The following is a 57671-nucleotide window of genomic DNA, read 5'->3' as shown; positions in this document are numbered from 1 at the left end:
AATCATGCTATCGGTCAGCTTATCACCGTATAAAATAGCTTGTCCTTTAACATGACGTGCAGCTCTACCAATAGTTTGAATCAAAGAGCGTTCGGCACGTAAGAATCCTTCTTTGTCAGCATCCAAAATCGCCACTAAAGAAACTTCGGGTAAATCCAAACCTTCCCGCAACAAGTTCACACCAACCAATACATCAAATACTCCATCGCGCAAATCTTGAATAATTTCAATTCTTTGAATCGAATTAATCTCAGAATGCAGATATCTGACACGAATGCCGCTATCTTCTAAATACTCCGTTAAATCCTCAGCCATCCGCTTGGTTAAGGTAGTAATTAAAACTCGCTCGTTAAGGTCCACTCGATCTTTGATTTCGCCTAATAAATCATCAATTTGTCCTTCAGTCGGACGCACAATTACTTCTGGGTCAATTACTCCAGTCGGTCTAATGATTTGCTCGGCAATATTATCTTCAGAAATTTCTAATTCCCAATTACCAGGAGTTGCAGAAACAAAGACACATTGATTGACTTTTTCCCAAAATTCTTCTGCTTTTAAAGGACGATTATCCGCAGCACTAGGAAGACGAAAACCATGTTCAATTAAAACCTTTTTTCTAGCTTGATCGCCATTATACATCCCGCGAATTTGGGGAATAGTAACATGAGATTCATCAATTACCAACATCCAATCCTTGGGGAAATAATCAATCAAACATTCGGGTGGTTCTCCAGGTTCTCTCCCCGCTAAATGACGCGAATAGTTTTCTACACCGTTACAATAACCAACTTCGCGCAACATTTCCAAATCGTAGCGACAGCGCTGATCTATACGTTGCGCTTCTAATAATTTATTTGCTTCTTCTAATTCTGCTTTACGTGCTTTTAATTCTGCTTCAATATCCGCACAAGCAACCTCCAATCTGTCTTGCGGTGTGACAAAGTGACGTGCGGGGTAAATATTTACCGCTGACAAACTTTGCAGAATTTCACCTGTAACCGGGTCAATGTAGCGAATAGCGTCGATTTCATCACCAAAAAATTCAATGCGAATAATTCTATCTTCGTATGCAGGACCGACTTCCAAAACATCACCGCGAACCCGAAACCGTCCCCGACCCATTTCTATATCATTACGTTTATATTGAACTGCTACTAAGTCTCTCAGTATTTCCCGCTGATCAACTGACATTCCGACTTGAAACGGAATGGCTGCATTGAGATACTCTGAAGGCATTCCCAAACCATAAATGCAACTAATGGAAGCCACAACTATGACATCTTGACGTTCAAATAAAGACCTCGTTGCTGAATGTCGCAACATATCGATTTCATCGTTAATTTGAGCCGTTTTTTCTATATAAGTATCGGTAACGGGAATATAAGCTTCTGGCTGATAATAATCGTAATAACTAACAAAGTATTCCACCGCATTCTGGGGGAAAAACTCGCGCAACTCATTACAAAGCTGTGCAGCAAGGGTTTTATTATGCGCCAAAACCAGAGTCGGTTTACCTATTTTCTCAATTGTTTTTGCAATTGTGTAAGTTTTTCCCGTACCAGTTGCACCTAAAAGCGTCTGATAGCGGTTTCCGGCTTCAATAGTTTCCACAAGCTGCTTAATAGCTTTTGGCTGATCGCCTGTGGGTTCAAAAGGGGCTTTTACCAGAAAATTTTTCATACAAACTTGCAAAAATTTTAACCTATTTAATGGTAGCGAATAGTGCCGTCTTCTAAACTGTGAATCTGAATCTAAGAAAGACAATTTATATACATTTATCTTTACAACACTTAATACTTTTTGACTTATGTCTCATTCTTAAAGATACTTATACCTATGGAAGGTTTTTTAAAGTTACACTTAATGAATAACAGTAAATTTTAAAGTAAATTTTTAATTTACCTAACTATAGTCAAATTTATTTATTAGAGGCATAAAATTATGACACTTAGCAGTAATGGTAGACAAGCCAGCGCTCGGCAGAAACGAGCTAGAACTGGAGTTGAAACCAGTACAAAATTAGAAAATATCAAAGGTAAAAGTGTGAGTACAGATAATAAAGATACCACTGCAAAGGATGATTCTGTAAATGAAATAACCGGACCTCTTGCGATTCCTGGGACACGTCCGATTACCAGCAGCGATTTGGATATCTCACACACAATGATGGTTTCGGGGGAACGTCCGATTAGCAGTAGCGATTTGGACATTGTTAGTACCGTAAATATCATGGGAATTCGTCCGATTGGGGCGAATAAAGTGGAATTTAGCGAGACAATGAACTTATCTGGAATTCGTCCTATTGCTAAAAGTCATTTGGTGGTTTCGGAAATGTATTCCGTTATGGGCAATCGTCCGGTAGCATCCAACGAAGTTGATGATAGTTTCTCTTTGATGGGTTTTTTAGACTAGATTTAAGATTTCATTAATAGGAAATTAATTAGTTGTAATACAGATGTTGGTGGAGACGTAGCACTGCTACGTCTCTACATTTATATTCGTTCTAATTAGTTTACGTAATGGGGGCAAATATTTTGATATAAAAAATGCCCTCCGCTAAATTAAGGGGAGGGAATCGGGTGATGGGAATATTTAGTGAGGATTAATTAAGAAGCTTTAGGTAAATCTTGTGCAGGACGTTGACTGTTGCGAATACCTTCGATCGCTTCTTTATAGCTTTTAGCTTTAAAAACAGCTGAACCTGCAACGATCGCATTTGCACCGGCTTCTAAAACTTGCCAGGTATTGTTCACCTTAAGTCCACCATCAACTTCAATCCAAGGATCAAGTCCGCGATCGTCGCACATTTGACGCAACTTACGGATTTTAGGTAGAACTCCAGGGATAAAGCTTTGACCGCCAAAACCGGGGTTAACGCTCATGATCAGCACCAAATCGCACAAATCCAAAGAATACTCAATCATATCCAAAGAAGTGCCGGGATTTAGTACAACTCCTGCCTTTTTTCCCAGTTCCTTAATTTGTCCTAAAGTACGATGCAAGTGAGGAGAAGCATTATGCTCGCAATGAACATAAATGTGGTCTGCTCCAGCTTTCGCAAAATCCTCGACATACTTTTCAGGTTCCACAATCATCAAGTGGACATCCAAAGGCTTTTGAGTTACCGGACGAATTGCCTCCACTATCAAAGGACCAATCGTTATATTAGGTACAAAACGACCATCCATTACATCAATGTGAATCCAATCGGCTCCGGCTTCGTCTACAGCGCGAATTTCGTCACCGAGACGGCTAAAATCCGCTGATAGGATAGATGGAGCGATAACAACGGGTTTCTTAGATTGTTTATTGGTCATGGCTAGTGGGTCTTTAAGCGTCCTTTTCTGTAATCATTGTAACAAAATATTGAGATTTATCTCATGAAAAATTGGAAGTTGGGTATGGGGAATGGGGCATGGGAAGGGGAGTATATTATTCTTATTATCTAATAACCCCGAACACGGATTAAATGGATGACACTGATGACACTGATTAATAACTCTTGGTGTTCCTAACTCCTAACTCCTAATTACTAACTCTTTTAATCTAAAATCTAAAATTGTTTGAGATGAAAAAATTAACCTGGGTGATTTGGGGTTGTGGTGCTTCTTGCTTGAGCTTGCCGGTATTGGCTTTAACTAGTTCTATTGGTAGTGACGGTATTGATGCTTTGATGTTACATCAACCACCATATAACTTATCTGGTAAAAAAATTGCTATTGGTCAAGTGGAAATTGGTCGTCCCGGTCAATTTGGAGTAGATAAGTCTGTTTCTAAAAATCGAACTGTGCCATTGGCTGGTGTTTTCCAAGGGAATCAACCTGCCTTATCTAATAAGGGAGTTGACCCTCATGCTTATAATGTTGCTGGTGTAATGGTTAGCAATGACAAAGGGTTTCGCGGGGTTGCTCCGGGAGCGCGTTTGTATTCTTCTGCTGTTGGTTCTATCAAGGGTATGGGTCAACCGGAGGAATGTTTATCTACACAGCATATTGCTTTGCAAAATGGTAATGATGTACGTGCGATTAACTTCAGTTTTGGAGAACCTCTAAGCCGCGACCCTAGACCAGAACCAGTTTTGGATGGGAAAGCTTTACTTACATTGTGTATTGATTGGTCAAGTCGGGTTCATAATGTTGTGTACGCGATCGCAGGGAATCAGGGCAAGGGTGGTATTCCTATTCCTACAGATAATTTTAATGGAATTAACGTTGCTTTTTCCTCTCGCCGAGAAGATATCTTTAGAAAACTTGATGTTTCTAACTTGGTAGCTATTAATGAGTCGATGACTGCACGTTTATCGGGGAAGGAACTTAATTTAGGTCCGCGTCGTACCATCAGTATTGTTGCACCTGGAAATAATATTCGCTTGCTCAACCCCGATGGGACAGTTAAGAAGGTCACGGGTACTAGTTTCGCTACACCTCACGTTACGGGTACTATCGCTTTACTACAAGAATTTGGTGATACGACATTAAAAAAATCGCAAAAATCATCTGCTCAACAAAAACCGAATTGGAGTATTGATTCTCGTCGTCATGAAGTGATGAAAGCTGTTTTGCTGAATTCAGCAGAGAAGATTAAAGATGATGGAGATGGTTTGAAATTGGGAATGACTCGTACTTTAATTGATAAGCAGAATCAAGACTGGCTGACTTCTGATGCTTATAAAGATACAGCAATTCCCTTACATACTCAGATGGGAACCGGACATTTAAATGCTTTTCGGGCTTACCAACAGTTTAGTGCTGGACAGTGGAGTCCAGATCGAGCAGTACCGGCTATTGGTTGGGATTATCGTGCAATTTTCGCTGGAACATCTGCGGATTACGCTTTAGCGAAACCTTTACAAAAAGGCAGTTTTGTGTCTATTACTTTAGCTTGGGATAGGTTAGTAGAACTCGACGACGATAACAAAAATGGTAAATATGATAAAGGAGAAAATTTTCGCGATCGCGGTTTGAATAATCTCGATTTGCATTTAATTAGAGCAGATGGTACTTCAGATAATCGTAGTAGTTGCGCTTCTGTGAGCCGAGTTGATAGTGTGGAACATATTTTCTGCCCAGTACCGGAAAATGGTAACTATAAAATTAGCGTTAAATTTAAAAATAGCATCAACGAACCAACTCAACCTTATGCTTTGACTTGGTGGACTGCATCTAAATAGGTAATTGGTAATTGGTAATAGGGTCGGGGAGCATCCCAATTTTGGAATAATACAGCAGTTTGCAAATAAATGAGGTACATTCCCCTACTCTCTACTCCCTTATAACGATATGTCCTGTACCTCAGTCAAATGAAATCGGCTGTATATGGTGGTGTCTAGGTCTCGCTCCTTAGAAACTAATAGCGAGCTTTCCGGTTTCTACCGACCGACTTAATCGAAAAAGGGTGTTAGAAATCAAGTCGAAAATCTGCTGAATAACTATTATTATTTACTTCACCATCTTTTCGGATTATGAAGTTTTCTATTCCCTATTCTCTACTTTCTTCTAAATAAATTTTAATAATTGCTCCCTACTTCTTCACAGAAACTTGACACTAAAGTAAAAAAAGTATAAAGCAACACTTTGTATTCTAAAAAACCCGGATCGGGAATTAATTCCGATGGAATCAGATGTGTGGAATTTAATTCGCTCCTCTTTCACTCAATCCTCTTATCCGGAGTGGACGAAATGTTATTCGCTAAATCTACTTTACCTGCTGATGTTCAGACGTTCATCGGAAAATTAACACGGCTCGATTTGGGACCAATTGCTTATAGATTAATAAATTCAAACGAAGAGAGATGGAATACTCAGCAAATAAAACAAGCAATATCACACTATTTGATGTTTTTGCTGTTGGTTTATCTTTACCCAAACGGTCATCTTGTTCCGAATCAAGAAATTGACCGAGTATGGCACTATCACATTATCGATACTATTAAATACGCTGAAGACTGCGAAATGCTATTTGGTCAGTTTGTTCATCACTTTCCTTACTTTGGTAAGCGGGGAAAAATAGATAGAGATGATTTACAAACTGCTTTCGAGCAAACTCAAGTACTTTTCCAAGAACACTTTGGAACCAGTATGGAAATCTTGAATAAAACGAGCATTGCTGCTGATTGTCAACCTATCGGTAGGATAACACAACTTATTCGACCGCGTGTAGATATTGGTGAAGTTTTTAGCGTCAAATATGTATAAAGCTAGATTTGATTTTTGAATCATCAAAAGTATATTTTTTGTTCCCTATCTCGACTATAGCAATCCTAAATGATTCGTAAGAAATTTATAAAGAAGCTAGCAGTTAAAACCGCTATTCTAATAACCCGCGCAGGCGGGTTTTGCCTGTGTAGCCAAGCCACTGCGTTTGGGCGGGTTCCCCGACTTGTAGCAACGTGCGACTTACAGTCGCCAGGGCTGAATCAAATTTAACTTGTAATCCTAACATATAATCCACGTATATCCTCAGATATCAATTAGGATTGCTATAGCTTAATTTCTAGCGATTTTAACTAGTAATAAAAATTAGCTAATAGGGAGAATAAGCAATTAATCTTGATGGAAAGATCGACTTTTTTATAGAGCGGTTTTCAATCTGGAAATTTAATATTTGTTTGCCAAGTTGAAGGTAATATTGTCAAATTGGAATTGATTTTTCCTAGGAAATAGTTTAACTGAAGGCAAACTCCTTTGGCAGTATCATCTATCGATATAGACGCACCAATATTAGCACCTGTTAATAAATGCAAACGTTTAATAAACTCTTTTCCGGTATTTCCAGTAGCGAGATTGCATCCGTAAAGCAACAAATTGGGTACCGACCAGGTATTCAATAGAGAAGCATAATGTTTGATATTAAAGAAGCTTAAATTACTCTCTCCCAAATATAAACAACCAGGAGAACCGTTAGAAATAATATGAAGAGTTTTGAGACGAATATATTTGTTTAAAGTTTGAGTAATTTCTTCGATTTCATTATGGTTAGGTCGAATTAAAATTATCTGTGAAGAAGGTAATAAAGCTTTAACTAAACTCTGAAAGTCTTCCACGGCATCGTCAATAAAAACTAAAGTACGAACGGTGTCAAAGCTGACTTTCTGGTCATTATACATAAAATATTGCTTGGAGTTGATAAGTAAAGAAGGAAACTCTGTAATATTTCCGATAAAAATAGATTGCCTATGTTGTTAATGCTGCTAACTCTGGTTTGATCGATGTATATTGGTTAGTAGTCCAAATCCCGACTCCTACTTTTGTATGTACTCCTTGTGTACTTACCAAAGTAGAAATTTTTGCGCCGGTTATTTTATATAAACGCAAAATAAATTTTTTACCAATTACCTCGGTGCCGATGTTACAACCGTACAAGAAAATGCTGCGAACCGACCATTTTTTTAATTGAGATGCATAGTAATTAAAATTATGAACGGATAAACTACTATTACCTAAATACAAACAACCAGGCGAACCTTGTGAAATAATATGAATATTTGAAAGAGGAAAGTTGTTTTGTACGGCATAACTAATCTGCTCAATTTCTTTCTTGTCAGGTCGCAATATAACTACTTGTGCTTGAGGCATTACACCCTTTAATATCCGATCTTCTAATAAATGGAAATCTTTGATAGATGGGTCTATAACAATTAAACTAGAAATGTTGTTACTCATTTTTTTGTATTTGGGCTTTCAGATTTTTAATGAATTATATTCATACGATGTTATTACTTACCGCATTTATATAGCAGAGATTTACTGAAATTTACTTCTGCCAATACGAGCAAGTGAAAAATCTCTCAATTTTGAACAATGAAACCAACAACTTTCAATTGTTGGAAAATAGACGGATAACCATGTTTTTTGGTATGAGCCTAATAAGCTTGTTACAAGAGTGAGAAAAGATGCATGACCCTGATGCCAAAACCTCTGTCAGTGTGTTTCAACTGTGTATACCTTGAATAAGGCAGAAAACAGAATACACGCTCATATTGTTGAGCAATATACTGTATTTGTCAGCAGGGAAAAGTTAAGGAAAAGGTAGTTATTATGTTAGTCGAATTAATGCAGCGATCGAATCAATCGGCTGAAAACTGTTACAAGTAAGGAACTTCCAAAAAATAATTTATCCCATAATTGTGTCCGTTCACCGCAAGGTGTTCCCGCATGGAAGGATAAGCTTCTATTTGGTTATATTTTACAAGCAAGCTAGAAGCTGACACTACTAGCTGAAGATTAGATGCTTGTTAATTTAAAAGTACTTATCAGTATATAATGAGTTAATTTTCGTTACTTAGTTGCAACTTTTCCTGCCGATTTAGTTATTTTTTGGATAAAACCATCTTCCATATTGATGGTGCGGTCTGCGACATCTAAAATACGGTTATCATGAGTTACCATCAAGACTGCCGAACCTTGTTCTCTAGATAGTCGCTGCATAAGTTCGATGATGTCTCTTCCTGTTTTACTATCTAAAGCTGCGGTCGGTTCATCAGCAAGAATTAATTTGGGATGACCAACTAAAGCACGAGCGATCGCAACTCTTTGCTTTTGTCCACCTGAAAGTTGGCTGGGGTAATAATCTACCCGATTCCCCAACATAACAGACTTTAACATTGCTTCCGCTCTAGATATTGATTCTTTTTCGGGAATTGATTGCAGTTCTAATGACATTTGCACGTTTTGTCGTGCGGTTAAAAATTCTAATAAGTTATGACCTTGAAAAATATAGCCTATTTGACGACGTACTTCCACCAATTGCTCGGAACTAGCTCCCAATAGTTCTTTTCCAAGAAACTGAAGACTTCCTTCTTGAACTGAACGTAAACCACCAATTAAAGTCAATAATGTGGTTTTACCCGAACCAGAAGGACCTGTGAGGAGCGTAACTTCTTTAGCATTAACTTCTAAATTGATATCAAATAAAATTTGTTTTTTTAATGCTTTATCGCCGTAATAATAATTTAAATTTCTGATTTTTATAATAGATTGATTCATGATTATTAGTTAGAAAGAGGGAGGAGGGAGGAGGGAGGAGTTAGGAGTTATGAGTTATGAGTTAAAAATTATTTACCCTATGCCCTATACCCATAGTTAGAAAATATCCGCAGGGTCGGCAGATTTTAATTTTTGTACTGCTAAAAAACCAGACACTAAACACATTGAAGTTACCGAAAGTAACACTAATGTTCCTTTATCCCAAGTCATAATTATTGGTAATTTAGTGGCATCTTTAGCTATGTCATACAAACCGAAAGTTACGATTAATCCTGGTATAAAAGAAAGTACAGCTAAAAGTAAAGCTTGTTGAAATACAACTTTTAATAAATATTTATGTTTGAATCCCATTGCTTTTAAGGTTGCAAAAGCGACTAAACTTGTAGAAATATTGCTATAAAGAATTTGGTAGACAAATACAGTTCCTACTACTAATCCCATGACTGTCATTAAACCGAACACGAAACCGATTGGTGTGCGTAAAGACCAATAGTCTTTTTCGAGTTTAATATAATCTTCACGGGTTAGAACTCGGATATCTTTAGGTAAATTGGCTTTTAAATTTGCCAAAACTTTTTCTCGATCAACGTTTTCTTCGAGGTTAATTAAACCTATATCTATATAACTGGCATTACGGTCAAGAAAGGTTCGCAATAAAGTTGAATGGCTCATAATTAAATGACCATCTACACCAAAGGAAGGACCGAGGGGAAATAAGCCGCCAATTTTTACTTTATATCCAATCGGAGCGTTGTAACTAAATACTTCTACTTTAATATCTTTACCTGCCGAAAAGTCTTGAGCAATTGGACCATATTCCGGTCGGGAAGCTCCGTCAAAAAGAACTGTATCGGGAAGTTGAATTAAAGGTAATAATTTGTTTACGGATGGTAAGTTAAAAGCTGGCGCGGCTGGGTCAAAACCAATTACATAAATAGGATTTTTTTCCCCTGTATAAGGATTTTTTAATTTAGCAAATTGAACGTAAACGGGGTTGACTGACTCTACACCATTAAATGCTAAAGCTTGATATAAGCGACTACGAGGAAAGCTCTGTTGAGAAGTTAAAGCATTATATTGAGAACTGATTAAAAATAAATCTCCTTTAAACTTTTGATGTAATTGTGTAGCGCTAGAGTAGAGTGCATCCTGAAAACCGAATTGCATAAAAATCAGAATAACGACAAAAGCAATACCTGCTAAAGTCGCTACAAAGCGTACTCTTTGTTGAGTTAATTGTAGCCAAGCAACGGGGATGGTCATGATCGAAAGTTAGGAGTTAGGAGTTAAAAACTGGTCGCCGTTCACTGTTTTAATTAATACTTGTACTTGCAGGTTTGTTAAATCGGCGACTTTTTTGCTGTCTTCTGGTTTGAGGCGGATTTTTACGTCAACGACTTTGCTGTCTGTGTCTGCTTGTGGGTTAACGTCGAAAACGTCTTGCTTGTCTACCTGCAATCCGATTTGACTGACTGTTCCTTGTAGTTTTCCGGTGAAAGCAGCGCTGGTAATGACTGCGGGCTGACCGATACGCACTTTTTGAATGTCGGTTTCGTAGACTTCAGCAACGACGTACATTTGGTTTGTTTTACCGATGTTGGCAATTCCTTGATTACCAACTGCTTCTCCCGGACGGATGTTGACTTCGAGGACTTGACCGGCTATGGGAGAGCGAATAGAGGTTAATTCGTAATCAGCTAATCGTTGTTTGACAACAGCGATCGCACTTTCTAATTGAGCTTGGGCTACTTGTACATCGACGGGACGCACTTCTGTAACGCTGTTTAAGGTTGCTTTGGCTTCGTCTAACTGAATTTTAGTGGTTTGGATAGTTCGATTTAATGTTTCTTTGGCTTCTTGAAGTTGTTGTTGGGCGGTTTCGAGTCGTAAGCGGCGGGTATCGGCTTGGGAAGCAGCCACTGCTCCGGCTTTGTAAAGTTCTTGATAGCGCTGATTTTCAATTTCGGCATTTCCAACTTCGGCTGTGATTCGAGCGATGGTTGCTTTTTGAGTGGCTATTTGTCCTTCTAGTTCGGCTCTCAAGCGAGCGATCGCTTCTTTTTGAGCCTGAATATCTCCGGTTTTCGCACCAGCTTTGACTCGCGCTAACTCGGATGAAGCAACTTCAACGTCTACTTTGGCTTTATTTAAAGCGGCTTGGCTAATGTCGTGACTTTCCATAATCGCCACTGTTTGGTCTTTACGCACGCGATCGCCTTCTTTGATTAAAAGCTGCGTGACTCTGTTACTTCCAGTGGAAGTTGGTGCAGATAAACGAATCACTTCTCCTTGTGGCTCCAATCGTCCTAAAGCTGCAACCCCAATAATAGCTGGTTCGATTGGTTGTGTAGTAGATGCGGCTTGTTGTTGAGAATGAGAGCGAAGCTGTACCAAGGTGTAGAAGACAGCCCCACCGCTCAAAGCGAAAGCCACTAGTACATACATAAGTCGCCGGGAGAGGGGTTTAGTTAAAGGCTGACTTTCCTTTTGAACCATGACTATTTCGTCCCATGATGATAATTAAAATAAAATCTGTAAGCTTCTTGAAAGACAATCCAAAATCTAAAATTAAATTAACCTTACTCAAAGAGATGCTATATCTACAGGTTTTTCGACATAAGTATATGGTTGATATTTTACTAATTTAATATCCCACGGACCTTTGATTTGATAGGTAATACCGCGCCATTGAACTTGTTGCATAAACATTGCTGAAGTTAGCGCTAAAGCATAAACTATTTGAGTCAGAGGAAGTGCCAATAAGACTTTGAAAATTGTACTTATATTAATTGATGGTAGCGTTTCGCCACGGGCTTTAACTATACTTCGTACTTGATATTCTAAGATTACCAAACACAGAATTTGGGTAACTATATAGATAGCTAATCCACCAGCAAAATAAGCCAAATTAGACCATTGTTTATTCAACCACATGATTGGCAAAAACATCAGCACTATTGTAGGAAGCACCGTAGTTAGAATTCCATGAATGGCGATCGCATTCCAAGCGGTGTGATAAAGTCGAGAGCTAAGCAATTGACGTTTAACCCAACTTAGAAAGCTTTTTAAATCGCTTTCTTCACGATTTACCATAATTATGGAAGGTACAAACTCGACTCTTAGCCCTTGTTGTTGCAAAATTTGCTTTAGCATTGTGTCTTCGCCAAAAGCTTGTTCCCACTTCTTTAAAAGTTGTGTTTGACGAAAAACTTCTGTTTTGATTGCTAAACTTCCACCCCAAGGAATCTGGTAAAAGTACATCTGAACTACGGCAGCTACATTCCAAATATATCTAACTACATCTCCCCAATATCTACCTTGCGGCAGATACCAACGGTTGCCTGTTGTGGCTCCAACTTGAGGATCGCTTAAAGGACTAATTAATTCACGCAACCAATTGGAATGTACAACCGTATCAGCATCTACTAGCGCTACCACTTCGCAATTATTATCTAACTTAGAGATAGCCTGCACTAATGCACTACATTTAAGGCTACAAGTGGCACGCGGAACCACCAAAGAGCTAACTTTAACGTGTTTTGCTGCTGCCTGATTTACCGTTTGAGTAACTATATTCCAAGCTGGATCTTCATCACTATCTATTACTATTTGTAACTGATAATTAGGATAGTTTTGATTAAGCAGTGCCTCCAAACATTTAGGTAAAAATGGGTCTGCACCACGTAAACAAAGAATTACCGCAGCCGATGGCAATTTATTCGTAATTAAATCTTTTTTCTGCGGTATCCTTTGAGATTGATTCAATTTGGATACAAAAGCAATTGTTAGGCATACATAAAATATTGCCAAGCTTACAAGTAAACAGAAAATTATAATCGCTATTTTATGCATTAATTTTTGCTTTTTTAGTTCTTAAACTGTTAAATTGTTTGTCACAATTGTTTGTCACAATTCAAAGTGTAACAGTAATTTTTAGTAGCTAGAGTAGATAGCGAGCGAGACGCTCGCACTACACGAAACGAAGATAGTAACTGTCCTACACTGCGCTCAGGAAACCGCTTTGCAACAGGTAGGATAAGTATTTACCAAATAGCTGCGGGTCGAGAGGAGGACAAATGATGTCGGAACCTGCGAGTGCATTAAGGGTTTGTTTGCAACTGATTTCTTTTGGTCTTCTTTCTTGCGTATATATTTCAGTTGCAGTTAACTGTTCTTCCGTCCAACGCTGAAGTAAAAATGGTTTTAAAGTGTAAAGCGGATTATCAGGAGTACAAGCGCTACTTTGTAATTTATTCAACCAGTCTTCGTAGGGAATTTGTTCGATTTCGTAGCCTAATGTGGAAATCCAGTTAACTAGTTGACTCAAGTGAATTGGTTGGGGATGCTGTAAATGGAAGGCTTTAGAAACTGAGGAAGGCTGTTGAGATAAATAAACAATTGCCTTGCTTACATAATCAACAGGAGACATATCCAACCAGTAGTTAATATTAGGAAAAGCTTTCATCTGTACGCAGCCTTTCAACATTAAACAAACGAAATCTTCGGTATTGCTAATTCCGGTTTCACTGTGTCCACTAATTAAAGGTGGTCTATGAATAGTTATAGGAAGTCCTCGCGAACCAGCTATTTTAACTAACTTTTCGCTGACCCATTTTGTCTGAGAATAACCCAAGAAAATTCCTTCATGGTCATCAAAATTATCTTGTTCTTCAACAACTTTACCTGTATAAGCAGTTGATTCAAATATGGCGACGCTAGATACATAATGTACGGGTTTACGTTTGACCTGGCAAGCTAATCTGAGAATCTCTTGAGTTCCCAAAACATTTGCAGCCTTCATTACTGAATATGGATAAACATAGTTAAGTAAAGCAGCGCCATGATAAATAGTATCAATTTTGGTCGCTAATAAATTATATTTTTCCTCAGAAAGATTTAAAAATGGCTGAGATAAATCGCCGATAACCGGAATAATTCTCGAACCATATTTTTCCTGCCAAATTTCATAACGCTGCAAGTTTTGTAGTAAGCGATTTTTTCCAGATTCGGCATCATTTGCTCTTACCAAACAATAGATATCGGCTTTACTTTGATGTAAAATTTCTTGAATTAAAAAAGCTCCTAAAAAGCCCGTTCCCCCGGTTAATAAAATACTTTCCGGCTCATCTTTAGGCTCAAAAGGTACTTTCAAAGGCTCTATACTTGGGTCAAGAATTACCTCAGCACCTAAATCTAATTTGAATTCTGTTACTTTTAATTTTTGATGTCCGGTTTCTTGTTGCGATTCGATTATCTCTTCTGCTAAACGTTGCGAAAGTCCTTCGACATTAGGATAAAGCCATAACAAATTAAGAGGTAATTCAAATCCTAATAACTTTTCAGCTTTACTAGCCAAAATCATCGCGTTTGCTGAATCTAAACCGTAAGTATCTAAAGGTTCCTGAATATCAATTTCATCCGCTTCAATATTTAACTGTTCTGCTAACTGAGAAACCATCCAACTTTGAATATCTTGAGCGTTTAAAGGCATAATTAGTAATTGGTAATTGGTAATTGGTAATTGGTAATTGGGGATTGGTAATTTAAATTTATTCTGTTCCCTTGTCTCCCCATCTCCTTGTCTCCCCATCTCCCTATCTCCCCCTCTCCCCATCCCCCCTTCTCCCCATCACTGCAAATCTGGGTGATACTGAGACAAACGTGCGGGTAATTCTAGCCCTTGCATTTTCAAGTTTTGTAGTCGGTATAAATATGCGGCTCCGGTGAGGATGCGATCAGCAATATCAACTACGTGCCTGTTTTCCGGTTGGGCGAGATGAGTGTTTTTTACCCAATTGTTGAAAGCACCCATCGCGGGGCCGCACCAAATTTGATAGTCGGTTTCTCGCCCTTGTTCCCCTGAGTTTGACCAGCGAGAGGATAAGCCGAGGTACCAGCGGAATATTAATGCCATTTTGAATTTGGCATTTTTAACAGCCCTTTCCAATTTCTGGGGATTGCGTTGTGCTAAATATGTCTGAGTACTTGCCCAAATTGCATCTAAGCTTTGGCGAAAAATTTGCTTTTCTAACTTTTCTCTTTCTGCAACGGGGATATCTTCAATCGATTCGTAACGTTGGTAAATGTCAGATAATAATTGAGCTCGCATTCCGAAAAGCGTGCCGCGTTTTAGTACCTGCAATTTCACTCCCATTTCAAACATATCGGCTGCTGGTGCCATGATTACGTCTGCCATTTCGGCTTGTGCTAGCAGTTTTTTTGTATGTTCGCAGGTTCCGGCTTCTACACAGGATTGATTGATCGAACCTGTGACTATGTAAGCAGCACCCATCATAAAAGCTGCTAATGCCGATTGTGGGGTGGCTATACCTCCTGCTACACCAATTCGCACGGGGTTAATGTAACCGTATTGTTGCTGAATTTCATCGCGTAGTTCGAGTATGGAAGGCAACAAACAAACTAAAGGGCGATTGTCTGTATGTCCGCCAGAATCAGCTTCAACGGTAATATCGTCGGCGATAGGAACTTTTTGAGCTAAGGTAGCCTGTAGCTCGGTAATTAAGCCTTGCTTGACCAGTTCCTGAAGCATTTTCAGCGGTGCAGGAGCGAGGAATTTACTGGCTACTTCTCGCCGAGAAACTTTAGCGATAACTTTGTTGTTTATTTCAATTTGATTATTGCTATTAAGACTTAATCCGGCAGCACGGTAGTAGACGATATTCGGCGTAATATCGAGAAAAGCGGAGGCTTCGACAGTTTTTACTTGATATTGCAAGTACAAGTCAACCGCACCCCGTTCCATCGCTGGTTCGCTGGGACTATGGAGCAGATTGAAAGCGTAGGGTCCTTGGGGTAAAGCTTGCTGAATAGTCTTGATTGCAGCTTCGATACGTTCCCGACTCAAACCTCCAGATCCAAAGGAACTAAGAATTCCGGCTTTTCCGCAAGCAATGACAAACTCTTCTGAAGCAATACCACCAGCCATTGCACCTGCGGTATAAGCATATTTGACATTATGGAATTCGAGAAAATTTCGGTCTCCTAATTGTTGCAGCGTTAGGGGTGGTAATGCCATCAGTAATACCTGCTCCGAAGCAACAAAATGATGAGTAAATCCGATTTTCTCATTGACTCTAACAACGTAACAAGGTTGATTTAAAGTTAATAATTTGGATTTAATTCCTGTTTCATCAAAAGCAATATCTTGATTATTTGTAATTAAGTTGATTAATTTGCGATCGCGACCGTTTTTTTCTGGGGCTGTGTTGATGGTAGTCATTTGATTTTAGATTTTAGATACTTCGGCAAGCTCAGCACAAGTTTTAAATTTTGGATTAGATTTTGGATTGGGAATTAATAGTTACTCCCATCACGCTCCAAGATTACCGATATAATTTCTTTTTTCCCTACTTCCTACTCCCTACTCCCTCACAAAAATAATCTTTGTCTTCTCATTTCTCCTCAGTTTTCCCTGTTCTGTGTTCCTTTTCAAAAACAGATAGCTGAAGCTCAACCAATTTCACCATCTGTCCGAATGATTTTTTTCTAGTTTGTAAAAACGTCGAATGGGCTTCACTGGATTGCTGATTAGTTTCAGCGATTTTTTTGGCATGATTCTGTAAAAATCCAGTTAATTTATTGTTGGTTAAATTAGAATTTACTTGTTTCTTGATTAATGATGAGATGGGATATTTACTATCTGTATTCATTAAGTCTGTTTCTGGATAATTTGCCAGTTTGATGAATTCGATATTTTCGTAGTTTAATTTTGCCGATGTTTGTAACTCTTGTGTAGTAAAATTACCCCAATAATATGGAGACAAAGTTATTATTTCTCGCTCTCGATCGCACTTAGTTACAGGTTGTGGAATTTTTTGTACTTCTATTTGGGGAGAATTCAAACTAGAAGAATTTAAGTTATACAGCGGTGATAAATCTATCTGAACTCGATGAGAGAAAAGTTGAGCTAAACCTCTAAGTAAGGTGGTATGTTCATCTACTCCCCGACGATTTAAAAATACTGTGGTGTGTTCGCGTCCCTGAAGATTTTCTCCAATCCAGCGCGAACAAGCGTTTCCAGCCCCTACTTCGACAAAAATTTTCGCTCCATCTGCATAAAGACGGTTGACGATGCGGGGAAAATCAAATTGCTGACACAAAACTTTGGCAATACTATGACCCATAGCCTTACTATCAAGGTTAAGCAGTCCGTACTCTGAAGCTGAATAAAAATCGATCTGAGGTTTGTTTTTAATCGGTAGGGTATGCAGTTTCACAAATTCATCGTATTCAGAAGCCATTGCTTCACAGTGGATCGCATGGTTGAAGGGTGCGGGAATTGCATTACAACCGATCGCTTTAATTACTCTTTGACAAGCTGCTGTATCTCCAGCTATGACAACTTCTTTGGGTGTATTAATCTGAGTTAAATAAACTTTCTCTTCGTTTTTAATTGCTGCTCTAACTTGGGAAATTTCCGCCATTAAGACGTAATTACGCCAAAATTCGCCTTTGATTTCGTCTTTCAATCCCCAGTATTCTCGCACCGCATTTTTATCACCCGACAATCTTGTGGTGAAGAGTTGCGAGGAATTTAAACCGCTGCTAATTGGGTTAAAATCAGTCCAAATTCCTTGCGCGATCGCCATTGTAGTTTCCCCGACGCTGTAACCAAAGCAACAGTCAGGTCGCAGTTTAAAATAATCTCTGAGTACAACACCGATCAATCCTGCAATCCCTACTTCCGATTCCAGCATTGAAAGCGGATTATCGATTAACTGCTGTTCTAATGCTTCTAATTGTCTTTTCGTGAAAGCTTTCAAGCTGCGGGGATAGAGAAATTTGTCAATACTAGCGACGCGACTATAAACGCTTTGAATAATCGGAGAATCCCAAATTTTAGGAAACAAGCGAAATAGATTCCGAGCGATTCCGACATAAGAACTGTAAGCACCTGGATATACAAAGGCAACTTTACCTTTTTTACCTAAAGGATTAGCTGTAAAATAACTACCTACAGGAGTTTTCCATTCTCCCCCAGTTAATACAGCATTTTTAACACCTTCAAAAGCGCGTTGTATTTCGCGTTGCAATTCCTTGGGGTTGCGTCCGAGAATGGCTACAGCATAAGTCGCATTTTGTCGTTTTTGATAGGTTTCAAAGGTTTGTGCTGCGGTAGTTGCTAAGGAATCATCTGATATTATTTTTTCTAAAGCTTCAATTTGTTCTAATAATTCACCAGGTTCATCAGCAGCTAAGGGAAATAAATAATAGGGAATTTTGGTTAAATATCTGCTGTCACGTTCTTGCTCTGGTGCTGAGGATAAAATTAAATGAGCCGATGTTTCATTGTGATTAATATCGATCGCGGCAATTCTTTGATGAGCTTCTGCTGCTAAAAACCAGGGTTTTGACTGAGTATCTACATAAAAAGGGCTACCTTGCCATAGTTCGGGATTTTTCGGGCTTGACCATTGCGGAACGGCGGGGATATAGCAATAGTAAAGGCATAAAGCTGTTTTGATGATGCTGGCAATTTCTAAAGCGGCAGCATTACCGATGTTCGTAACGCTACCTATTGCACAACTTAATTCTGTCGCGGTTTGATAAGCTGCTACTAAACCTTTAATTTCTAACTGATTCGGTTCTAAAATACTGCTGCTTTCTAAATAACTAATGTCTTCGGGTTTAATTCCAGCAATATTAAAAGCCTGCTGACAAGTTTGAGTTATTGTTTGTATTGAAGCAGGACTTTGAGCAAGAGTTAACGCATCAATTGTTGCGTAGATACGTTGCTGGTTTTTCTGAGCATCAGCATCAATTAAGACTAATGCACCGGCAATTTGTAAAGTATTAACAACAATAATTACAGCTTCTACTTGTTTTACGAGCAATTTTTGCGCTGTTTTTATCGCCTTAATTACAGTTTTTTCTGTTGTAGTAATGAAGTAATTTTTATTAAGTTCTGTTTGCGAAATTCTCGCTGTTTCATCTTCATCAGTGGCAATAATTACAGCAATTTTTGATGGTTCTAAGTTGGTATCTTGGAGAGCGTTATCAACTACCTGAGTTATTTTTAAGTTGACTGGAGAGGAAATATTTTCTTTTACTTCATAAATAATGCGTTCAAATGCATCTAGTCCGACCGATGAACCCCAATTTATATCCATACCAATTATGGCTAGTTTGAGGTTTGGATTGTTTATAGTTTTTTCCATAGTTTTTTAATTAACCGCAGACGAAAGAAGAAAGGTCAAAGGTAATGAGGATAAATAATTTTAAACTGTTCACTGCTCACTGTTCATTGTTCACTGTTTAGCTAGTTTTATGGGTAATATTGTTCCTTTAGCTTGTTGGATTCTGGTGTATATTTTTCCTTGGCGATCGTGAGCGATAATTTGAGCTACTGCTGCTGTTTCTGTTTTGCTGTTGATTTCGCAAGAAATATAAAATGTTTCTGAGAAGGGAATACAAGCAAATTGCTCGTAAGTCATAATTCCTGATGGTAAACAGCCACATTGATGAAAGTGCTGTACCCAAAGCCATAGTGAATGAATCTGTACGTCAACTATATAAGGATTGAAGGCTTGAACGGGGAATTGTCCTTGTTTCTCAAGCTCTACGGTTGCTAAATTGCACTGGATAGTAATTTTTTCTGGACTGATATTTAAAACTTTTTCTATTCCTTGAAAAGCCGTACCATGAAATAAGCTGGCTCCTCCTTTTTGATATATCTCTTCGCGGGAGGTAAAGCTGTTATTATCTACTGTTAAATCAAATAAATTGTAGAGAGGAGCATGATTAATTTGCTGTTTAAGTATGATTTCCTCGCTGAAGTGATAGCGGGTTTTACCTTGTTTATTTTTACTTGATATTTTGGCATCTAAAACAACTTCATTACCATTGTTTTTAGAAATTTCTTCTAAATCTAAAATATATTCTGTTGCTAAGCTATCATCAAATATAATTCCTTTTAAAACTTTATAGTTTTGAACACTAAAAAATTTGTATCCTGGATAAAGTTGTTCGCAAGTATTGGCAATCCAATTAATTGCACAAGTAGCGGGAAGTACCGGATAACCTGCGATTACGTGGTCTTGTAAAAATGGATTGTCAGTTAATTTTAAGCAGCGACGAATCCGGTAGTTTTTTAATTCTGAGTCTAAAGCAACCGGGGAAGGTGTTAAAGGAGAACCAATGATTATCTGTGTATCTTCAGCAGCTAATTCTTCTATTAACATTTGCGTTCCAACTTCCACCGGAATCGTCTCAATGTTGCGTTGAGCAAATGCTCGCTTTAATTCTGGACTTACCATTCCACTATCCCAAGGACCCCAATTGATAGCCACTACATGACAATCGGGATATTGTTGTTTAATTAAATAAGCTGTTTTATTCAGCGTTTCGTTAGCAATTGAGTAATCCGTTTGTCCCGCATTTCCATAAAATCCCACCACCGAAGAAAACAAAACCAAAGAATCTAGCTGACTCGGTGGTACACATTTTAGTAAATTAGTCAACCCCTTAACTTTCGGATTGTAAACCCGATCGAAATCAGATTCCGTTTTCTTTTCAATCGGTTTATCGGCTAAATTACCAGCACCATGAACGATCGCAGTTATTTTACCCAAACGTTGTTGAACTTCGGCTAATTTCTGTTGCAATACATCTTCCACAGTGACATCAACGCTGAGGTATTCTGCTTTCCCCCCCGCTTGTGCGATCGCTGCAAGGGTTTGCTCAATCTCGCGTCTTGTCGCAATAGTTTGATACTCTCGCTGTACCACGATCGGTGTAGGTTTTTCACCATCAGCCACAAGCCGTTCCAAAATCCGCCGCTTCAACTCCACCTCCGAGCTACAATCATTCACCCAAGCAGGTTCTGGAGTATTTGACAAAGGCGATCGCCCCAATAAAACAAACTTACATTTATACTCTTGAGCGATCTTGATAGCCGACTTAGCAGTGATTCCTTTACCACCACCAGTTATAAGACATACAGAATTTTGATTAATCATCACATTAATAGGGAATGAGGGATGGGGGGATGGGGGGACAAGGGGATAAGGTAACACTCTTAACTGCTCACTGCTCACTGTTCACTGACAACTGTCATCCTTCCTCTGGAACTATATCCAACTTCGGAAATTAAACGATTTGGGTCGTGTAGTTCGGCAAGAATATGTTGTGTTGCAGTGGTAATATCTAAATCGGGACTTAAATCAATGGCTCTACAAAAAACTGATTGCCATTCCCACCGTAAGGATTTGGTTAATCCGTATAATCCACCTGCAATTGCACTAAATTCATTTTTACCGGAACAACCTAATTCACCATCAAGTTGAGTCACCGTTACGAAGCAACTACGTCCTAATTTCGCTGCTTGTGTTAGGGATGTTTTAAGATGTTTGGCAAGGAAAAATACCTGCTTGATAATTGTTTCTGCTCGATCTTGGGGATGTAAATGCACAAATGCGGCAATATCTCCGTATTTGGCTTTAATCGCTGTCAATTGTGACTGTATTTGTTCATCGCTACCATCTTCGAGTATTACTTGCTCAATACCCGCTGGTAATGATGATTTCGTGGATTGATTCAAGCTAATAACTACAACTGACCAACCTTTATTTTTCAGATTTTGAGCGACTTCACAAGTAAGTTGAGAACCATCATCAGTCAATAAACAGATATTCCCTGGAGGTAAGTCGAAATCCAATCGATCGGGGGGAGGTAGAAACTGTTGCTTTACTTTTACTCTGTGAATGTTGTGCTTTGGTTGGGGTTGCTTGTCATCAACTACTAAAAACGACTTTTTTTTTTCGGTTTCTGTTGTCAGAGACTGCATATAATCCACAATTTGTGCGAGGGTTCGCAGTTCAATTTCTGCCATTTCCTCTAAATTCGGTTGCGGTAAAGCGGGTAATTGTTCTTGTAATGCACCAATTATTTCCACCCGTTTAATTGAGTCAATCCCTAAATCTGCTTCGATATCCATTTCTAGTTCGAGCATTTCTGCTGGATAACCAGTTTTATCGCTCACCACCATCAGCAAATTTTGACTCAAGGTTTCGTTATCAATTACCGATTCCGCATCCTCAATCTCAGTTTTATTTACCAGAAGTGTTTCAATCTTTTCTTCCCTCTGTATTCCCCCTTGCTTCACCTGCATATAATCGACGATTTGACCGATGGTACGCAGTTCTACTTCTGCCATTTCCTCTAAATTCGGCTGCGGTAAAGCGGGTAATTGTTCTTGTAATGCACCGATTATTTCCACTCGTTTGATCGAATCAATCCCCAAATCTGCTTCGATATCCATGTCTAGTTCAAGCATTTCCACCGGATAACCAGTTTTATCGCTGACTACCGCAAGTAAGGTTTTGCTTAAAGTTTCGATGTCTATCTCTAAAACTTTTTGCGGCTGATTTTCAATCCTGGTTTTATTTGCAACTCCGCTGTCTTTAATTATCGACTCATGACCATTGACTTCTACAGCAACGGTGACAGGTTTAGCTGAAAACTTTTCTACTGTATTCATCCCAGTGCTTTTACTGCTAAACTTCACCTCTGGCTGTATTTTTGTTAACTCTTCTCCTTGTAACAGATGCGAATAACCTTGCTGAGTTAACTTAAAAAAGTTTTGTGTGGATTCCACCTGCGATCGCAAATACTGTTTGTGGAGGTGCAGGGTATCTGCTTGATGGTCGTGAACCCGCATCATGCTGCGTTCGGCACTTTCAATGATTTGTTCTACAGGTTGCTTTTCTTCCGACTGAGCAAGATGAGAAAATAAAGCATTTTGCTGCTGCATCAGTTGGAAAAAGGATTGTGCGTATTCCCGCTGATTATCTAAATACTGTCCGTGAACTTCCAAAGTTTGACTTTGAGTCTGGCTAAACTGTTCGAGAGTAGATTCTATGGAAGCAATCAGTTCAGATTCAACAACATAACCATTGCGATATGGCTCAGATTTATTTATTGTCGCGACAGATCCGTTCATCGGAGACGCTTGTTCTACTGATGATTCTTGTATCAGCTTATGTCCGTTACCGTTACCGTTGCCATTACCATTTAATAGCACCGTATTCGCTGTAACTAAATGTCCATTCCCATTTTGCGAGCTTTTACCGTTTTGAGAATGTCCATTGCCATTCGCTGTAACTAAATGTTCCCCATGCCCATTTGCTAAAGCTTGCGTAAATACCGCTTTGGTTTTTTCGGACACGTAATTAAAGCTACCCAAAGATACATTTAACTGGCTGCTTTTAGCTTGTGGAGACTTCAATTCCAACTGATGGGGGTCAAGATTAGCCAACGGTAAACCAGCAACGCGCAACTGGATTACAGCTTCTCGGAGTTGGGTATCGCTATCTTTTTGACGACTACCATTAAGTGCGATCGCCATGTGCGGACGCGAGCCTAAAATTTCATCTACTAAGTTGGTTAAAATACTTCGAGGTCCAAATTCCACAAAGCAATAACCACCTTTGTTATAGATGTTTTCAATTTCTTGCTCAAACAGTACTGACTGACTGATATGCGCTTGCAGATTTTTTCTAATAGACTCAGGTTTTTGAGGATAAAGTTCGGCGGTGGTATTAGTATAAATCGGGATTTTGGGAGTATTGAAAGTCACCTCATTAACCGCTTGAGCAAAGGGTTTTTGAGCATAACTAATCAACGGTGTATGAAAAGCGCCAGAAACGGGTAAATTAATCGTCGAAAAGCCTTGATCTGTCAAAACCTGCTTTATCCGAGCAATTTTATCGATCGCACCCGCTAAAACTATTTGGTTAGGAGAGTTACAGTTAGCAATTTTAACTTCAGGAAACTCCGCAACTACTGTTTTAACTTCTGCTACATCACCTTTAACTGCAAGCATCCCTCCCGTATCTTGGTGAGAATCGGCAGGTTTTGCCATCGCTTGTCCCCGCGCTTTTACCAAGTAGAAATAATCGCGATCGCTCAACACTTCCGCAGCCCATAATGCTGTCAGTTCTCCAAAACTATGTCCGGCTACAATATCCGGTTTAAATCCAGCCTGTTGCAATAATTTATATACCCCGACACTAAATGCACCAATCGCACTTTGAGATATTTCAGTTTGCTGTAAAGCTTGTGCTTGTTGCTGTTTTTGTGCGGGTTCAAATACGGGTGCGGGAAATACTTTCTCGGAAATCGGGGATAAACCGGCTTCGCAAAATAAATTATCAACTTGATTATAAGTTTGCTGGATTAGAGGGAAATTCATCGCTAATTCCCGTCCCATTTCCAAGTATTGCGAACCTTGACCGGAAAATAAAGCTACTACTTTACCCTGCAATTGCATTCCAGTCTTGCGGTAATATACCCCTTGCGGAAGCTGCCAATTTTCTGCTTGTGGTTGCTTTTTGAACCAATTTATGCATACCCGCAGTTTTTTGACTGTTTCAGCTACGGAGTCAGCGACAAATCCCAATCTTGCGTTTGTTAGGGGAATTTCTAAGGATTTACTTTGATTAACTAATTCGCGGTAAGATTCTGAAGCTGCATCCGATTCTAACTCAACTAGTACCGATTCACATTTCGCTAACAACTGTTCGGGAGAAGATGCACAGAGTATTAGCTCCTGAGCAGTGCGGTGGATGCGAAATTGCTGTTTTTGATTGCAGTATTCTTCCAACACAACATGATAATTTGTTCCTCCAAAACCAAAGGAACTGACACCAGCACGTCGGGGTGTTTCTCCCACCTGCAACCAAGGACGAGTTTGTGTATTTAAATAAAACGGTGATGACTCAATTTCTAATTTGGGATTTGGTTTGGTAACGTTGATTGTTGGTGGTAAAACCTTGTGGTGTAAAGCCAAAGCTGTTTTAATCAAACTTGCGGCTCCAGCTGCGGCTTTGGTATGTCCAATCTGAGATTTAACGCTGCCAAGAGCGATAGATTGCGTCTGATTATCCTGACTAAATACAGCTTTCAACGCGGCAAATTCTGCCGGGTCTCCTGCCATTGTTCCCGTACCGTGTGCTTCAATTAAACCAACGGTTTGCGGTGTAAATCCAGCCTGTTTATAAGCACGTTCCAAGGCTTTCATCTGACCCTCAGCACGAGGTGCGTAAATGCTTTTGTGTCTTCCATCGCTGGAAGTTCCCACACCTTTAATTACCGCGTAGATTCGATCGCGATCGCGTTCGGCATCTTCTAAACGTTTGAGTACCAGCATCCCGATACCTTCACCCAGCATCATTCCATCTGAGTCAGCATCAAACGGTTTAACATTCTCCGAAGGTGAGACAGCTGGAGTCTTGCTAAAACACATATAGGCAAGAATCGAGTTATCGGTGTCAACTCCACCCGTAATCATCATATCGGCGCGATGGTTAACCAATTCGCTAATTGCCATCGACAATGCGCTCAACGAACTTGCACAAGCTGCATCAACAACGCAATTCGTTGCTCCTAAATCAAAGCGGTTAGCAATTCTTCCCGCAACAACATTCGCTAACATCCCTGGGAAAGCATTGGTATCCCAATCGATATAAGCGCTTTTAATATTTTCAATAATATTTTGTATATCTTCGTCAGATAAACCTTTGCTTTTAAGAACTTTCTCCCAAATAGGATACTGTAACCTCGCAGCTAAAGGCATTGTCAACTGTCTTGCTAATGCTACCCCTAAAATTACCCCGGTAGATTCATGATTAAATCCACTATCGGAGTCGTAACCCGCATCAATCAGCGCTTGTTTGGCAACAACCAAAGCCAGCAACTGCGAAATATCTGTAACTTCCAACTGATTTGGAGGTAAACCAAATTCCATCGGGTTAAAGTCAATGTCGGGAATAAAACCACCTCGTTTACAGTAAGTTTTATCAGGTGCTTTCGGGTCCGGGTCGTAATAATCCTCAACACTCCACCGCGACGGGGGAACATCAGTAATACAGTCTGTACCAGTAATGATTTTTTCCCAATATTCCTGTAAATTCTTTGCTTGGGGAAACAGCGAACCCATCCCAATAATCGCGATCGGAGTTTGTTGCAATTGTGTATTAGTTTGACTAATTTTTACAGAGTTATCGGAGGTCATTTTCTTTACCTTTATTAGCTCTAGTAGCACTTGTTCGCAATTGTTAATTTCCTGATGAAACTGAGTTAAAGCAGCACTAAATTTATTAATTAGCATCTGGCATGAAGAAAATTCAATACCGTACAATATGAATATGAAACTGTGAAAAACTTGTTATCGGCGCATTTGGGATAGAGCAGACAATAACTTTATATAGTTATTTCTGCTGACTTTCTATGTGAGATATATTAGTTTGCTTGCTGACTCTAGTAATAAAACGATAATACAATGAATTCAAGTCGCTTTTTCACAGTAGTTGAGTTGAGGTAGCATATTTGTGCTATCTCTTAGGTAATAAATTTAAGTGAAATATCAGACCTACGACAGATTTACTTAATCTAGTTTTCTATCAATCAAAAAATAAAATAAAATAAAAACAGTTTTTCAAATAATTTATTGACCAATACCACTGTCTAAATGTCTAAACCAAATTTTGAAAAGGAAACTTGATAAATATTAATATTAATTATTTATGTATAAAATGTTAGACATCGATCGGAGATTATTTAAAAGTTTGATGCTTTGTTATAACCTCAAACCCGATTCAACTCTGACATAGCGAGCTTTTTGAAACTATATATTTTAGAATTATTGTCAATTAATTAGATATGAAATATTTTTTTAAGCAATATATTTAACTCTATTTACTTAAGTAGAAGATTAATATAAGTCTAATCAAGCAAATAGCTTGTTTGTAATAATTTCATGTGTATACTAAAAGTAATTAATTTTTTTCTGGGATTTCAAATGCATGAAAGTTGTGCGAGAAGATATGGTTTCGCCATCTAAATCAATATTTGCAATTGCAATTAAGTAGTTAAACATAATTAATTACACAATGTCATTGCGAGTGCAGCGAAGCGTAACGAAGCATATGTCCTATCGGACACGCTCCGCTAACGCAAGGGCTGGGATTACTTCGCTTCGCTCGTAATGACGGTAAATATTTTTGTTCACTTACTTACTAATTTTATTTGAGTAAATATTCCGAATCAAATATTGTTTTATTAAAGGAAAAAAATAATCTAATTTGTTAGATACGATACAGAAAGGTTGTAATTAATTATAGTTTTATAAGTTGAAAGATCGAGCAACAAGTATTTTATGTAAATCTACTCACCACTATATGTACTGCCTAAAAAGGAAGTCATATATTTAGATAGATAATGTAAAAAGTAAAATACATAAATTAAGTTAAATAGACAAATAAAGGATTGTCTTAGATAGTCCAATCGTTGCGTAATTATAACTTTTAAAATCGTAAGTTGATTGAAAAAAAACTTTAACACAGCAATAAGCATACAACAATACTGCTGACCAACTAACAATTAGTGAAATTATACGAGATTATCAGGTGATGCAGGCAGTAAGTTTATTCAAAAGTAATCAACAACGTCCTCGCTGCGTAATAGATCCAGCCCTTGCTTTATCTTACTCCGGACTACTTCTATATAAAAACCTATGGTCCGTAATGGAATTGTGGGTAGTGCGAGAACTATGGTACATTATCGACAATATTAACCTGTACTTGCAGCGACCAGAGTTAGTTGTTCCAAGGGTGAATACCTCAACAAAGCTACTTGAGAAACGTACCTTTTTGGAAGAAACGCTTTGGTCTTTAAAAGAATGGGAAAAACTACGAGGAGAAAGAGACCTAAATCGGCTAAATTTATTCTGGCTGGGAGAGAACCTGGGCAACTCATTAATTCCTAAAGAGAGAGAACCAGAAATTTTTTCACATTGGGAATCTTTAGCGCGATCGCTAGACAGCAAAATTAACCAGTTTCCTTCAACCAACGATGTTTTAACCTTGGCTTTTCGAGATGCTGTAGCACTTGCTGCGAGTTTGGGGTCTGCGTTTATTCTTACCTATCAATCGCGTGAAGATTATGAAAAAAATCTTCCTCCAGATATATGCAAAGCTTTAGAGAGTTGGGATATACCTTGTCAAACTCGAACAGAAAAAGACCCGATTGTTGCTATTGAACGCCAATATTTACGTCAACTAATTATTAATGCTGGATTAGCTAAACTTTTTTGGGCTGATATCCATATTGTTGTTCTACATTTAGTAGTTCCTTCTGCTTCAGTGCAAACTAAACCGATGACAAATCGGATAATTCAAGAATGTTGTTCTCAAGAAATCTTAAATTTAGAACCAGAGAATTATCTGTGGACAAACATTCAAGGATTTTGGTATCAACTTTAGCATTCGTCAGTAATTTTATAATTTACTGCTATTACTATGAATAATTTAATAAATCAAAATAAAGCTTCTCTTCAAGCATTAGCTCAATCAATTGGATTAGGCATTATAGGGGAATTTTGCGTACAAGATTCTAAATATATAATTGTTTGCTTTGGGAAAAACTCGGAAGATTATGCAGAACACGATTTAATTCCGTCAGAGGAAGCCGATTACTATTCGATTGTTGGGCGAATTGAAGTTGACGATCAATACTGTTTAATTGTCAAGCCTAAAATTACATTTAAAACTTTAGAGCCTAACATCACGGATTTATTAACCGCACGAGAGTTACAGATTGCTGCTTTCACTGCTCTAGGTTATTCAAACAAACAAATTGCTAATCGACTGCAAATTAGTGAGTGGACTGTTTCAACTCACTTACGGCGAAGTTTTATCAAACTTGGTGTTGATAGCCGTGCTGCGATGGTTTACCGTTGTGCGTCGCTGATTAATTTTATTTTGCAAACAGAAGGTGAAGTCTAGATTGCAGATATATAGAAGTCGAAGCTTAATCCGGATCTAAAGAAGGGAATGCGGAACCATCGTCCCAAGCGGGGTCATATTTTACGCCGCTCCAATCACGTTGAGATTCATTTTGACTGGAGTAACTATTAGATTGAAATAAAACATTTTTGGTTTGATTCCTTGCTACTTCCCTACTACGGTTTTGTTCGGATGGTGAAGCTGGTTTGGGTAAATGCTTCAAAAGGGGTGGATCTATTTTAATGTCGCTGTGGTGCTGGGATGGTGCTGGTTTATCCTTTGGCTGGAATTGGGAAAGCTTCCAATGTTGATACTCATCCCGTTCTTTTTGAGATAGCGATCGCCATACCAAAGTTTTAGAGTCAAATTCTAGTAACGAAATGTAATTTTGGATTGCTTGAAAATTATTTTTACCTAACGACTCGTGGATAAAAGATATATGATTGTTAATTAGCTCCCGATCTTGGTTGTGGTATTTTAAAGCTTCGGTATAAGCAATACCTAATAAAGCCAGAATACTTTGTTTAATCTTTCGCTGTTCGGGTTCGCCGTATTTCATTTCGTTGCTTGCTACAACTCTTGTGTAAGCATATTTCAAGTATTCTTTGTCCAAGGGTTGGTTTGAACCAAAAATCGCCCACCAAGGCTTATATTTAAGTATTTGACTGATATCATGATTAACTAATTTCGCTCTTTGCTCAGTATTAATATCCTTACCAGAATAGCGTTCACTAAGTACTTTACGAGTCTCTTTGATAGCGCTTTTAAATTCTCTTTCAATGCGATGTTTATTTAATTTACTTTGACGGGGTGTATCGTCCGTTGTTTTAAGTAGATATCTCCACAATATTTGTACGGTTTCTTCCCAACCCGTAAAATTACCATCAACGTGACCAAATAATAGTCCATCAAACCAATCTAGCGGGGGATAGTAATCGTATTTATCTTTAAACTTGTCTTCTAATCCATCTAAACCTGTTTGCTTATTAACAGCATTTAAAGCAGTATTTTTGAGAAAATTAACTTGTTTTTTCTGTTCTGGAGTCAGTACTTCCTCAAATTTACGCTTGTGTCTTTTAGCTAATAGTTTATCTCCACCACCAAATTCATATCCACAATAAGGACATACGACGAGAAATTTGTTTATTTCCGATCCGCATCGAGGACAAGGTTTAGTTTCTTCTGGTGGGTCTTCTTTACCATCAGCACAAAGTTTTAATTCAAAGCTCTCGGTAGGCATTCCGATTCGCCGTATATTCCCGCAAAAATCAAAAAACCAGCAATCTTCTTTACCTTCAAATATCCGTAATCCGCGCCCACAAATTTGCACCCATAAAGCTCTAGATTTGATCGGACGACATACCAAAATAGCAGTCACACTCGGCTCATCGAAACCTTCACAAAGTACACCGACACTACTAATTAACTGTGTTTTACCGTTACTAAATTCATCAAAGATGATATCGCGTTCTCTTTCTGGGGTATCACTAATAATGCATTTAGCTTCAATACCATGAAGTAGGAATTGTTGCGCGAGATTTTCAGCTTGCTGCACTGTTGCACAAAAGGCGATCGGTTTACGGCTATTATCAATCGTTTTTTCTAGATAAATTTTGATTAGTTCTGCATTAAATTCAGTATCGCAAACCTCAGCCATGCTAGTTTGAGTAAATTCTCCATCACTACTTTGCAATTTACTTTCATCGATCAAATGAGTGTAAGCAAACTGACGAGCGCGACACAAGTGATTACGTTCTATTAATTCACCCGGATAAGGTGCTTTAACTATCTCATCAAAATATTGACAATATCCTTCTTTATTTTTGGATCTCCACGGTGATGCTGAGAGTCCTAAAAAATCAACTTTTTGGTTAAGACACCAAATTTTCCCCGCATAGGTATTTAAAATTCGTCGCCAAACTTTGTAGTAAGAAGCTGTGTGTGCTTCATCCAAAATTACTAAATCAACATCTGGTGGAAGTTCGCGGTTTTGGATGGTTTGCAGCATTGCAATTTGAACCAACTTTGTATAATCGGGCTTTGCATAATCTGCCCAAATTATGCTCGGTTCAATATTAAAAAATTTGTTTAATGTTCGTGTTGTTTGTTTGACAAGTTTACCGCGATGGACTAGGAATAATACCCTTTTACCCTGTTTTACGTAATCGCCAATAATCTGTGATGCGATAACTGTCTTACCTGCTCCAGTTGGAGCGTAAACTAGAATGCGTTTTTTACCCGCTGTAAAAAAATCGTAAACGGAGTGAATGACTTCTTCTTGATAATTCCTCAGAACCAACTTCTCGGTTTTATCAGTAATTGCTGTGGTGTTGTTTTCGATAAATGATTTTGTCATTTATAATTCTATTGACGAATAATTTTCGACTATCTTAAACGCCTGATTATTTTTTCGGACAGCTTGGTACAAGCGTAGCAAGATGAATTAACAAATTTCTCCGTAATGCCCCTAAATCAATCTTAATATCTTGCTTTATAATTTATCGTACTATAGCTATTTTTGTACGGATTAACACGCCGAACAATAAAATTTTAGTTCAATATCTTAACTTAATTTACTATCATCAAGACTGAATAGCCTGTAGCAATCGCCGAGCTTCCATTGCTTCCGTCTGCATACCTAAAGTTTGGAAATCTTTCATCGCTTCATTTACCCAACGTTCGGCTATATTTAAATTACCTAATTTCTCTTCCAAACGACCCAAAGAACGCTTTGTATAAGCTCTACTACATTTATCTTGATTGTTCTCTGCTACTTGCAAAAGTTCTGTTAAATAATTTTGAGCTTGATTTAAATTCCCCTGCTTGATGGCAATATCTGCTAAAAAGTCTTTAGCAAGAAAACTTGCACGTCGCCAATTAATTGATTGAGCTTGTTGAAATATTTGTTTAAACTGAGCTTTACTCGCTTGATAATTTCCATTTTTATAATTAATCTCGCCTTGATAATAAAGAATATGTATGGATAAACGAGTCGCATTCGACGAATCAATTTGAGAATTATCGGAATTATCTAATAAATTTTGAGCTTGGTTTAACCAATTCGTTGCTTTGACAAATTGCTGCTTTTGAATATGCCATACACTAATATGAATTGCTAAATCCACTTGCATATCTAATGTTAGATGCTCGCGCAATTTCCAAGCTTGACTAAATAAATCATCCGCTACAGCAAGATATTCTTCTCCCATTAAAGTCAACTTCCAAGCGCGATCGCCAATCATTTGGGCTGCGATCGCCAAGTCTTGACGTAACATAGCCGCTTCACTGAGCCATTCCAACCACAACAGCGGTGCTTCCCAATGAATCAAACGATTTTGCCGATAAGCAAGGGAATATGTATAACATTTAACATCTCGCCACAGCTTGCAGACATCGCGATAACGGTCGTCTTTTACACACCATTCAATTACTTCTGTCAAATTATCCCATTCTTGCTCCAAATGTTGATAATCTTGCCATTCTCGCCAATCTTTACCTCCGTGCTGTTGAGCAAAATCTAAATACCAGTTTACCCAACGGTCGCGGGTATTCATTTCAAATTCTGGATTGCAAGACATTTCTAAAAGCGCGTATTCGCGAGTTAAAGGTAACATCCTGTAACGTTCTTGGTAATAATTAATCAAGGAAAGCTGCTGCAATTTAGCTAAACCATCTGCCGTCAAGGCATTATCTACCCCAGCAACGGCTCGTAATGTTGACAGTAATGGAGGTTTAGCAAATAGTGACAAAGCCATTAAAAAGTAGTATGCTGCTTGTCCTTTTAATGGCTGCACGGAACTCTCAAAATAAAATCGGCAGAAATCTCCTCGATAGGGTATTAAGCAAGAAGTTACATCAGCAAAGCTGTAACCAGCATTTAACTGACCGATCGCGTAGATAATTGCGGCCGGAATTCCCCCTGTAGTTCGGTATAGCTGAACATATTGCTTTAAACTCAAGTTTACTTGTTTTTCGGCTGCCTTTTGCTGAATCAATAGTAAGGCTTCTGTTTGAGTTAAAGATGATAACCGAATTGCATTAAAAGGGGTTTTGTCGCGACTAGTAATTAAAGCTTTTACTGTTGGTGGAAGTTCGGATAAAAAGCTCAATACTTGCTGAATTTCTTCTGAAGTATCTAAATTATCAATAATTAGCAAAGTCCGCATACTTGCCAGGTATTTGTAGATTTGCTCGTAGGCTTGGATAAAATTTGCGGGGGGAGAATTATAAAAGCTAATAGTGCGGATTATACTTGCAAAAATATCGCTTAAAGTTTTTTCTCTTCTTAAGCGAGGTAAAATTCCTTTGGAGGTAAAAAAATCAGTTTTGGCAGAAGTAAAAACGATTAATTCAAAAGTTGGGATATTTTCTGCTGACGTTCTTCCTAAATAAATATCATTACTAGCTGTAAAACAACGGTAAGCAATATCTAAAGCTAAGGTAGTTTTTCCCACACCTCCAATTCCTTCAATGCTTACGCAAGGAGTCATGGATTCAAAAGAAAGTAGTTCTAAGAGTCTTTTCGCTTCAGCTTCGCGACCAATTAATTTTGTATAATCGCGTGATGGCAGATTGTGATATATCGGTTGAGGTATTTCTGGAATTAGATTGTTAATAAAAGCTTCTTTTTCGATTAACTCCTTGGCGATTGTTTTTCCTTGTTTTGCCTGATAAAGTTGCTCCTCAAAAATTGCTTTAAAATTATTTTTATTAATTTTCTTTCCTAAAGCTTGCGACAAACGTTTCCAAAGTTTTGGACCAACATCATTTTTAAGATATTCGTCAGTATAGCCACCTTCCGCAGCAATTTGGTTGTATTTTTGACTTTTCCAAGAACCACGTAAAACCAAAACCTCTATGTTAGAAAGATGCTTGCCTGTTTTAGCCATAAATAGACTCGACACAAGCATTAAAACTTCTTGAAAGGAAATGTTGTTATTCACACAGCTATGGTTTTTATCGCTCATTGCACCAAAAAGTCAGAAGAATCGGTTTCACTAAACAATTCATATATATTTTTACTATTAATTACCTCTATCTTGAGGATATTATATGATATTATTTTATTTTCTGTAATCTAGAAAACTTTTAGCTGAAGATTTAGTTTAAATTTAATTTAATAATTTAATCAATAGTTGACAATAATATTCTGTTGCCAAAAGTGTAACCATCCGAGTACTTTTTAGCAATAGATGTCATAGTCATAATAATGTGGGATGGTGAGAATGGTATTCATATGAAACAAAAATTAAGCAACGCTCAGCAAAACTTTTTACAAAGACGTTACGCGGTGAGTTTAGGAAGACGTTATGTTCTAGCCGCTGCGAGCGTAATGCTTATGGGTGTTATAGGATGTTCTCAAGTTAATGAGAGTAAGAGCGCTCTTGCCGAATCACCTTTTGGGCAATCGGAGTTACCAGTTTCAGATCGAGCTGCATTGCTCGATACAAAATTAGTCTCTGCAAATACGAAGTTTGGTTTTAATTTATTTTCCCAACTGTTAAATCAAGATAATACCAAAAATATATTTGTTTCACCTTCAAGCATCGCTCTTGCTCTAGCTATGACTTACAACGGGGCCAGCGGTAGTACGCAAACAGCAATGGCTAAAGCGTTGGAATTTCAGGGGATGAACCTTCAACAAATAAATTCTGCTGGAGCAAAATTAAAAGCTAGTTTAGAAAATCCCGACTCTAAAGTCACATTAAATGTAGCTAACTCGCTATGGGCAGATAAAAATGCTAGCTTGAAACCAGATTTTATTCAGAAAAATCAACAGTTTTATCAAGCCAAGGTAACAAATTTAGATTTTGCACGGACAGACGCACCCGATAAAATTAATAATTGGGTTAAAGAAAATACCCAAGGTAAAATAGAAAAAATTGTCGATAAAATAGACCCCGATCAAGTACTATTTCTACTTAACGCAATTTACTTTAAAGGCAGTTGGACAAAGGAATTTAAACCAGAAGAAACAGCCAATTTTCCATTTTATCTGTTATCGGGTCAAGAAAAACAGCATCCGATGATGTCACAATCGGGTGACTATAGATATTATGAAAACGCACAATTTCAAGCCGTAAGTTTACCTTATGGGGATAATGGCAGAATTAGCTTTTATATATTTTTGCCCAAACAAAACTCTAACCTGAATTCTTTTTACGAGAATTTGAATGCAGCTAATTGGGAAACATGGATATCTCAGTTTGGCAAGCGAGAAGGCTTTGTACGTTTACCACGCTTCAAAATGGATTATGAAGCGACATTAAATGATGCGCTTTCAGCTTTGGGAATGGGGGAAGCATTTAGGAAAGAAGCAAATTTTTCTTCAATGGGAACAAATCTTAAGATCGGTAAAGTTAAACATAAAACTTTTGTCGAAGTGAATGAAGAAGGAACCGTTGCTGCTGCAACAACTTCAGTGGGAATAGAATTGTTGTCAGCCCAACCACCTAGCCAACAACCATTTGAGATGATTGTCAACCGTCCCTTTTTCTGTGCTATTCGAGATAATCAAACCCAAAGTATCTTGTTTATGGGTTCAATTGTAGAACCACTAACCTAAAGAATGAAGACAGAATTTCCCTACTCCCTATTCCCTATTCCCTTAATTAAGCAGTGGGAGGAGATGTTTTTGGTGCAGCTACATCAATTGCAGGAACGCTATCGGAATTAGTGTCCTCGGTTTGTTTGTGGTAATCTTCAGTTTTTTCTAAAGTATCATCGCGATCGCGGTTAGCAATAGCAGGACGTACAGCATTTAAAGCCGTCTTAATTACAACAGCACTGGGAACCGCTACAATCACACCCAAAAGTCCACCAACTCTAGCTCCCGTCAAGACAGAAATTAATACCCAAGCGGGATTTAAACCTGTAAAGCTACCTAGAATGCGTGGAGCAATGATATTTTCCAGTATTTGCTGAACAATTACGGCAGCTAATAATGCCCTCATCCCAATCCAGAAATCCTGCAATGCTACCAAAGATGTGGTCAGCGCAATACCTACAGAACCACCAAAGGGAATTAAAGCCATAATTCCGATAGTCAAGCCAAAAAGTAAACCAAAAGGTACCTTTAACCATAAAAACGTCGGAATTAAAGCTGATGCCATACAAACAGATAAAATTAATTGCGTGATAAAGAAATTTTGGAAGCTAAGACGTACTGTTTCCGAAAACGGTTTGCTAAAGCGATCCGGAAGCCAACCAATTAAGCTTTGCCAAAGTTCTCCTCCATGCTGTAACAGGTAAAACGTCAAAACCATAGTCAAGACAATATCAAGCAAGCTCGTGACCGTGACTACCGCTAAATTCAAAGCCTGTCCGGCAATAGCTTGTAATTGTCCTTTAACGCGGTCATTAATCTGGACTACCAAAGCATCCAGATTGATCGGTAAACCCAAACTATCAGCTTTTTCATTCAACATCATCAGCTGATAACGTCCCGAATCAATCAACTCTGGTAAACGAGCTACCAATTGCTGAGCTTGACTAAGTGCTAAGGGAACAAGCGTAACGCCCAATGCTAATAAGATAGATAAACTCAGTAAAAATACTAGAATTGCAATAGGTTCTCGGTTTAGACCTTGACGCTCCATCCAGCTTACGGGATAGTTGAGCAGAAACGCTAGCACCGAAGCTGCGGCTAAAATGACTATCAGCGAGTGGAAGTAATCAAAAATTACCGAAAACGCCCAACCATTAAGCACTAACAGCGGAGCAAAAACGGCGATCGCGCCGATTCGCGCTATTGGTGTTAGACTTTGCCACCAGTTAAGGAGCTTAAGTGTGTGCATAAAAAAAAAGCCGATTGCCGTTGGACAACTAATTGAGTCTTCGATTGCTTCGCTTATTATCTCCGACTACAGACCAATCGCTCATCCCTCTAGTTTAAGATTTTACTCAAACTAATGAAGCATTTTGAATCTATTCCTAATTCAAGCAAAATTGAAAAAGAAGATATTTCTCTGATGGGAATGCTGATATACCTAATTCCGGTGATTGGTTTTTTCCCATCCCTATGGACACTTTATCGCGGGGAAGCCAGCCGGGAACAATTGAGAACCTCCCGTTTGTCAATCACATTAGCATTGACTTGGATAATCGGATACATACTTTTAGGAACTGGAGCTTCAAGTTCGGATTTTTTTGCTTTACGCTTGTCCATTCTTAACAGCTTTGTCACAAGCGGTTATTTCGTCGTTAGCGTATGGCTAATTATTCGCACAGTCCAAGGTCGGTCTCAAAGATTACCTGGATTTAGTCAGTTTGCGGAAAGGTTATTAGTCCGCCAAAGTAGAAGTAAGAAGACACGAGACAGAAGACGTAAAACCTGAGAATAAATACAACATAGCTACTTTGTATTCAGCAGATATTTGTCTCTAACGAAGTAAAAAAAATGTAGTCAAGCCCACTTTATACAATGCGGAAAAATCTTTTCTATACTACGATTATCAATAACTTTACAGCCAAATTTAGTATAAACTCGCCATACTTCTATTAAACATCTCCGGATTAACTCAAAAAATAGGAGAAATACTGCTATAAGTGTTGTGGTTGACACGAAAGTTATGTCATTAGCACTGATAATTAAGAGTTAGCTATTATGGGTTGATTCGTTATTACGAATGCAAAACAGAAATTTCAATAATTTCAATTTTTATCAATAAGTGTGAGGAAGTCAGTGACCATTCAAAGAACTTCGGCGCAAGATAGCCATTCTGCGTCCCCTCCCAACTCAAATGACAAAAAAGGGAATAAACCCAGATCGGGAAGGTGGTTGTGGTTCTGGGTGGGGATGAGTGGTATTGCGATGATATCGGCTACCGCAGGAGCGCTTTTAGCGGTTTCCCTAAGCAGTACTCCTTTAATGCAAGCCAATCTTAGCCCGGACGAAGAAGCTGTATTTGATAGTAATAGTATTGCCGGGGGTGGACTGCGGTTTTCCGAATTAACTCGTCCCGTAAACGTTTTAATTATGGGGATGAGCGTACTTCCCCCCGATATCCAAAATCCTCCATCTGAAGTTAGAGATTTGGGATATTTACCTCAAGTGAATTCTTTTGATGGTCTTGCTGATGTGATGTTGCTGGTCAAATTCGATCCTCAGACCAAAAAGCTGACAATGCTTTCTATACCCAGAGATACTCGTACCGAAATTGATGGGCATGGTAATAAAAAGATAAATTCTTCTAACGTATTCGGCGGTCCAGCTTTAAGTGCTAAAACCGCGAGTAATCTGTTAGGAGGAGTTGCGATCGACCGCTACGTGCGAATTAATGTTTTGGGAGTAGGTAAGCTGATCGATGCTTTAGGAGGGGTGACGGTAACCGTTCCCCAAGATCTGAAGTATCAAGATGATTCCCAACATTTGTACATTAATTTAAAAGCAGGTAAACAGCATCTAGATGGGGATAAAGCATTACAGCTTTTACGCTTTCGTAATGATGGTAAAGGAGATATTGGTCGAATTCAACGCCAGCAAGTGGTGATGCGAGCATTAATGGATGAAGCGCTCAACCCTGCGACGCTAGCACAATTACCTAAAATTCTCAACGTAGTCAAAGAACATATTGATACTAATCTAACAGTAGAAGAATTATTAGCGCTAGTTGGTTTTGGAGTGCGAACCAATCGCTCTAATATGCAAATGCTCATGTTACCCGGACGGTTTAGCAATCCGAATGAGTATAGTGCGAGCTACTGGATACCAAACCCCAACCGGATCGGCACTATGATGGCTCAGCATTTTGGTATAGAAACCGATCGCGAGCTAACATCTAACGAACCAGCATCTTTACAGCTTGCCATTCAAAATCGTACCGGCAACGATAACGCTAGTTTCCAACGCTTGACCAGGAATTTGCGAAAGGCTGGTTATGGTAACACTTACATTGCAAAAAGCTGGGGTGAACCTTTAAAATCAACTCGTATTGTTGCCCAACAAGGGGATGAAAAGAGTGCTGAATTGGTTCGTAGCGCTTTAGGATTTGGCGAAGTGCGAGTGGAAAGTACTGGTAGTCTTGATTCCGATATTACTATTCAGTTGGGTGAAGATTGGTTGAAAAAATCTGCTTCTGATTCTGCCGATGTCCCATTGCCGTAATTGTGCAAGTAACGATCGCAACTGGCAGAACAACCTTGATGTCTGCGATATAGTTATACCTATTCTACTCGTGCGATCACAATTTCTCAAGTTAATTATTGTTAATTCTGTAGGAATATAAAACCTTAGAGTTAACTCAACTGTTATGTTTTCTATTAAAGTACGCCTTCGTGTTTACCTCTCCGAAATATTGGAGAGGTGATATTAGAAAAGGACTTTTTCGCGATACTCCCCCACATAATTTCTTCACTCCCTGCGATCTCAATTTGGTAATTACTATTATTTAATATTTGATGAAGAAAGCTCTTTTATCCAATCCAGTAAAATCGGATTTACCAATTCTGGAGCTTCATCTTGGGGACAATGACCTACCCCTTCTAAAGGTATAAACTTGGTGACTTGGGGAAACTCAGCCAGCTTTCGACCTAATTCTACTGGTTCCCAAGGGTCTGCTGTTCCCCACAAAATAATAGCCGGACACGGTAGAACTGGTAACAGATCTTCTGCTAGCGGACCGCTCGAATAAGCTGTAAAAGCTAAGAATACTGCTGCTGCACCTGGTTCGCTCGCTGGTGCCATCAAAATATCTACTAATTCGTCTGTCACCGCTTCACCCAACGGATAAGCTTGCAGCAAAATAGAACGCACGGTTTTAGGCTTGGCAATTTGATTGAAAAAGAATTCGCCCAGTGGCTTAAAAGATAAGACCTTTTGTAGTATAGGCGCTCCCATACGCCGATAATAGGGTAACTCCGCTTGCTTGCGTTCGTGCAAAAGTCGTAGAGAACAGTTAAGCAACGCCACACCTAATGCAATTTCTGGGTTATCAACTGCGGCTTGCATTGCGACTATACAACCAATAGAATTTCCTACCAAAAAAGCAGATTCACCGACCACTTGTCGGCAAAAATCAGCAATCATCTGTCCCCAAGTTTCAAATGTATAAGCAAGTTTTTCACCCGGCTTGGGTTTAGCTGAAGCCCCAAAACCAATTAAATCAATGGCATAAACGCGACAATTTTCTGCTAATACGGGGATATTTTTTCGCCAATGTCCCCAAGAAGCACCAAAACCATGTATCAAAACAACGGCAGAGCCAGTAGTTCCTTGAGTTTGATAGCAAATAGGAAAACCTCGCCACATCCAAGTTTGTGTTGAACTAGATACTGGCTTAGAAGTAGAAGTACTCATAAAACATTAATTATATATATAAGAATAAAAGCAATATCACAACTTACGTTTTAACATCGCGTTCCAGATATTTAATCGTGCCAATTCCCACTAATTTAGCGGAAAAGGTCTAAGTCCTAAATATTTTAACCAAAGTAATTCTAAAATATTTTTCTTCAAGCAAGTTTAAAAATATTTTTTTAACCTCTAGACGAAATAATTTTACTCGTGATTCGGATGATAGTAATTCTAATATTTTTACACAAAGCAGAAAAAGCAAAAATAACTTGATTTTAACTATAGATACATTTAATGTCCTAGCTGTAAATTATGTTAAGTATTTTCTCTGATGTCAATTCAGATATTTGCAAGATAATTAATTAAGGTCTATTGTAAATAAATACTTTGTAAATAGAATAAATCAGTCAAAATCTGATGCGGAGAGTAACAAAATATATTTTAGTAAGTGCTGCGCCGTTTAGATTATATTGATTATTGCCGCTTGTGCATAGAAAATATCAAAAATATTAAAAATACTACAAAACGATATTTCCAGGTTTATTCAGTAATTTTACAATTTACGACAATTGATGGTGAACTATAGAATTATTGCATATCAGTTAAGCATCTACACAAAGGGTGGCTTGAATTTGGACGCGGCACGCCCACACGAAAAATGTGTTTTGCTGTTACCAGTTCCTTCCAGCAACCAAGAATATGAGTGTACTAGAGACAATGGATACCCCAGTAGGAAAATACGCACCTGATTTTGAACTGCCAGGAATTGATAATCAAGTACACCATCTCAGACGTTATTTAGAAAAATTCCGTGCAGTTGGCGTAATTTCGATGAGCAACCACTGCCCTTATGTAGAGTTGTATGTAGATAAGCTCAAAAAACTACAGGCAGAAATTGGACGAGAGGGCTTTACGTTAATTGGAGTCAATGGCAACATCGCCCAAAACGACCCCAACGAAAGCTTTGATAATATGAAAGCTTTTGCAAGATCTTATCAGTTAAATTTCCCTTATTTATGGGACTCAACCCAAGACGTAACTCGTAGCTTTGGTGCCATTAAAACACCAACGGCATTTTTAATTGACCGTCAGGGTATTGTACGTTACAAAGGTCAAGTAGATAGCACCGCTCAGCAGCCCAGTTCACCAGAAAAAGCTTATCTAAAGAATGCAATTGTTTCTCTATTAAAAGAAGAAGAAATCCGCCTCACCGAGACAGAAGCTCTAGGTAGTAGTTTGGTATGGCGAAACTAGAGACAGATAGTCATTCTACTGATATCTTAAATGGTACGGCAAATACAAATTTTGGATAAAGCTTAACTTCATGGGAACAGGTTACCGACGGGTTTTACTTAAACTGAGCGGTGAAGCCTTAATGGGCAGTATGGGCTATGGAATTGACCCCGAGGTGGTTAATTCTATAGCTTTAGAAGTAAAAGAGGTTGTAGCCACTGGCGTTCAGCTTGCCATAGTAGTAGGAGGCGGAAACATATTTCGCGGAATGAAAGCTGCATCGGCAGGTATGGATAGGGCTACTGCTGACTACATCGGCATGATTGCAACAGTCATGAATGCCATGACCCTGCAAGAATCTCTCGAACGAATAGACGTACAGACGCGCCTGCAAACCGCGATCGCCATGCAAGAAGTAGCCGAACCATATATACGTCGTAAAGCCATCCGTCATCTAGAATTAGGACGGGTGGTTATTTTCGGCGCGGGTTCCGGTAATCCCTTCTTTACAACCGATACGGCAGCTGCTCTCAGAGCCGCTGAAATCGATGCGGAAGTGATTTTCAAAGCGACGAAAGTAGATGGAGTATACGATGCCGATCCACATCTTAACCCCGAAGCAAAGCGGTACAAATCGCTAACTTACGCACACGTTTTAAATAAGGAATTGCGAGTAATGGATAGTACTGCGATCGCCTTATGTAAAGAAAATGATATCCCTATTCTTGTCTTTGACTTGAATGTGCAAGGTAATATCCACCGCGCAGTTATGGGAGAATCTATTGGCACCCTTGTGGGAGGTTCTTGTGAAATTAGCTGAAGCACAAAGTACAATGCAAAAGACCGTTGAAGCTACTCAACGTTCTTTCAATACGATTCGCACTGGTCGTGCTAATTCGAGTCTGTTAGATAAAGTCATGGTCGAATATTATGGTGTAGATACAGCTTTGAAGTCTTTGGCGAATATTAGTACGCCGGACGCTACTACCATCACAATCCAGCCCTATGACCAAAGCAGCTTGAATTCAATTACAAAAGCGATTTCTCTTTCCGATGTGGGTTTAACTCCCAATAACGACGGTTCTGTGATTAGGCTGAATATTCCGCCTTTAACTACCGAACGTCGTAAAGAATTTGTCAAACTCGCTTCTAAGTATGCTGAAGAAGGGCGTGTTGCTATTCGCAATATTCGTCGAGATGCTTTAGATTCGATTCGCAAACAAGAAAAAAGCGCTGAAGTTTCTGAAGATGAATCGCGAGATTTACAGGACGAGGTGCAAAAGTTGACAAATAAGTACATCGCGAAAATAGACGATTTATTCGCGGAAAAAGAAAAAGAAATCACAACTGTTTAAGATGTGAATTGACAGGGCGCAGAGTTGGAAGTTACAAGCGTTAAATCAGTTAGCTTCTAGCTCTGGGCTTTTTATTTGAGATTTTCGGTCAAAATATTGTATTTTTCTCAAGTTGCGATCGCAAATACTAAGTAATTTTATTGAAATAGGTATGAATAAGTTGACATCAAGTTTGCTCAAACTTAATAAAATATTCTTAATACTTAACTAAAACTTGTTAATTTGCCTCTTCAATTAACTGTAATTTATAAACGGTTATACAAGCTATATCACTAAAAATGTAAACTCTAATACATATACAGCCGATTTCATTTGAGTGAGGTACAGGACATATCGTTATAAGGGAGTAAGGAATAGGGGAATGTACCTCTATTTATTTGCAAACTGCTGTAAGTAGGTTGGTACAAATAAATCGAACTATGTGACAAAATGTAAATTGGATTAAAAGCCTTACTCCTACTCCCTGCTGCCTTGTCCTAATTACAATTTTCAACGCTAATCTACTTAGGTAAATTTAAATTATGCAAGCAAAATTATTATTCAAGAAAAATCATTAAAGCGAAAATCAAATTATAGAAGTTAAAATTTATTGTTAATAGTTATATTTACGGATGAGCATAGTTAGTTAAGAATAAATATTCAGATAACTGCGAGTAAAATTTCACTAACTAAGTCGTAGAATCGGTAATAATTTAATTTGATAAGACGGTCATTCATATACACGGTATATTCAAGGAGTAATTTAGCCATATGTACGATTGCATCATCGTCGGCGCGGGTCCTGCTGGTGGAACAGCTGCATATCATTTAGCAAAACAAGGGCGTTCGGTTCTTGTATTAGAAAGGGAATCCCTACCGAGGTATAAACCTTGCGGTGGTGGAGTATCTCCTGCGATCGCGAAATGGTTTGACTTCGATTTTAGTCCGGTAATTTCTTTAAAGGTAGACACCATCCGGTTTACCTGGAAAAAAGGAGACCCCGTAGAAACCAAAATTCAAACCATCGAACCAGTATGGATGGTACGGCGAGATGTTTTTGACCATTTTTTAGTTCAGCAAGCACAAAAACAAGGTGCGGAACTCAAAGACGCTACTGAAGTAAAATCGATTGAGTTCAAAAGCGACCATTGGGAAGTCAATACGGCGAATGGGAGCTTTTCCGCACGCTACCTGATTGCAGCGGACGGTGCAGCCGGACCGATGTCAAAATGGCTCGGCTTTAAAGAACCCAAACGCCGTTTAGCAGCCGCTTTGGAAGCACCCCCTGCTTCTGGTCAAGATAAATCTAAGATTCAGTTTGAATTCGGCACGATTAAGAACGGCTACATTTGGAGTTTCCCCAAAGCAGATGGTGTTTCTATTGGTGCAACTACTTTCCTTGGTGGAGAACCTGATAGTTTCACCAAAATTTTCAAAGATTGCAGTTCGATGTTGGGAGTGGATGTTAATGCTTGCAAAGAGTACACTCATCCCGTGTGTGTATGGAATGGAAATAAAACACTCCACACCCAAAATGCTGTCTTGGCTGGAGAAGCGGCTTGTGTAGTTGACCCCATGACAGCAGAAGGAATTCGTCCTTCAATTTTTAGCGGGATGAAAGCTGCTGAAGCTGTTAATAAAGCTTTGAGTGGCGATAATAATGCGCTAGAACAATACACTGAAGTAATGAACGAAGAATGGGGCGCTGATATGGCTTGGGCGCAAAAGCTTGCAGGCGCATTTTACCGCTTCCCTGGTGTTGGTTACAAAGCGGGTGTAAAACGTCCTACTGGCAGCCAAATCATGGGTCAAATTCTCTGCGGACAATTACGTTATGGTGACGTTGTAGGTCGCGCTCTCAAACGTTTAGTTCCTTTCGGATAATTTATTTTTCTGATTATTTGAATCATTTGCATTAAGTCAAACATCCAGCAGACATTTATTGTAGTTTGCTGGATGTTTTGATTTGAATAGTTTTGGTAGTCACAGCATCTTGCTTTTTATTAGCGATTATGGTTTGAAGTAGTCTGAGTTGAAAAGCTTCGCGATAGTAACAGCGAGCGAGACGCTCGCACTACTAAGGAATGCTATTAACTGAGCCACTCCGCGCTATAAATTGTCGCCCGGTTCTATTTGCATAGAACAGCTATCTTTTTCCCGCGCTATTTTAAGTATTTTGTTTAAGTTCCTAAGTTAAGCAAGATTAAATTGACTCATTGCAAGGTACAAGGCTGCTGTAGTAATGACCATACAGAAGATCCCCGCCACACCTGCTAAAGGTTTTTGATTTTTACCCGTTATCCACTCAGATTTTTTGTCGGTGTAATTAATTAAGCCAAGTGTATCAATAGTTGCTATTGACCATACCCAACCGGCGTGCAGCCCCCAAGCTAAACCTAAGTTGCCATTATCGGTAAATCTTGCCAATACCAACACCATTCCCATCAACCATAGTCCAGGTAGTTGGGGAGTCGTTTCGCGTTGTTCCCAAACCAAATGCAATAATGCAAAAATTAAGCTGGAAATTACTGCTGCAATTATTACTGAATAATCTTGTTCAAGTTGACTAAAAAGAAAACCTCGAAATACCAGTTCCTCAATACCACCCACTAATAGCGCTACTAACAAGATCGAAATTACTGTCGATGGTACTGATTTTAGATTCGATTCTAATTTACATAAACCAAAATACAACTGACAACCGAATACGAAAGCTAAACTTAGCACTCCTAAGCTAAAACCTAAAAATAGTGAATATAAAATTGAGAAATTTCCAACCCAGCCGTAACTTGAAAAAGAGTTATCAGTAAGCCAGTTGGTTAACAGTAGGACTAAAGGAGCTAATAAATAAAGAGAAACTAATAAAGGAATTTTTTGTTCCGGTTGCAAAGCCCGATCAAGTTTCCAATGCAGCACTTTTGTCAAAATGAATGCGATCGGCAGCCAACATCCGATCCAAATAAGAAAAAAAGCCATCACCACAACCAAAGAAGGCATATCTTTCCAGTGGGATACATTAGTTAGCGGCTCAAATAAAGCTATCAAAATAAATGAAAGTAACACAACGGACTAATCGCTTTCAAGATGTTTTTTGTTCTGTGAGAGAAAAAAATTTAGCTTTTATTCTGGAGTTTTAGAAAAGAGAAGCATTAATTGTATCAATACTTCTCTATTTCCTGCTTGACGATTCGTAATTTACTCAATCGTATGCCAAAAAAATTTCAGAGTAGTATAGTCGCTTAGGCAGATTTAGCTTGGTAAAAGCTAAATATTTGCCAAAACAACTATTTTTCTACGATTGCGGGGACAAGTTATCAAAAATTTTCTTCAAACTTATCCTCAAAATAAGAAAATCTTACTCTTCTTCTTCTTCTAACTCGTCATCATCAACAGAATCTTCGTCAACTTCTTTGTTATCGCTGTCAACTTGAATTAAGTGTATATGTTTGTATCCCAACTTAATTTCAAACTCATCTCCCGATTTCAAACCCATTGCTTTGGTGTATGTAGCACCAATAACAATTTGACCGTTTTGATGAACGCTAACTCTGTAAGTCGGTTCGCGACCTCGACCATCTTTTGGTGTTTCCGGACTTAAGGGAATTCCCCTAGCCGATAACAAAGCGTCGTAAAAATCTGTGAGGTTAACTCTTACCTGACCATTCTTAGTAGTAGTGTAATAACCACACTGCTTTGCTCTTTCTCGTCTTGGTAAAGTAGACAATTCTTTGACTTTGGCAAGCAGTGTTTTTCCTGTTAATGGCGCTGTTGCTGTTTCACTCATTACACTCAAATTTTCCTTAATCTGTGCTTTCGCGATCATTAATGCGGTTTAATGCCTGGGCTAAAGGCAATTTTTTGACATCCGAAAATCAAGTTTCTTCGGACTTTAACTGAGTCTCAATTCCTGCTTATTTAATTCCCTGAGTCAATGTTTATGGTGTTCCACAACATTTTACTCATAGATTACGATCTTTACGGGAATTAATTTTAGAGATTTTACACAGCTTTAGCCTATGTTTACCATCAGAGATGAAAAATTTTTCTCTCAGCAGCTTTAAACAAAGCTAATCAACTGTAATTTGCTTTTACAAACACACAAGTCTACTACTAGAAAAAGTCCCAGACTCAAAAATGCAGCAGGCATTTTACTTTCAGCCAAAGTCTTTTAGACCTGAGAGTTGTAGGATTTTCCCTAACATTACTCTATGGCTTCAGACAGCATAGTATTAGCTAAGGGATTACAAGCATACACCCTTTTATACTGCCAATAGAGACAAAAATTTTTATGCCCCTAGATTACGAAGAAACAAAGCTATAGTTCCCGCGCTTGTGCGGCAATTTATTATGGTTTTGTTACCTCGTAATTTTATATTAAATACTAACATGGACTAATAATAGCAAAATAATTGTTTAAGTTTTAATTATTTTTCCTATTATGCTTTTATCTAATGTTCTGCCCTTAAGGGCGTAACTGTTGCTCTAAAAATTTTATAAAAATTCATCTATTGGAGAGAACCTGTTTTTAGTTTCATCGTGACATATGCCAGTTTCACCGAATATTCTTTATCGGCAACACTCACCGATCTATAAAGCGCATGACAAGCAAAAGTAATATCAGATATATTAATCAATTGACTCAAGTCTTCTATATAATCTTCTCTATTGATTGCTGTATAAGTAAAATAAAGATTTTGCCCGATCGACCATTAACAGTGGTGCGATTGTTGGAGAATATTGCAGTTATCGGCGATTTGTATATTTCGATAAATAAAGTTTTGTGCTATTCAAGTTTTAATGGTAATACTCTTGAAATGAGCTTCTTCTCGTAAAAATCCGTTAAAGTTCGCGCTCATAGTAAACTTATATTAATGGTTATACTCAATATTTTTTTTTGCGATGGTTGACATTGGAAGCTATTAGCCGTTTGATCGCGTAATTTTTACAGTTACCCTTCATACCATAGTTAAGATTCTATGAATATAATTGGTCATTGTTAAATAGTTGTTTAAATTGGGGCAACAAGGGGATAGCCCCTGCTTGTTGTAAAATGCTGGATTAAAAATAATTTGCTTCGATGGGCAAGCACAAACTGTTAAAGTCGGGACACAAGGTAAAATGCAAGTTAATTTTAAAGTTATTCGCCAAAATCAAAATGTATCTCCTACCGTACAAACTTATCTTTTAGATGTAGAAGAGGGTAATACAATCCTTGATTGTCTTAATCGGATTAAATGGGAGCAAGATGGGACTTTAGCATTTCGCAAAAATTGCCGCAATACAATTTGTGGTAGCTGTGCTATCAGGATTAATGGACGTTCTGCTTTAGCTTGTAAAGAAAATATTGGCAGCGAAATTGCTAGATTTGCTCTTCAAGATTCCAACAAAAATGGGGCAAATTCTATTCCTGAAATTGCGATCGCACCGTTAGGTAATATGCCTGTACTAAAAGATTTGATTGTTGATATGAAGGGTTTCTGGAATAGCTTAGAAACTGTTTCTCCTTATGTCAGCACTGCTGCAAGAAAAGTACCGGAGCGAGAGTTTTTACAAACACCAGAAGAAAGAGAGCAGCTTGAGGAAACTGGTAATTGTATTATGTGTGGTGCTTGCTACTCCGAGTGCAATGCATTGGAGGTAAATCCAGATTTTGTCGGTCCCCATGCACTTGCGAAAGCTTATCGGATGGTGGAAGATAAGCGCGACGATGAAGCCCAAAGTCGTCTAGAACAATACAACGAAGGGACTAAGGGAGTTTGGGGCTGTACTCGTTGTTATTACTGCAATACCGTTTGTCCGATGGGTGTCGCACCTTTGGATCAAATTAGCAAAATTAAGCAGTCTCTTCTGGAAACCAAACAAGCAAGCGATAGTCGTTCGATTCGTCACCGCAAGGTATTGATTGAGTTGGTAAAAGAAGGTGGTTGGATTGATGAGAGACAATTTGGTTTACAGGTTGTGGGTAATTACTTTAAAGATATTAAAGGTTTATTAAGTATTGCTCCTCTTGGTTTAAAAATGATGGCTAAAGGTAAGTTTCCTTTGAAATTTGAGCCTTCCGAAGGAACTATGCAGGTGCGTTCTTTGATGGAAGCTGTGGAACGGGAAAAAGTTAATGAAGGGAATAGGGAATAGGGAATAGAGGGTGTGTTGTGGTAAAGCGCAACGCACTGTCTTTATCTTAGTATTTCAAGATTTACAAAAAAACTTTGAAAAGTGTATAAATACGTCGGTGCTGATGTAATTCGACAGAAGACAGCGCATTTACAACCGGGACGTAAATTTTTATCAATTAGTGATATGATATTGAGACTTAGATTCGAGAAACCGAATAACAGCAAGATGCTTGGGGATTGATAGCAGCTACTTTTGCGATCACGTTCCTCAACTAGCATATTTTCTTGTAGGGTGCTGTGACACTTTGACTAATTTTTAACGTAATAATGAGGTTTTCGTGTCACGCACCAACCTTCGACTTGTGACAATTGCGTAAGTCCTGAAATCTCTTTACTCTGCAACAACCCCCGTATTTATGAATAAATTTCTGTGGTTTCTCAAAATAAGTTAATCGAAATAGCTGATATCCAAGCAGCAGCCAAATGTCTTGATGGGATTGCTCATCGCACCCCGGTTTTAACTTCTACAACAGTCAACCAAATTACCAACAGCGAAGTATTTTTTAAGTGCGAAAACTTTCAGCGTACTGGTTCTTTTAAATTTCGCGGTGCATATAACGCGCTGTCACAAGTATCGGAGCCACAAAAACAAAAAGGTGTGCTGACTTTTTCATCGGGAAATCACGCTCAGGGAATTGCACTTGCAGGAAATTTGCTCAATATTCCCACTACAATTGTGATGCCAGAAAATGCCCCCATAGTAAAACAAACGGCAACTCGCGGTTATGGTGCAGAAGTTATTTTGTATAACCAAAAACAAATTTCTAGAGAAGAATTAGCGCAAAAATTAGCCGATGAAAAAGGTTTAACAATTATTCCTCCTTTCGACCATCCTCACATAATTGCGGGACAAGGAACAACTGCTTTAGAACTAATTCAAGAAGTTGGTGAATTAGATTTACTATTGGTTTGCTGTGGTGGTGGAGGGCTAATTTCTGGTTGCGCGATCGCCACTAAATCACTTTTACCAAATTGTCGCGTTATCGGAGTGGAACCCGCAGCGGCTGATGATGCGACTCGCTCGTTTAAATCAAAAACTCTGCAATTTGTCAATAATCCCGATACGATTGCTGATGGTGCGAGAACAGCAAGTTTGGGTAAGATAACTTTTCCCTTGGTGTTAGAATACGTTGATGATATGGTGACGGTATCCGAAGAAGCAATAATTCGCACCATGTTCTTTATTTGGGAAAGGTTGAAAATTGTAGTTGAACCTACGGGAGTATTAGCCGCAACAGCATTATTGGAAGGTGTAGTGAAGGTTCCAGGTGCGAGAGTTGGGGTAATTATTAGTGGTGGGAATGTTGATTTAATGGAAGTTGGGAAGTTGTTTTCTTCTATCTAATGTTTTTCTAAGCTTCTTCTTTGACACGCGAACCGTAATACTGTTGATAGTTTATTTCTTTGACAATAAGTAGCCGGTTAAATTATTTATGCTTTTGATACAAGTCAGGAATAATTGATCCGTGTACCCAGGCTTCAAAGTCTTCATCAAATAAAGGCTGACCATTAATTGCTAAATACCAAGCTTGAGCGTAATAAAGCAACTTTTGCAGCTTAAGATTACTTATAAATGAACCACTTTCATTTGCCAATCAAATAAAATAATCTGCTACATCTTGCACTTTTACCATCGCTTATAAGCTGATGTGCAGCTAAATTGTATAACAGGAAAACCTGAAAATATTGTAGTGCGGTAGCGCAGCGTGTCCGTAAGGACATGCATCTTGCTCGCTAGTATTATACAAATTAAATGCGTAACAGCTTACCTAGTTTAAAATTAAAATATAATCTTACTAAAATTATTAGAGGTAGGGAAGTTGTTTTAATTAAAATAGACCACCCAGGTGGGTTTCGTTTGTGTAGTCGCGGTTTTAACTGCCGATTTAACTCTGAAAATATCCTCCTATCAACAATTAACTTTCCAATTTCTCCTTGATTTTGCTCAACCAAATCACTGTATCTTCTAAATTAAGTGCAATCTCACTTCCTAATGTTTCGAGATATATAATACCATCGCTAATTGCTAAACCTCTAATGGGGTACCATGTATTTCTGATGCGGATCAGAAGTTCTAACTGAATAACTCTACCTTGAACACGCTGACGATATTTCCACCAAGTTCTCCACAAAATAGCTGCTTTTTCGCAATGCATTTGATAACCTTGGGGAATTTGACAATATTCATATTGATAAAAGCCACGATTATCTATTTCTCCCATCAGAAGGAAGTTGTATTCAGCTAAGACTTGACTGATTAATTGCCAGTGAGTTGAATCATATTTAACTGAAAATGCATTTAATGTATCTAGTTTTGTAGTAGCAATTACTCCTTCTTTTTTCGCTGTAAGTTGATTATTTTTATAAATTGTTTCACCCTGAAATGTTAAGTTTGCTAATAAAACTTGCTTTTTCTGTATAGATAGCTTAATAAACTCTCGAATCAAATCAATATCGGATAACATTGCAAATCAGAAATAATCGTATATGTTATGTTACCCATTTAATTCACTTATCTTTTCACCGTATAAATGCGTATATGAGATATAGAATCCTGGGACTATTAATATTCCATCACTTTAATTTGTCTATTCGCTTCTATCTGCGCTTTTTGCATCGCTTGTTTTAACGGTTGCTGTCCTAATATAGCGCTCGTAAATTGATTTTCAAAGTTATTAATAATTAGTGTGGGATATTTGCCAATTTGCCAAGGAGTAGCGTAATTTATTCCCGCTAAAAATGCCGAGCGCAAATTATCTTCCTTATAATCCAATTTCTCAGCAACCGATTTTCTCGTTGGTAAAGCAAAACCCGTTTGAGTCCATTTTTCCATACCTTGTTTACCTGTAAGATAAGAAATTAATTCCCAAGCTTCGGGTTTATGTTCTGCTTTTTGATTCATCACATAAGCAACGGTAAACACCATTGTGCCTTTTTTATCATTTATAGTCGGCACTTCTGCTGTACCAAATTCTAGGTTAGGAAAAGTTTCTTTTAAATAAGGAATCGTCCAGTTACCTTCAATCACCATTGCTACTTTACCTTGAGCAAACATTTCGCTACCGGAATTTGTTCCGACATCTGTTTTTTGTGCGGAAGTTCTATCTTTTTGATATTGTTCTACAGCTAGTTGTAATCCTTGCAAAGCTTCGGAGGAAGCAAAGGTTGCATAACCATTTCGATCCACAATTTGACCGTTGAAAGCTTTGATTTTATAAGTTTGTCGCGCTAATTCTAGGATTTCTCCAAATCCATATCGATCTATTCTGCCATCTTTATTACTATCTTCTGTTAATTTCTGCGAGTAAGTACGTAATTCTTCCCAGGTAACGGGAGGATTAACTAAATCTTTTTTACTAAAGGCTTGTTTATTATAAAATAGAGCTAGAGTTGAGTAATCTTTTGGTAAACCATAAATTTGGTTTTCGTCTTTAAAGCTGTTTAATAAGGTTTCTTCAAAATCATCTAAATCAAATTCAGTATTTATATATTTATTTAATGGTTCGAGAACATTTTGACTCATCAAAAAAGGAGCTTCCAAAGCATCTAGATAAAATATATCAGGTGCTGCTTCCCCAATTAAACGAGTTTTAATTACATCCATATATTGGTCGTTGATCACCTCATATTTGACTTTTATACTCGGATGTTCTAGTTCAAAATCCTGCAATAACTGTTTTAATAGCTTTTGCTCGACCGAACTAGCTCCCCAACCGCTGAGTTTGATAGTAACTATATCTGATGATGCAGAAGTATTTGATAAGAATAGATTATGAAAACCAACTATCAGCAAGATAAATGCCACTAAGATTCCTAAAAAACGCAACAGTTTTCTTTTCATAACCATAGCTTTAGCCATTTCCTACAGGTTGGCTATCAAGACTAAATATATTGTCCTGCGATAGTTCCATATTTAACGAGCTTAGTAAAATACCAGCTTTACAATTCTTTGTAAACATACTTTAGATTTATTTAATATTTATGACTTTTGATATAAAAAATATTTGGTGAAAGCACTACTTAGTGAAGATTTTATCGTCAAAGACCCTTATAATATTAAACAAAATTATTAATAATGGTATTTTTATTTTATATTTATATGTATTTTTATTAAGATATTCAAGGTAATATCAATAAAAGATTGTCATTTCGACCGATCAAAACATTTAAATAACAGTTGATTAAGTTAACAAAAAATTATCCCGAAGGGTAGCTAATGCAATCTGTTCAGGTGAACGCAGAATTTTTTGAAGTTACACAAAATACCCTGAGTGCTGTGTTACCGTCAGTACTCGTTAGTCCAAAGCAAGAACCTCAACCCCAGAGAATTTCTAAAGATGATATTCGTAGAAGTTTAAAAGCCTCTACTGCGGATGGGATGTTTGCATCAGTCTTTGATATTACGACTACGGGAATTCTGTTAAGTAATTTTTTAATCGAGTTGGGTGCAACTTCGGTACAGATTGGGATGCTTTGCTCTATTCCGATGCTGGTGAATCTATTACAACCTTTAGGTGCTTATTTTTCCGAACGTAGCGAAAGCCGTCATAGCTACTGTCTTTGGACTTGTGGTATTGGTAGATTGGTGTGGTTAATTTTGGCGATCGCGATCGCAATGCTAGGTTGGGGTAAATTCGATTTTAATAACCATCAGTTGGTTGTTTTAACGCTGCTGATTATTTTAGCGAGTAACGTATTTTCAGCTTTAGGAAGTGCATCTTGGCTGAGTTGGATGGCAATGTTGGTTCCCCGACAGTTACGAGGAAGATATTTTGGTATTCGCAATAGTATTTCTAGCTTTACTAGATTGCTTTACGTACCTTTAGCTGGTTTAGCTGTAAGTTTTTATCCCGGTGGACACATACAAGGTTACGGATTAGTTTTACTGATTGGGTTAATTGCTGGTGCAGCAAGTCTTGCTTGTCAGTTTTTTAAAGCCGATATTAATCCCCATCATAATTATTCAGAAGTAAAAATTTTTAGTCAAAATCAAGATAAAAATCAAGATTTAAATTCAAATAACTCAGAAAAAGCGACAATTACAAATCAAACAAATCCAAACTTTAATTCATCTCCAAGTATTTGGAAAGATTCTAACTTTTTAATATTCTTGGCTTACTTTGGTTTGTGGATGTTTTCCTTTAATCTTAGCGCTCCTTTCTTTAATCTTTATATGCTGCACACCTTACATATAGATGTGAGTTGGGTGACTATTTACGGCAGTTTTCAAGCCGGTGCTGGGATGTTGATGCTGATTCTTTGGGGTAAATTAGCGGATAAAGTAGGAAATCGGACTATATTATTTTTAGTAGGAATATTAGTTGCAATAATTCCCGTTTTGTGGGTGGGAATTGGTGTAGATTCTTTGAGTATTTGGTTGTGGTTGCCTTTAGTGCATATCCTGATTGGAGGTAGTAGCGCCGCGATTGAGTTATGTAGCAATAATATGCAACTTGCGATCGCACCAGTCAGAATGCAGTCATCTTACTTTGCGATCGCGGCTGCTGTCGCTGGTGCTAGTGGCGCAATTGGCACCACAATCGGCGGTTTTCTGGCAGAAAATGCTTTTTTCGGGGGTTTATCTGGTTTATTTTTAATTTCTGTAGGCTTCCGATTAATCGCTCTTGTGCCACTCTTATTTGTTCAAGAAGCCCGGAGACAATCTTTAACCAAGATGTTTCAGGGTTTACGGGCAATTATCAATTAACAATAATCAATTATCAATGAATGCGATATTAACGTAAAACTAATTTTTTAGTTCTTTTCTATCTTTGACTCATTTCACAATTTTTACAGTAAAAATGTATTTTCATTAAGCACAATTCAATTTTAAGTAGGAATGACCGCAATTGTCACAATACTCTTGTTGGTGCGTGACACAAAGCCATTATACTACGTTAAAAATCTATCATTGTGTCACAGCACTCTATAAGAAAATATGCCTTTTTGCTAAGTCCTATTAAGGTGTTTCGACTACGCTAGTTCCGAATTTTTCGCCAGTTTCCGCATCAAAAACTACAGCGATTTTAGATTTTTTAAACTTGACTCGCTCACTGTTTTTCTGAGGAACCTCAATACCTTTTGGCGCTTCTATATCGGCTACCCATACCAATCTACTAGGATGGATTTGCATATCTTGTATAATATCGCCGTTATTAGATTTTAAACTATCGATAAAATCAGAGTATTTAACTAATTTCATCCCTTTTAAAATTAAGTCATCTCTGAGTTTACCCTTGATAATGTCGTTTTTCTTTATCAGTTGACGCTCGGTTTTTGAACTGTTATCGGGGTAAAGATAATTATCAGTGGGTGTCGAAACGACTTCTATCTCCGCTTTTTTATTTGCCCATTCGGGACGAGGGTTTTGTTTCGGCTCTTTTTGCTCTGCGATAGCAATCGTAGCAACGCTAGCGATCACAAGTAAACCAATTCCGGAAGCGATTAAAGACTTTCTCATAATTCTGTATATTTGGGTATAATTTTTATTGATTATAGAATGCGATTGCATTGTTCCCGTTTTGGGGAGGAAACCAGTTAGAATACCAACCGCGATTGTTATTATCAGCATTAGCCATATTCCCTGCAAATAGTTGAAATCCGCTGGCTGTAGTCGGGTAATGCCAAATACTATATCCGCCAGTGCTGTTTTTGAATCCGTGCAAGGTATCTTGAGATTCAATGCCGATTGTCATTGCGAATGCTGAATTGTAGGAACCAGCACCACCTATAGTAATGCAGTATGCAGCGATGTTATTCACATAGCTACACCATTTATTATTAGATGAGAAATCCCGTTGCAATTTGTATCGATGCTCGCCTGATGGTACGCCGTTTGCAGCACCGATTCGACCTTCATAATAGTTTCTATTTAGTTGAGTATCAAATCTTTGATAGGTGAAATAATGCCCTTCGTAATATGTTTGTTCCCCGGGTAACTGCGGGTTAACTTGAGCAATATTTACCGATGTGTTTCCTTTTGTTCCGCCAATCTCAACCCATTCGTTAGCTGCTGGGTTAGACGGTTGTGGTGGAAATGTTAACCACAATGTTTTGTTTAAAGTTCGTGCTATAGATGAATTGCTATACAAATCGTTAACACTTCCCGTTGCTGTAAATGCCGCACCATAAACATTTTGAATCACCCTGCGCTGCGTGTATTGTTCCGATGTAGGAGCGGCAAAGGCAGAAAATTGAAAATAAGAAGTTAATGCAAATACCCCTATACCAAGAAACTATCTATCCATATGTTTGACTATCTGTAAAATCACACTATATCCGGTGTAAACGAAGACGTAAAGGTTTTCCCCGCTTATCATCAGTTATATGGTTGTATTGGAAAGGGTTATCTTTGTTTGTGGCTTTATGTACTACTTGATTCCTATTCTGCTGATGTGTGACAGTTAGGGTGCTGAATGTGGACTCTTTGCATCGGAGAAAAAAGGAAGAGCTTCTGTAAGTTAATCGTAGCGTGAACCGTTTAGCTCGCTTATTACTTAGTAGGGAGCGAGACGCTCCCACTCCCTTAACATCTCCAAATTAATCTAAACAATCGTGTCAATTATTCATTGATAACTATTCATTGTTCATTGACAGCAGTATGACTAAAGTTTCTTGTGGTTGTCTCCCACACGAGTAAATTATTTTGAGCTTTAATTGCGGGTGGTTGATGTAAAGTAATCAGTTGTATCAACATTTTCTTTAACTGAGTACGGGGTACAATTTCATCTACAAAACCGTGTTTTAGTAAATCTTCTGCACTTTGAAAGTCTTCTGGTAACTTTTCTCGCAGGGTTTGTTCAATTACTCTTCTACCAGCAAAACCAATAGTTGCTTTCGGCTCTGCCAAAATTATATCGCCCAACATCGCAAAACTTGCAGTTACCCCACCAGTTGTAGGGTTAGTCAAAACAGGAATATATAAAAGTCTTTGTCGTCGATGACGTTCCAACGCTCCCGATACTTTTGCCATCTGCATCAAAGAAAGCAGTCCTTCCTGCATTCTAGCTCCACCAGAAGTACAGATAATTATTACAGGATAGCGTCGTTGTGTAGCTTGTTCGATCATTCGTGTCAGCTTTTCCCCGACAACGGAACCCATGCTAGCACCAATGAACCGGAAGTCCATTACACCTAGAGCAACAGGTAAACCATTTATTTCCCCCAAACCCGTTCTTACAGCATCCGTTAAACCAGTTTTTTCCTGCATATCCCGCAATCGATCGCTATAGGGTTTGCGATCGCGAAATTGTAAGGGGTCAGCAGGAAGCAAATGCTCATCCATCGGAGTCCAGCTATTAGAATCAATCAGTTGACGGATGCGTTCATCGCTATCAACTCGATTATGATGTCCGCATTCAGTGCAAACCATCTGATTCGCTTTCAGGTCTTTTGTATACGCCAATACACTACACTTAGTGCATTTGTGCCACAATCCATCAGCGATGTCACGTTCTTGACGCTCAATACTGATAGAACCCGTTTTACGTCTGTTTGCAAACCAATCAAATAAAGATTTAAAACCGCGTGTTTCGTCGTTGTTCGCCATTTGTATCTTATGCAAGTGGATTGTATGTCAAATTTAATCAAGAATACAGGAATTCGGTTTCTTGTCTTTGATGCAAATGTTATAAATCTATAACACATTACAGCAGACAGAAAATTTATTCCTTAATTTTTTCTAAGCAATGGAGGCAATATGAAAGCATCTTTGCTTTTCAGCTTAACGAAAATATCTAAACCAATTCAAGTCTTAGACTTTCTTTTGTATCCTTCCTTCAACAGCAATGCAGTCCAAAACGGACAATGCAATACTTGATACTTGTTGTAAATACGTCCAATCACAGTTA

At 38.3% G+C, this 57671-nt stretch carries 38 protein-coding genes and 1 pseudogene (1 of these 39 cut by a window edge); 15 read left to right on the top strand and 24 right to left on the bottom strand.

The genetic code is table 11. The features are described from left to right. On the bottom strand, window positions 1–1680 hold the 5' portion of the coding sequence (gene uvrB, locus VB797_RS08115) for an excinuclease ABC subunit UvrB (RefSeq protein WP_323237169.1). The gene continues 324 nt to the left of window position 1, outside the view; only the first 1680 of its 2004 coding nucleotides appear in the window; it begins with the start codon at window positions 1678–1680; the stop codon falls past the left edge of the window. A gap of 261 nt (window positions 1681–1941) precedes the next feature. Here uvrB and VB797_RS08110 point away from each other — a divergent pair, with 261 nt between their 5' ends. Beyond that, window positions 1942–2412 (top strand): hypothetical protein, encoded by a 471-nt coding sequence (locus tag VB797_RS08110; RefSeq protein WP_323237168.1) that lies wholly within the window; start codon window positions 1942–1944, stop codon window positions 2410–2412. A gap of 194 nt (window positions 2413–2606) precedes the next feature. Here the strand turns inward: VB797_RS08110 and rpe are convergent, their stop codons facing one another. Further along, window positions 2607–3317 (bottom strand): ribulose-phosphate 3-epimerase, encoded by a 711-nt coding sequence (rpe, locus tag VB797_RS08105; RefSeq protein ID WP_323237167.1) that lies wholly within the window; start codon window positions 3315–3317, stop codon window positions 2607–2609. A gap of 251 nt (window positions 3318–3568) precedes the next feature. Here rpe and VB797_RS08100 point away from each other — a divergent pair, with 251 nt between their 5' ends. Continuing rightward, the gene (locus VB797_RS08100) at window positions 3569–5170 is read left to right on the top strand and encodes a S8 family serine peptidase (RefSeq protein WP_323237166.1); all 1602 of its coding nucleotides are present in this window, start codon (window positions 3569–3571) and stop codon (window positions 5168–5170) included. Window positions 5171–5678: 508 nt separating this feature from the next. Beyond that, window positions 5679–6194, top strand: a complete 516-nt coding sequence (locus VB797_RS08095) for a hypothetical protein (RefSeq protein ID WP_323237165.1) — start codon at window positions 5679–5681, stop codon at window positions 6192–6194. A gap of 389 nt (window positions 6195–6583) precedes the next feature. On the opposite strand, the gene VB797_RS08090 is transcribed toward VB797_RS08095, so the two are convergent. The 10 genes and pseudogenes from VB797_RS08090 to VB797_RS08040 form a co-directional block, all read right to left on the bottom strand. Next, window positions 6584–7105, bottom strand: a complete 522-nt coding sequence (locus tag VB797_RS08090) for a DUF4347 domain-containing protein (protein WP_323237164.1) — start codon at window positions 7103–7105, stop codon at window positions 6584–6586. Window positions 7106–7172: 67 nt separating this feature from the next. After that, on the bottom strand, window positions 7173–7661 hold the full coding sequence (locus VB797_RS08085; RefSeq protein WP_323237163.1) for a DUF4347 domain-containing protein: 489 nt from the start codon (window positions 7659–7661) through the stop codon (window positions 7173–7175). A gap of 615 nt (window positions 7662–8276) precedes the next feature. Beyond that, on the bottom strand, window positions 8277–8984 hold the full coding sequence (locus tag VB797_RS08080) for a DevA family ABC transporter ATP-binding protein (RefSeq protein WP_323237162.1): 708 nt from the start codon (window positions 8982–8984) through the stop codon (window positions 8277–8279). Between the two features lie 96 nt (window positions 8985–9080). Continuing rightward, complete coding sequence (devC, locus tag VB797_RS08075) at window positions 9081–10247, bottom strand: ABC transporter permease DevC (protein WP_323237161.1); 1167 nt, start codon at window positions 10245–10247, stop codon at window positions 9081–9083. A gap of 9 nt (window positions 10248–10256) precedes the next feature. Continuing rightward, window positions 10257–11480 (bottom strand): ABC exporter membrane fusion protein, encoded by a 1224-nt coding sequence (locus VB797_RS08070; protein WP_323237160.1) that lies wholly within the window; start codon window positions 11478–11480, stop codon window positions 10257–10259. Window positions 11481–11567: 87 nt separating this feature from the next. Beyond that, window positions 11568–12749: a glycosyltransferase family 2 protein gene (locus tag VB797_RS08065; RefSeq protein WP_323237159.1), complete on the bottom strand. Its 1182-nt coding sequence runs from the start codon at window positions 12747–12749 to the stop codon at window positions 11568–11570. A gap of 232 nt (window positions 12750–12981) precedes the next feature. Then, window positions 12982–14475, bottom strand: coding sequence for a thioester reductase domain-containing protein (locus VB797_RS08060; RefSeq protein WP_323237235.1), 1494 nt, complete (start codon window positions 14473–14475; stop codon window positions 12982–12984). Between the two features lie 138 nt (window positions 14476–14613). Further along, the gene (locus VB797_RS08055) at window positions 14614–16224 is read right to left on the bottom strand and encodes a PfaD family polyunsaturated fatty acid/polyketide biosynthesis protein (RefSeq protein WP_323237158.1); all 1611 of its coding nucleotides are present in this window, start codon (window positions 16222–16224) and stop codon (window positions 14614–14616) included. Between the two features lie 172 nt (window positions 16225–16396). Next, entirely contained in the window at window positions 16397–19162 is a 2766-nt protein-coding gene (locus tag VB797_RS08050; RefSeq protein ID WP_323237157.1) for a PfaB family protein, read from the bottom strand. A gap of 90 nt (window positions 19163–19252) precedes the next feature. Further along, window positions 19253–26112: pseudogene (locus VB797_RS08040) on the bottom strand (SDR family NAD(P)-dependent oxidoreductase). 1300 nt (window positions 26113–27412) lie between these two features. Between VB797_RS08040 and VB797_RS08035 the strand changes: the two are divergent. After that, window positions 27413–28264, top strand: coding sequence for a hypothetical protein (locus VB797_RS08035; RefSeq protein WP_416350850.1), 852 nt, complete (start codon window positions 27413–27415; stop codon window positions 28262–28264). Window positions 28265–28300: 36 nt separating this feature from the next. Beyond that, window positions 28301–28786 (top strand): helix-turn-helix transcriptional regulator, encoded by a 486-nt coding sequence (locus tag VB797_RS08030; RefSeq protein ID WP_323237153.1) that lies wholly within the window; start codon window positions 28301–28303, stop codon window positions 28784–28786. Between the two features lie 25 nt (window positions 28787–28811). Here the strand turns inward: VB797_RS08030 and VB797_RS08025 are convergent, their stop codons facing one another. Then, complete coding sequence (locus VB797_RS08025) at window positions 28812–31142, bottom strand: DEAD/DEAH box helicase (protein ID WP_323237152.1); 2331 nt, start codon at window positions 31140–31142, stop codon at window positions 28812–28814. A gap of 226 nt (window positions 31143–31368) precedes the next feature. Next, entirely contained in the window at window positions 31369–33675 is a 2307-nt protein-coding gene (locus VB797_RS08020) for an NB-ARC domain-containing protein (RefSeq protein WP_323237151.1), read from the bottom strand. Between the two features lie 347 nt (window positions 33676–34022). Between VB797_RS08020 and VB797_RS08015 the strand changes: the two genes are divergently transcribed. Next, window positions 34023–35351 (top strand): serpin family protein, encoded by a 1329-nt coding sequence (locus tag VB797_RS08015; protein WP_323237150.1) that lies wholly within the window; start codon window positions 34023–34025, stop codon window positions 35349–35351. A gap of 46 nt (window positions 35352–35397) precedes the next feature. Here the strand turns inward: VB797_RS08015 and VB797_RS08010 are convergent, their stop codons facing one another. After that, on the bottom strand, window positions 35398–36582 hold the full coding sequence (locus tag VB797_RS08010) for an AI-2E family transporter (RefSeq protein WP_323237149.1): 1185 nt from the start codon (window positions 36580–36582) through the stop codon (window positions 35398–35400). A gap of 114 nt (window positions 36583–36696) precedes the next feature. Between VB797_RS08010 and VB797_RS08005 the strand changes: the two genes are divergently transcribed. Together VB797_RS08005 and VB797_RS08000 are read left to right on the top strand one after the other, a co-directional pair. Continuing rightward, window positions 36697–37122: a hypothetical protein gene (locus tag VB797_RS08005; protein ID WP_323237148.1), complete on the top strand. Its 426-nt coding sequence runs from the start codon at window positions 36697–36699 to the stop codon at window positions 37120–37122. 347 nt (window positions 37123–37469) lie between these two features. Further along, window positions 37470–38891, top strand: a complete 1422-nt coding sequence (locus VB797_RS08000; protein WP_323237147.1) for an LCP family protein — start codon at window positions 37470–37472, stop codon at window positions 38889–38891. A 279-nt stretch (window positions 38892–39170) separates the two neighbouring features. On the opposite strand, the gene VB797_RS07995 is transcribed toward VB797_RS08000, so the two are convergent. Beyond that, window positions 39171–40082 carry an alpha/beta fold hydrolase gene (locus tag VB797_RS07995; protein WP_323237146.1) on the bottom strand — a complete coding sequence of 304 codons (912 nt, stop codon included), beginning with the start codon at window positions 40080–40082 and terminating at the stop codon, window positions 39171–39173. Window positions 40083–40778: 696 nt separating this feature from the next. Between VB797_RS07995 and VB797_RS07990 the strand changes: the two genes are divergently transcribed. The 4 genes from VB797_RS07990 (at window position 40779) to VB797_RS07975 (ending at window position 44530) form a co-directional block, all read left to right on the top strand. Further along, entirely contained in the window at window positions 40779–41333 is a 555-nt protein-coding gene (locus VB797_RS07990) for a thioredoxin family protein (RefSeq protein WP_323237145.1), read from the top strand. Window positions 41334–41403: 70 nt separating this feature from the next. Beyond that, a complete protein-coding gene (gene pyrH, locus VB797_RS07985; protein ID WP_323237144.1) occupies window positions 41404–42132 on the top strand; it encodes a UMP kinase in 729 nt (242 codons plus the stop codon). Then, complete coding sequence (gene frr / locus VB797_RS07980) at window positions 42119–42667, top strand: ribosome recycling factor (RefSeq protein ID WP_323237143.1); 549 nt, start codon at window positions 42119–42121, stop codon at window positions 42665–42667. The genes pyrH and frr overlap by 14 nt, the downstream gene beginning before the upstream one ends. 750 nt (window positions 42668–43417) lie before the next feature. Next, complete coding sequence (locus VB797_RS07975) at window positions 43418–44530, top strand: geranylgeranyl reductase family protein (RefSeq protein WP_323237142.1); 1113 nt, start codon at window positions 43418–43420, stop codon at window positions 44528–44530. A gap of 309 nt (window positions 44531–44839) precedes the next feature. Here the strand turns inward: VB797_RS07975 and VB797_RS07970 are convergent, their stop codons facing one another. Next, window positions 44840–45709, bottom strand: a complete 870-nt coding sequence (locus VB797_RS07970) for a type II CAAX endopeptidase family protein (protein WP_323237141.1) — start codon at window positions 45707–45709, stop codon at window positions 44840–44842. A 292-nt stretch (window positions 45710–46001) separates the two neighbouring features. Then, complete coding sequence (locus VB797_RS07965) at window positions 46002–46430, bottom strand: AbrB family transcriptional regulator (protein ID WP_323237140.1); 429 nt, start codon at window positions 46428–46430, stop codon at window positions 46002–46004. A gap of 1334 nt (window positions 46431–47764) precedes the next feature. Between VB797_RS07965 and VB797_RS07960 the strand changes: the two genes are divergently transcribed. Next, the gene (locus VB797_RS07960) at window positions 47765–48781 is read left to right on the top strand and encodes a succinate dehydrogenase/fumarate reductase iron-sulfur subunit (protein WP_323237139.1); all 1017 of its coding nucleotides are present in this window, start codon (window positions 47765–47767) and stop codon (window positions 48779–48781) included. A gap of 411 nt (window positions 48782–49192) precedes the next feature. Next, window positions 49193–50167 (top strand): threo-3-hydroxy-L-aspartate ammonia-lyase, encoded by a 975-nt coding sequence (locus VB797_RS07955; protein WP_323237138.1) that lies wholly within the window; start codon window positions 49193–49195, stop codon window positions 50165–50167. Between the two features lie 82 nt (window positions 50168–50249). Here VB797_RS07955 and VB797_RS07950 read toward each other — a convergent pair whose 3' ends face one another. The 3 genes from VB797_RS07950 to VB797_RS07940 form a co-directional block, all read right to left on the bottom strand. Then, a complete protein-coding gene (locus VB797_RS07950) occupies window positions 50250–50417 on the bottom strand; it encodes a Panacea domain-containing protein (RefSeq protein WP_323237137.1) in 168 nt (55 codons plus the stop codon). A gap of 321 nt (window positions 50418–50738) precedes the next feature. Then, a complete protein-coding gene (locus VB797_RS07945) occupies window positions 50739–51287 on the bottom strand; it encodes a hypothetical protein (RefSeq protein ID WP_323237136.1) in 549 nt (182 codons plus the stop codon). A 98-nt stretch (window positions 51288–51385) separates the two neighbouring features. Continuing rightward, window positions 51386–52663 carry an ABC transporter substrate-binding protein gene (locus VB797_RS07940; protein ID WP_323237135.1) on the bottom strand — a complete coding sequence of 426 codons (1278 nt, stop codon included), beginning with the start codon at window positions 52661–52663 and terminating at the stop codon, window positions 51386–51388. A gap of 375 nt (window positions 52664–53038) precedes the next feature. On the opposite strand from VB797_RS07940, the gene VB797_RS07935 reads away from it, so the two are divergent. Next, complete coding sequence (locus VB797_RS07935) at window positions 53039–54529, top strand: MFS transporter (protein WP_323237134.1); 1491 nt, start codon at window positions 53039–53041, stop codon at window positions 54527–54529. A gap of 252 nt (window positions 54530–54781) precedes the next feature. Here VB797_RS07935 and VB797_RS07930 read toward each other — a convergent pair whose 3' ends face one another. The 3 genes from VB797_RS07930 to accD all read right to left on the bottom strand — a co-directional run bounded on the left by VB797_RS07930 (window position 54782) and on the right by accD (window position 57370). Further along, window positions 54782–55282, bottom strand: coding sequence for a hypothetical protein (locus tag VB797_RS07930; protein WP_323237133.1), 501 nt, complete (start codon window positions 55280–55282; stop codon window positions 54782–54784). Window positions 55283–55307: 25 nt separating this feature from the next. After that, complete coding sequence (locus VB797_RS07925) at window positions 55308–55967, bottom strand: hypothetical protein (RefSeq protein ID WP_323237132.1); 660 nt, start codon at window positions 55965–55967, stop codon at window positions 55308–55310. Between the two features lie 434 nt (window positions 55968–56401). Further along, window positions 56402–57370, bottom strand: coding sequence for an acetyl-CoA carboxylase, carboxyltransferase subunit beta (accD, locus tag VB797_RS07920; RefSeq protein WP_323237131.1), 969 nt, complete (start codon window positions 57368–57370; stop codon window positions 56402–56404). Window positions 57371–57671: the final 301 nt, after the last annotated feature.

It is taken from the genome of Rivularia sp. UHCC 0363 (assembly GCF_034931125.1).
Taxonomy (GTDB): domain Bacteria; phylum Cyanobacteriota; class Cyanobacteriia; order Cyanobacteriales; family Nostocaceae; genus Rivularia.
The sequence above is the reverse complement of the archived record's forward strand: the minus strand, read 5'-3'. Positions and strand labels throughout refer to the sequence as shown.

Coding starts and splice junctions, on each gene's coding strand:
- VB797_RS08110 (WP_323237168.1), top strand. CDS start 1,942: ATGACACTTAGCAGTAATGGTAGACAAGCCAGCGCTCGGCAGAAACGA.
- rpe (WP_323237167.1), bottom strand. CDS start 3,317: ATGACCAATAAACAATCTAAGAAACCCGTTGTTATCGCTCCATCTATC.
- VB797_RS08100 (WP_323237166.1), top strand. CDS start 3,569: ATGAAAAAATTAACCTGGGTGATTTGGGGTTGTGGTGCTTCTTGCTTG.
- VB797_RS08095 (WP_323237165.1), top strand. CDS start 5,679: ATGTTATTCGCTAAATCTACTTTACCTGCTGATGTTCAGACGTTCATC.
- VB797_RS08090 (WP_323237164.1), bottom strand. CDS start 7,105: ATGTATAATGACCAGAAAGTCAGCTTTGACACCGTTCGTACTTTAGTT.
- VB797_RS08085 (WP_323237163.1), bottom strand. CDS start 7,661: ATGAGTAACAACATTTCTAGTTTAATTGTTATAGACCCATCTATCAAA.
- VB797_RS08080 (WP_323237162.1), bottom strand. CDS start 8,984: ATGAATCAATCTATTATAAAAATCAGAAATTTAAATTATTATTACGGC.
- devC (WP_323237161.1), bottom strand. CDS start 10,247: ATGACCATCCCCGTTGCTTGGCTACAATTAACTCAACAAAGAGTACGC.
- VB797_RS08070 (WP_323237160.1), bottom strand. CDS start 11,480: ATGGTTCAAAAGGAAAGTCAGCCTTTAACTAAACCCCTCTCCCGGCGA.
- VB797_RS08060 (WP_323237235.1), bottom strand. CDS start 14,475: ATGCCTTTAAACGCTCAAGATATTCAAAGTTGGATGGTTTCTCAGTTA.
- VB797_RS08055 (WP_323237158.1), bottom strand. CDS start 16,224: ATGACTACCATCAACACAGCCCCAGAAAAAAACGGTCGCGATCGCAAA.
- VB797_RS08050 (WP_323237157.1), bottom strand. CDS start 19,162: ATGGAAAAAACTATAAACAATCCAAACCTCAAACTAGCCATAATTGGT.
- VB797_RS08035 (WP_416350850.1), top strand. CDS start 27,413: ATGCAGGCAGTAAGTTTATTCAAAAGTAATCAACAACGTCCTCGCTGC.
- VB797_RS08030 (WP_323237153.1), top strand. CDS start 28,301: ATGAATAATTTAATAAATCAAAATAAAGCTTCTCTTCAAGCATTAGCT.
- VB797_RS08025 (WP_323237152.1), bottom strand. CDS start 31,142: ATGACAAAATCATTTATCGAAAACAACACCACAGCAATTACTGATAAA.
- VB797_RS08020 (WP_323237151.1), bottom strand. CDS start 33,675: ATGGCTAAAACAGGCAAGCATCTTTCTAACATAGAGGTTTTGGTTTTA.
- VB797_RS08015 (WP_323237150.1), top strand. CDS start 34,023: ATGAAACAAAAATTAAGCAACGCTCAGCAAAACTTTTTACAAAGACGT.
- VB797_RS08010 (WP_323237149.1), bottom strand. CDS start 36,582: ATGCACACACTTAAGCTCCTTAACTGGTGGCAAAGTCTAACACCAATA.
- VB797_RS08005 (WP_323237148.1), top strand. CDS start 36,697: ATGAAGCATTTTGAATCTATTCCTAATTCAAGCAAAATTGAAAAAGAA.
- VB797_RS07995 (WP_323237146.1), bottom strand. CDS start 40,082: ATGAGTACTTCTACTTCTAAGCCAGTATCTAGTTCAACACAAACTTGG.
- VB797_RS07990 (WP_323237145.1), top strand. CDS start 40,779: ATGAGTGTACTAGAGACAATGGATACCCCAGTAGGAAAATACGCACCT.
- pyrH (WP_323237144.1), top strand. CDS start 41,404: ATGGGAACAGGTTACCGACGGGTTTTACTTAAACTGAGCGGTGAAGCC.
- VB797_RS07975 (WP_323237142.1), top strand. CDS start 43,418: ATGTACGATTGCATCATCGTCGGCGCGGGTCCTGCTGGTGGAACAGCT.
- VB797_RS07965 (WP_323237140.1), bottom strand. CDS start 46,430: ATGAGTGAAACAGCAACAGCGCCATTAACAGGAAAAACACTGCTTGCC.
- VB797_RS07960 (WP_323237139.1), top strand. CDS start 47,765: ATGCAAGTTAATTTTAAAGTTATTCGCCAAAATCAAAATGTATCTCCT.
- VB797_RS07945 (WP_323237136.1), bottom strand. CDS start 51,287: ATGTTATCCGATATTGATTTGATTCGAGAGTTTATTAAGCTATCTATA.
- VB797_RS07940 (WP_323237135.1), bottom strand. CDS start 52,663: ATGAAAAGAAAACTGTTGCGTTTTTTAGGAATCTTAGTGGCATTTATC.
- VB797_RS07935 (WP_323237134.1), top strand. CDS start 53,039: ATGCAATCTGTTCAGGTGAACGCAGAATTTTTTGAAGTTACACAAAAT.
- VB797_RS07930 (WP_323237133.1), bottom strand. CDS start 55,282: ATGAGAAAGTCTTTAATCGCTTCCGGAATTGGTTTACTTGTGATCGCT.
- accD (WP_323237131.1), bottom strand. CDS start 57,370: ATGGCGAACAACGACGAAACACGCGGTTTTAAATCTTTATTTGATTGG.